Origin of the sequence: Streptomyces sp. NPDC008086 (genome assembly GCF_042957325.1) — a bacterium.
In the GTDB taxonomy this organism is placed as follows: Bacteria; Actinomycetota; Actinomycetes; order Streptomycetales; family Streptomycetaceae; genus Streptomyces.
Genome location: NZ_JBIBIA010000019.1, coordinates 57,672 through 110,399 on the forward strand (window position 1 = coordinate 57,672; position 52,728 = coordinate 110,399).

A 52,728-nucleotide genomic window follows, 5' to 3' on the forward strand; every position below is an offset into this window, starting at 1 on the left:
GCGCTGGCCCGGGCCGGCGAGACCGTCGTGGTCACTACGGATCGGGAGCAAGTGGCGCTCAAGGTGGCCGACGGCACCTTGGCCTGGGATGTGAAGAAGGTCGTACCGAGCGGCTGTCAGAGCGGCACGTACACCGGCGGCAAGAATCTGATCCGTACCACTTGGTGCCTCGAGGGCGGCGACGAGTTCACCGGAAAGCGGTCGACCGAGGCGGCGCTGGTCGACCCGGCCACTGGCAAGTCTGAGTGGTCGAAGCGATTCGGGGAGAACGAAGCGGAGATCGCCCTTTCCACTTCCCCGCTCGTCCTCAGTGGCGAGAAGGGTGTGTTCGCGCTCGATGAGAAGTCCGGTGAGCGGCGCAGCAAGATTCCTGGAATGACGGAGAAGTACTTTGTCCACACGCCGGAGGACGGAAGCCCGCTGCGCCAAGCCGCTGGTTTCGGGAACGTCTTCCTCATGGGGGTGGGCGAGCGGGACAACGTGGACGGCGAGTCGAACACCCTCGTCGCCTACGACCTGGACACAGGCAAGGAACTGTGGAAGGCGCCGTCCGGTAACACCATTCACTACATTCCGCTGAGGGACACCGGCAGCGACCGACTTCTGGCCTACGTCAACGAGGGCGCGGAGAAGCCGAAGCTGGTGGAATTCGATCCCAAGGCCGGAGCGATGACGACAGTTGCTGAATATCCGGTAGAGGTGAACAAGAACATGAGCGGCGGCGAGTGGCCCTTCTGGCATGACGGCGTGCTCTACGTCACCTCGGTCGGCGCCGGCGTCAGCGGCGATTCCTACGCACTCGTGGCGCTGCCCACGACCGCGTCCTAGAAGCCGACTCGGCGGCGAGGCAGGCCCGCGTTGGCCTGCCTCGCCGCCGAGTGTCGTGGGGATGACCCACTCGTACGAGTGGTCGGCCGCGGTGCGTCGGGAGTCCCGTCACACGAAGAACACCACCAGCAAACTCACGACAAGCCCAACCACCCCCACCCCCACCAACACCAGGCAAGTACGGAACAACCCCTGCGCGGACGCCCCGCCGGAGATGAACCCCGTGGCGGCGCCGAAGGTGCCGATGGCGAGGGAGATCAGCGCGCCGAAGAACCATGCGCAGCCCACCGCGATGGCGCCGACCCAGCCGTGGTCCAGCTTGTACGAGGTGTCCCCGGTCTTGATGGCCTCGATGACGTAGCCCCGCTGGTGCAGGGCGTCGCTCTTGAGCTCGGCGTTGAGGTCCTTGACGGAGCCGTCGGTGGACGTGAAGGTGCCGTAGCACCAACGGGTCTTCGTCTTCTTCCGGGAGCTGCTCGACGTGCTGGAGCGGTACTTGTAGTCGACCGTGCAGGTGTCGACGGTGAGCTTGCCCGGGGTGGCCGTGGCGTAGGTGTAGGGGCCGAGGTAGGCGCCGAGGGCCAGGAGGACGAGGCCTACGAGGATCAGGCCGGCGCCGATGAGGCGGCCGAGGTTGGTCCGGTCGCCCGGGCCGGCGGCGTTGGGCGCGGCGTTCCCGTGTACTTGTGTCATTTGGGGTTCCTCAGGAAGAGCGGGACAGGGCGGTCAGAGGGCCAGCGCGCAGATCAGTGCTGCCAGGGCGCCCAGGGTGAAGAGGCCGCCCAGGACGGGGCCGGTGACGGACCGGGCCGGGAGGCGCTGCCAGGAGGCCGTGAGGCCTGGGCCGCCCCGGCCGCCGAAGCCGGTCAGGAGACAGAACACGCCGACGGCCAGCACGGAGAGGCAGAACGCGAGAATCGCGGCGTCGTCGCCGGGGTCGCGGTCCTGCGGCAGCTCGAAGGTGTCGTCCACCTGGATCACGGGGATTTTCGATCCGGATTCGAAACGCGACGATGTTTCCACCACCACGTCCTCGTAGGTGCCTTTACCCTCCTGTGCGCTCCAGTTTCCGGTGCAGCTGAACCTGAGTTCCGTAGAACGCCTGTGCGTGCCGTAGTGGGTCTTCGTGTGTGTTTCGCATGAAGAAACCGTGAGGGTTCCTTCCGTGCCGTCACCCGCGAGTTCACTGCGCAGTTCCGGAATGGTCACCGCGGCGACGAGTGCGGCCACGAGGAGCAGTCCCAATCCGAGGAGCCGTCCCATCCACGGACTCCCCGTGCTGCCGTAACGCGGCTGTGTAGTCACCACTTTTGGTGTCCCCTTGAATAACTTGACGATCTCTTGACTGGCGGGTTTGGCAGGGCTGTGCGCGAGGAGTCTAAGGTATCGGTCTGTCGTCCAATATGAACTACGGCAAGGGGAGTTCGGGGGAGAGCCATGGAGTTCGACACCTTTAACGTGGACACGGATGTGCTCCGTCGGCAGGGCGGTAAGTTCACCGATCTCGGCGGCGATTTCTCGACCGCGTCCAAGCGGCTCCAGGACGCCCTCGAAGCGCTGGGAGAGCCCTGGGCGGACGCGGACTTCGGGGAGATCTTCGGGCAGGTCTACACGCCGATTCGTGACGGGATCTTCACATCGATGGACAGCCTCGCGAAGCGGCTTCAGAAAATCGGGGACAACCTTGAGGGCATGGCGCGCAATTACGACGCATCGGATACGTCGAACAGCGGGCTGATGGACAAGATCTCCGGCCAATTCTGATCGACCCGCCAACTCCAATTAAATTCGGGGGCTATTCGCATGTCGCTCACACTTCCCGGTGAGCTTGTCTGGGTGCTGGACCTCCTCGGCTATACCTGGCCGGAGGTCGACGAGGAGGCGCTGCACAAGGTCGCCGAGACCTGGCGGGCTTTCGGTGACGAACTCGAAGAGATCCAGCGGGAGGGCGAGGGCCTCGCCCGCACCGTCGTCGCCCACAACTTCGGTACCGCGATCGACGGATTCAGCAAGGACTGGGGCGCCTATACCGGCGCGAACGGCGAGGACCGTTATCTGCCGGACGCGAAAACCGCCTGCGAAGTGATCGCCTTCGCCTTCGACGCGGCCGCGGTGGCGGTACTCACGGCGAAACTGGCCGTGATCGCCCAACTCGTCGCCCTCGCCATCGAGATCATCGCGGCCCAGGCCGCGGCGCCGTTCACCTTCGGACTCTCCGAGGTCGGGGCGCTCGGCGCGACACAGGCCACCCGGCTGATCGTCCGGGAGTTGTTGGACCGGCTCAAGCGGGAGGTCGTGGAGGCGGTCACCAAGGCCATGGAGCACGCCACCATGGACGCCGTGAAGAAGCTGGCCAAGGAGCAGCTCGAGAAGATCACCAAGGAGAAGGTCAAGCAGTTCGCCAAGGACCAACTCAAGGAACAGGGAAAGCAGTTCGTCCAGGAGAAGGTGGTCGACGCGGCCAAGGAGAAGGCCACGGAAGCCGCCGTCGGAATGGCGCAGAACATCGGCCAGCAGAGCATCGAGACCTACTTCGACGCGCGTTCCGGCATCGACCTCGGCGAGACGGCGGGCGTGGCCAGGACGGCGGCCGGCGAGTACGTGGACGGCCTCAAGAACGAGGTCACCGGCGGCGAGGGATCGAGCCTCGCGGACTACGTGGATCCGGCGACGCACGTGAACAACGCCGTGGACGCCGCGACGGAGCGGGTCACCACGGCGGCCGGGGACCGCGTACAGCATGGCGTCGACGCGCTGTCCGGACAGGGTGCCCAGAGCACGTCGGCGGCCGACGGGGCCACGGTCACCGCTTCCGGGGCGGGCTCCGGCTCCTCGGGCACCGCCCAGTCGCCCAGCAGGCCGACGGCCGCCGCCTCCGCCGCCAGCCCGGGCTCCTCCGGTTCCTCGCGTTCCTCCGGGGGCGCGGACGACTGGGCCCGAAACGAGTTCGGATGACCCCGACGGTGCTTCGGCTGACACCGACCCCCAGCAGGAAGGATGTCCCGCACCCATGACCGCGGACCGGGAGATCCAGGACGAGGAACTCATGGGCATCGCCCAGAACCCCGAACAGGCCCGGCGGCTGCACCGCTCCCTGCGCACCATCGCCGACGCCACCTCGCTCGCCCCCGATCTGCGCGGCATGGCCCGTGCCGTGCTGAGCGGGAACGTCGACATCAAGGGCGCCCTCCAGGACCCCCGCTACACCGAGGCCGTGTTCCGGCGGATCCACGAGATCCGCCGGGCGGCCGACGACCGGACCTGCGCCGAACGCCGCCAGTCCAAGGCCGAGTTCGCGGAGTGGTGCGCGCGGCAGCAGGCGGAACCGGACCGCGAGCGCGCCGAGCGGGATGCCCCGGTGCACGGCGCCGGTCCCAGTACGCTCAACGGGCCCTCGGCGTAGGCGCGTTGGCGACCTGGCACGCCCCGCCGCCCGGCCCGGCACTTGCCCAACGAGCAAAGCCCCACGTCGACAGCAACACCCCGTGCGCTACATTCACGGCGATGATCAAGTGCAGCGTGAGGGGCCTCTTCCGGTGAGCAGGACCGGTCGCGATCAGGAGACGCCCGCGGACAGGGCGAGGGCGATGGTGCCGCCGGGGGACGTGCTGGTTGGTCAGCACGCGGTCTCCTTGGCCGGCAGGGCGCCGAGGCCCGGCTACTTCCGCCGCCCTCGCGTTCTGCGGTCCGAGCGCCGCACGCTCGGCAGCTGGCTGATGATCCCCGTGAACGGGATCGCGGGACTGTGCTCCATGAACTGGAATCCGTTCGAGGCCTTCTTCGAAGCGGTCATGTGGCGTGAGCCGAGGAAGCCGAGCAGACCGGGTGAGCCCTTCCACGGCGGCTGGGAGAGCATGGCCGGCCACTTGGCCCGCGCGGTCGTCCCCCGGACCAGGAACAGCGCGGCCGTGATGCTTCAGCTCACCGACCGCCGCCTCCAGCTGGTGTACGTCTCCCGCGCCCGCTCCTTCACCGGCGTGCGTGGCCCGGTCGAGGTGGGATGGGCCACGGAACTTCGCAATGTGACATACATCCGAGACCGGAGCGATGTGGCGGGCGGTGACCACGAGATCGGTTTTGCCGACGGTTCGTGGTGTTCGGTCCACTTCTGGGGTCAGGGCTGGAGCCGCACGGCGTCGGCGTTTCCGGTCAGATTGAGCCACCTTGATCCGATTCCTCGTTGAACGGGCAAGAATTCAGCCAACTCCCGAATTGCGTGCATAGGCGACTCGGTTCGCGCCCCGGCCGAGTGTTGAAGCGTTCGCAAGTGCGTTGGTAGGTTCACGCCGGTCGAGACACGCCGCCCCTCCCGATGAGGTACCCCTTGGACAGCGCCCGTGACAGTTCCGACAAGCGCGTAGACGACTCCGAATTCCTGGAGATGACCCAGCAGGATCCCGCACAGGCAAAGATCCTGCGGCAGTCCCTGGAGCATCTGGCGTCAGGGCTGGGAGGAAATGCGCTCAAGGAGATGGCCCAGGAGGTCCTCTCCGGGCGTATGGGGCTGCGCGAGGCGGCCAATGTGTCGGCGTACGCCGAGGAGGCGGTGCAGCAGTCGGCTCCGCTGGCCGAGAAGTGGGCCGCCATGTCCGACCGTGAGCGTGACGAGCTCGCCGCGGACGGCGAGCACCGGCTCGAGGAGCAGCGGCGACAGCTCGAGGAAGAGCGGCGGCGCGCGGAGTCCGAGAACCGGTCGGACACGAAGTCGCGTCACGACGGGCGTGGCTGGTCCTTGTACTGAGCGAACGCCGCTCACGCGTGGTCGTGGCAGGTGATGGGGGAACTGTGGACTTTGATGTGAATCCCGACGCGCTCGACGGCTTCTCGAAGCTGGTGGGGCGTGCGGCGGAGAGCGGTGAGAAGGCCGTCCAGTACATCGGCCAGCACGCGCAGATCGAGAAGGGCGGCGGCGACCTCTACGACCTCGTCGCGGGAGACCACGACCAGTATGTGAGCGAGGCCAAGAAGGCCCTGGGCAAGGTCCGGGGCGTGCTGGACTCCTCCGCGAAGGAACTGGCGGGCTCGGCCAAGTACTACCGGGCGACGGACCGGGACGAGGCGGCCCAACTCGACGCCACCTATCCGGGTTCCAAAGCGCCGGCCGGTGCCTCCGGGGGAGATCCGCAGGACTTCAAGGACGCCACCGACGCGGGCGAGACGCTGAAGCCGCCGGACGGGGACAGCAACAACCCCTTCGTCAAGTACGCATCGGGCCACGCGGACGAGTTCCAGATGAGTCCGGTGCAGAAGACGCTCGGCACCGCGCTCGACATAGGCAGCCCCTCGGCCATGGCCGTGGAGGCGTCCAAGCTGCTCTTCGACTTCGACCCCTTCGCCGTCTGCACGAACTGGGTCTTCGGGGACTGGAACAAGTACAACGACTGTGCCGACGTATGGGCCAATCTCGCGTCCTTCTGCGACGCGGTGGCCGACAACGTACGCAAGGGAAACCAGACCGTAGGTCTCAGCTGGAACGGCAACGCTGCCGACGCCGCCACCGTTTACTTCGACGAGTTCAGCAGGAAGCTGGACGAGATCAAGGAGACCTTCGAATCCCTGCGGCAGTGTTACGCGCAGGCCGCGCAGTTGGCGTTTCAACTCGCTGAATTCCTCAAGTCGTTCCTGGTGTCGTTCTGCGATCTGCTCATCACCTGGATGGTCAACATGGCCGCCGCGTGGGCTGTCAACGCGATCCCGGTCGGTGGGCAGGTCGCCTCGGCGGGCATGTTCGCACTGGCCGCGGCACAGGCTCTACGGCTCATGCAGATGTGGTCGGAGGCGGCCATGACGTTCGACAAGTTCGCGATGGCCCTGAGCGCGATCGCTCTGGCCGCGTCGGCGGCCATCAACGGGTTCTCGGCGGCGGACGGATTCCCCGAGGTGGGCACGGGTGGTTACGACCACCGGGCCGTTTAGCGGACAAGAGGTAAGGATCGATGAGTTTCTTTGGCGGGACCGATGACCTGGAGCGCTTCCTCACCCGGTCGTGCTATTTGAGCGTCGCGTCCGCGCCGGCCTCCTGGGGCCTCATGATCTTCCTCATCGGGGACGGTGGCTGGCGTTTCAGCTTCCTGCTGAGTGCCGTCCTCCCGCTGATCGCCGCTTACCTCGGGGTCCGCGGCAAGCGGGAGATCCGTACGGCCATGTCGGCCACCGCGTTCGGACTCGCCCTGGTCTCCCTGCCGTTGATGCTGGGCCTGGCGCATCTCGAGGGTTCGTAGGCGATCGGCTCGCCGCCCGACGGTGGTCGCGGACCGATAGGCTCCGCTGACATGACGACGCATGGCGGTAACGCGGCGAACAGGTCGGGCGGGGCGAGTGGGTCGAGCGGTCTGGGCAGCCCGGCCGGCTCGGGTGGGCACCCTCTCTCCTCCCGTACGGGCACGGACGAGTTGCGCACGGAGTTCCAGGCGCAGGGCCGGTCGGGCCTCGTGGAGGAGGGGCGGCGGGAGGCGCGGCAGGCGCGTGGGATGTACGCGGGGTTCGCCGGGCTGGTTGCCGTCACCTGCCTCGTCCTGATCGTCGTTCGCCTCGGGCAGGGCGATGCGCTCGGTGTCTGGGTGGCGACGTATGCCGTGGGTGTGGCGCTCGGCGGTTGGGGATTTGTGCTGGGCCGGATCGGTCACACGCGGTGGGCGATGATGGTCACTTGCATCGGGGTGGCGTTGGCGGGGGTCGGCGACAGTCCCGTTTTCCGCTGAGGTGGGTCGGCCGGCCAGCCCTGGACCCCCGGGACCCGGCTCAGTTACCGACCGGGGACCCGGCGGTGGTCGCCCGGACCGGCACCTGAACAGACGTCAAAGGGACGTAGGCGTAGACGTCATGCCTGGCGGCGCCTGCTGCCGATGAGATAGGCGAGGCCCCAGGCGGCGGCCGCGGCGAGTACGAGGCCGAGGGGTGAGAACCAGTCGACCGCGTTGGCGCTCTCATCGTTCCACCAGGCCTTGGCCGGCCAGAAGGGCTCGTACCTCAACAGGTCCCAGAGGGCTCCGCCTCCCTGGTTCTTCGCGAAGACGAGCACGATGGCGTTGGCGTAGCCGAAGAACGCGCCGAGCGCGGCTACGACGGCTCCCCACACGTGGGCTGCGGTGTTCCGGTGCCCCACCAGGCCGATCAGCCAGCCGACCATCGCTCCGTTGAGCAGCGCGTGGCCCAGGTAGAGGGTGTTGGCCGTGGTGACCGACTGGTCCTTGTACGTGGCCAGGACGAGACCGCTGTAGAGCAGCGAGACGATGACCGAGGCGAAGAACCCGAGGAAGACCGCGCCGACCGGATGACCGCTTGCGTTCGGCCGCTGCCCGAAGGGGGGCGCCTGGAACTGCGGTGCGGCGTGCATCGGATACATCGGTTGCATCGGGGGCTGCCCCGGTACCGGCGGCGGCGCTCCGTGGTGCATCGGGGGCTGGCCGAGGGCTGCCTGCATCGGGGGTTGCCCCGGCGCCTGAGGAGGGCCGAATCCCGGCGCCTGCTGTGGCGGAGGGGGCTGGTTGTACGGGTTGTCGGGGGCCTGCGGTGGCTGTGAAGGCGGCGGTGGCGGTTGGAACGGCGGCTGCGTCATCGGATTCCCACGGAGTGAACTGACTGGAGCAGCAAGCTATCAGTGAGATCAGGAGGGGGCCGTCGGAGCCGGAGCGGGCTGCGTGAAGGGCGGTTTTGGCGGTGGGGAACGTGGCGGACGTGTAGAGGTGTCGGAGGTGCGCCGTGAACGTCGACGCCCTTGCCCGCGAGGGGCTCAAGGACCATGTCCACCGGCTTGACCTGCATGAACCGGCCTAGCCAAGATCTCCTGAGTTGAGCGGGGCGGTGCGCGCACCACGTAGGAGAACGGGACGGCGTTGAAGACGGATGCGAGCGGTGGGCGGAACCTGCGGAAGGCCGGAACGGGAGGGCCCCGCCTCACTGGCTTCGCCGCCGCGAGACAACGGGGCGCGGGCAGCCGTATCGGCTCCGGAGTACTGGGAGTTCTGGCCCTTCTCTTCGGCCTGATCCTCGTCGGGGTGGGTTACGAGGAAGGCCCGCGGAAGGTGTCCGGCGGCACGCAAGGGACGATCACCGTCGAGCGTTGCGGCAAGGACGTCATCGGGGACGACGTGGAGTGCTCGGGCACCTTCCGCTCCGACGACGGCAAGGTTCGCTCCGACGTGGAGGACTTCGAGCCCGGTGAGGACGCCGTGCGGGGTGAGGAGTTCCAGGTGGTGGGCGACGACACGGGGTACTTCAGGCGCGGCAGCATCACCTCGTTCTACGTCGATGCCGTCAAGGTCTGGTTCGTCGCCGTCACCATGTTCGGAGTGGCCCTCTTCCCGCTGAGCGCAACCTTCCGCCGCTCGGGCCGCCCCATGCGGCGCGGGACGTTCATCACCGGCCTCGGCCTGCTGTTCGGCGGGTTGCTGGGCTGTGGGGTCTGTGCGCTGGTGAATGCCGTGCTCGGTTAATGGAACTGATAACGCACGGACGAGGGAGTCGAAGGGGGGACGGCATGGAGATACCTCGATCGGGTTCATGCGGGGTGGCCGAACAACTATCGCCGTCAGTGCGAAGTCGAGTGCGGTGATGTTGGGAGGGCCGAGTTGGTCGGACCGAGTTGGTCGGACCGAGGCCGGGCCGCTGTACTTGGCCCCGTTTTTCGCTTCCGCCTCGGAACGACGCCCAGTTCGAAGCCGGGACGCAGAAGAGGTCTGGGGCGTCACCGATACAGCAGAGCGAGCGGATGGAATGCCCTGACCTGCACGAAGGCGACCGCGGAAACTGGACGCCCCGCACGGAGTAGGGAGCCTCCCCATGAGCCGCGACGCGGCGTACGGCGAGTGGTGGGGACGGCTCAGCCCTGTATGGAGAAGAAAAGCGTGTCCATCGTGTGTCCGTACTGGAGCGCGCTCTGCCATTCGTCGTGTTCGACCCGCATCTTGTCGATGAGCCTTTGGGCCTCGTATGTGAAGGCGTGGTCCATACGGTCCAGGACCGCGGCGTAGGCGTCGGCGAGCGGCTTGGCCTTGGCCAGCGGCAGACGGCCGATGGCCGGGTAACCGTCGACAGGTGACGGAATGTGGAAAGGGATCTCGTCCGGGGGCCCGGCGAACAGGAAGTCGAGCGGCAGCAGGTCGGCGGGGACGCCGAGGTGCCGCAGTTCGTCGCCCAAGTGCCCGAAGAAGGTGGAGGGCTTGGAGTACACGCCGAAATCGATGGGGTCGGACCCGCTCCAGTCGATGATGTGCTGGAGCGCGTAGTAGTACGCGTGGCCCACGTATTCGCCGTCCGCCTTCGCGTGGCCCGCGAGGAGGTGGTCGAGCGGCTCGGGGATGGTGAGGCCCAGATCGATGCCTTGGCGTTCCAGGCTGAGCTGGTCGGCGTGGGCGTCCTTGCGTATGTGATCACGAAGCATGCGCTGCTGAGTCGCGTCGAGTTCGCCTTGCAGGTAGGACACGACGCGGCTCTGGTTGGCGACGGTCATCGTGATGATGTGGCTCATGCGGATCATGATGTCAGCCGGTGTGGAGCAGTCCGCGTGGATCGCGTTCAGGGCGACGAGCACAGGGTCATCGCTCACGACCTGTGGGTCAGCGTCCGCTGACGGAGGCCGTGTACGAGGGTCTGAGCCTGGAGCGCGAGATCACGGCCACGCAGGCGCAGGGGCTCGGTGACACCGTCCTCCTCGAGGGCGCCGACTCCGGCCTCGACGGGCTGGCTGTCTGGCTGTCTGCCACTGCGGAGCGGGGTCGGAGGCCGGGGAGGACGTGTGCTGCGTCAGATTCGGCGCCGTGCGCCCTGGCCCGGGCGCCGCGGACCGGTTCGAACAACTGCTGAACGCGTGCGAGCAGCTGGCCATCGAGAAGGGACTGGAGCAGCTGGACGCCGGAATGAACCTGGCCCGCCAGGACGCCTACCGGCGCATGGTCGACCGCGGTTTCCGTACCTGGCTGCAAGGCGTGACCATGCACAAGCCGAACGAACCCGGCTACAGCCACCCGGACGCCTACGTGATCGACGACTGGCGCTGAGTCCACCGCCATACCCGGCTTCGGTGAGGACACGATGCCGTCAGGAGACGACTGACACCAGGACCTCACGCTGTGGCCACCTGTGAGGGGATCTGTTCCGAGAAATCTGCGGGCCGAGGTGAGTATTCACAGGGGGTGACTGCCCTTCACCTTTACAGCCCGTAGGAGGCCAAGTCCCAGGTGCTGTCCTCGAAGTCGTATCCCTCCAGAACGACCGTCCAGGCCTCGGCACGGGCGGCGGCACCGTCGATCTGCTCGCACCACCTGGCGAGGTTGTGCAGTGCGTCCTTGTGATCGGCGGCGTAGGGGAAGTGCGTCCTGCGGAACTCGTCGTACAGCCGGACCATGGTGAAGAACTGGGTGAGGCTGCTGCCGGCGACGGGGTCGGGCGAGCCACCCGTGGTGTCCCTGTACAGCCGACCGGTGGTGCCGTCGAGAAGGAGCCTGGAGTACATCCAGGTACCGAGTTCGTAGAACGGGCCGCTGCTCGGTGCCTCGCTTTTGGCACGGCGGTGCCGGGGTACGTCCCGGCCTCGACCGGGCCAGGCCACTTCGGGCAGGGTGCGGTTGCCGCGCGGGGTGATGGCGAGATGCAGGAAGTCGCTGACCTCCGGCAGACCTGTCTCGGTGAGGAAGCGGCGCGCGGCAGGGTCGTCCAGCCCTTGGGGCAGCTGATCCTCGGCCAGCCGACGGCAGGTCCCTGCGCCAAAGGTCTCCTCGAACCAGTCCCGCATTCCGTCACCGCGCAGAGCAGCGGACGCGGCCGCCGGCAGCGGCCATGGAGCGGGCCGGGTGTGTGCGGCGACCAGGGGCCGCTTGCGGTACGTGTCCTGTGCGGTGCTTCCAGCCGCATGGACGGATACGGCGAAGAGGCCCCCGGAGCCGGCGAGCACCCAGCGCCCGTCGACGTAAAGGCCCTGTGTCACCGCGGACGGACAGTTGGGTGGATGAGGGAGTGTGGACGTCCCCAGTTGCCAGCCGCTGTCCGTGTGTTCGGCGAAGGTAACGGTGGGCGCCTCGGGACTTGGAGAACGGTGTGCGTTGCTCCAGGGGAGATCGCCTTCCGACAGGGAGGCGTGCACTTCGACCGGAGCTGACACAGGCTCCCCGGTCATCGGGCTCCACTCCTGACGGACGTACCTGTGCTTCGGACAGGCGATCTTGCCGGTGGTCACGTCCCGGGCCGTGACGACGGTCAGGCCCGACTCCCCGGACACCACGCCGAGTTCATCGACGCGACCGGCCTCGCCCTCGACGCGGCCGAAGATGCCCGTGGGGCGCCAGTGCGTCCACATGGTCCGCCACGGCAGAGGAACTCCCGAATGCAGTAGCTCCTCGGCCAGCTCCGTGCGACCCGAGCTGAGTGCCGTGTGATGGAGCCAGGCCACCCATTCACCCTGCGACGAGGGGGAGACGCCCTGGACCTCCAGATAGTGCAGCATGGCTGCCACGCTCCCGTACGGCACTCCGTCGGGGTAGGCAACGGCGAGGGCTTCACGCAGTGCTGTGGCCGAGCACTGGGCCAGCAGCCGCCCGTCGTCCAGCAGGCGGGGCAGGTCGCCGGCCAGCGCCGCATGCATGGGAAGAGCATGAGCGGCGTACTGCCCTACCGGCCCCTGCTCGGTCCACAGCCCCGGTTCGCCGTCCGCTGCTGCGGCCACCAATGCCTCGACGACGCGGGCTTGTGCCAAGGAATCCGAAGGCTGCCGGAGCCGCCATGCATGGAGGAGAGCTTCGGACCGGAAGGCTACTGATGATCGGCCCTCGTCGACGATCAGGACATCCGGTCGCTGCTCGGCGAAGGTGAGGAGGGTTTGTGTCTCTGAAGGCATACCGCTCGCCATAGACAGCAACTGCCACACGGGCAGGGGCACTTGACGTACTTCGGCGGCGGCCAGTGCCGCCAGCCGACCGGCCACGGTCGGCTCCTCCTCGGTGGCCCGATCCGCCGAAGTCAGCGCGGGCAGGGTGACTTCGTACTCGGCCATCCGAGGGGATGCCATGAGGGCTGGGTCGTACTCCGCCATGACCCAGACCTGACGACCTTCGAACCGCCTGAATCCCGGTGCCAGGATCTCCGCCACACGGGCCGGTTCGGTCGACGTCAGGACCTCACCCGCGTACTGCACGTTGGCGAGGAGGAGGACACAGGGACGACCGGCAGGGGCGGCCCGGCATTCTTCACGCATGCGAGTGGCCACCGTGTCGGCACTCATGCCCCGGCAGTCGAGCAGTGTGGCGCTGGGCCAGCGGTCCCGAACTGCCCGCAGGTACGCGGTCTTGCCGCTGAGCGTCGGACCGAGAACAGAGAACACCCGCCGCTGTCGTGCGGGCAGCTCCCGCCAGGTCTCGATGCGAGCCCAGTCCTCGGCGTTGATCTCGGGCACTGGGGCGGTCCCTTCCATGAGCGGTGGTGCATTCAGCGACGTTACTAACCCGAAAGCTCATGCAGTGCCCCCTCGTCGAAAACCTGGGCGTGGGCGGCTCCCGCTCCGTGTAAAGGTGCGTGGGTACGAGCGGATCCTGCCCTGTGGGGGCGTGGCCCTCGTTGAGGCGGGGGCGGTAAGTACGGGACCATCGGTCGGTCAGGGGGATCGGTCGGTCAAGGGATTGATCGGTTGGTCAAGGGGGATCGAGTCAGTCGGTTCGCAGTGCAGCGGTCCAGAAAGTGGAGTCTGCGCCTGCGTCGTCGAGGTCGGGCAGCGTGTCTTCCAGATCGTCCCTGATCGCGACGCGCTCGGTACGGCTCCCCGCCGCGGCCAGCATGCACCGGCCCACGAGGTAGTACTGGAGCAGGTCGATGAACGCGGCCAGGCTGCCGGCGATCAGTACAACGCTGGTTTCGTGCTCGCCGTCGTCGTCCGGCTCGTCGTCGAAGTACGTATCGAAGTCCTCTTCCGCGCTGCTCCAGTCGGCCGCACCGAACAGGACGACCTGCCCCGTCCCGCCGTACAGGACCAGGTCACCGGCACCCCACGTACCGATCTTGTAGTACGCACCTGGGACGGCGTCTGCCGGTAGGTCGCCAGGGTCGAGCCGGGGCAGACCCGCTTCGTCCAGAGCCTCAAGCCGGATGGCGGCGCCTTCGAAGGCGGGCAGTCCGACGTCCGTGAGAACGCGGCGTGCCTCGGCATCCGTCACCCCGTCGGGCAGCAGGCCGGTGGGCAGGCGACGTACGACGCCCGGTTCGAAGAGGTCGTGGTCGTACGAGCCTCGGCGCCGTGCTGTCCCGAGGTGCAGTGCGGGGAGGAAACCGGAGTCGTCGAAGAGCGGCTCTCCGTGCACCTTGCTGATGCGCGGACTTAGGGCGGGGTCGTGGAGCTCGACCGCGAAAATGCCGCCGAGCCCCGTCACGACCAGGAGGTCGTCGCCGACCCTCACCTGATCCGACACGAAGGGGGGTTCCAGGGTGTCGAACACGGTCAGATCGTCCCAGTCGGGTGTGACGTTGCGATCCATGTCGGCGAGCCAGAGCGGCTCGCGTCGCCCCGGTGCCGGTATCGCCTCCGGCCAGGGGCCGGCCAGCTCCTCGCCGGTTTCGGCGTCCCAGACCCGGTATCGCTCGTCCCATTCCCCGGGAGCGGAAACGGCGTGCCGGCCAGGTAGGTAGTCCTCAGGGGCGATGACCGGGTCCCCCAGTGGACCAGGCCGAACATACGCGGCGTTCAAGGCCCCCGGCGGCCGCCAATGGGCCCAGCGCACCTGCCACGGCAGCGGCTGACCGGACGAGGCGATCTGGGCGGCGATCTCCGTGTCGCCACGCACCGTACTCATCAGGTGCAGCCACGATGCCCACTCACTCTGGGGCAGCGAATCGACCCCGCACATCCACAAGTTGACCGCGTCCCCGGCCGGAGACGCACCGTTCACCACGTACGAGTCGTCGGCGTGGGCCGCGTCGATCAGGGCGACTTGATCGATACGGGCGACGAGCCGGCCGGAGCGCTGAACGGCGTCGAACTCGCCGGCCTGCACGGCGTGCATCGCCAGTCCTTCTGCCAGGTACTGGCCGGTCGTGCCTGCTGCCGCGGGCTGATCGCGCAGCCATGCGACCAGCTCCACATTCACGGCTCGTACGATCTCGGCATCGGTGGTCAGCCGCAGCCTTTCGGCGTGCCGCTCGTCACGGAAGCGGACCCAGCCGTCGTCCTCCACCTCCAGTAGCTCCCCGGCAGCCTCCAGCGTTGCGGCGACATCCAGGGACCGGCGCACCTGGGACCCCAGCGCCCGGGCGAGGACGGTCCACACAGGCAAGGGCGCACGACGGACCTCGGCCAGCGCCAGCGCACGCAGCGCTTCGGTGTCCGTGCCGGCGGGCAGGCGCCCCACCGCCTCTTCGGAACTGCCCGGTTGCAGTGCCATGACTAGGTGATCGTGCGCCGCCCGGACATCCGGCAGGTCCCGTTCGATCACGACCTTGAGACCGCCGCCCACGGCCAGCTCACCGGTGAAGCGGTGCACCATGCGAGCGGGCTCCGCGGAGCGCCGAGTACGGCCCGCACGGTGGGCGTTCAGGATGATGACCAGCCCGCCACCGAGCGGGGAGTCTTTGAGCTCGAATCCCCAGTCCGCCCGCTTCTCCGGCAGAGCGGGGAACCCAGCGGAAGTCATGACCCGTTCGATGAGGTCCTCACAGGTCAGCCCGGTGGCATCCACGAGCACCGCCTCGCCGCGGGCCTCACTCAGCCGTAGCAGTGTCTCTGTCCGTCCGGACCCAGGAGGGCCGGTCAACTCGGCCACTCGCTGGGTCCCGCTCGCCGACCACTCCAGGAGCTGGGCCAGGGCTTCTTCGGGTGACATGGGCGAAGGGGTGGGTGTCCGGCGGTTCATCGCTGCATCTGCTGACTCTCGGAGTGTTCACACAGGGACGGGGCAAAGGGTGTTGCTCAAGGCTCTGAGCAGGACATCTCCCTCGTACAGCTGGGATATTAAGGTCTGAGCGAGTGTGGGCGGAGATGGTCACCGGGCTGCAGGTGAGTGACGCAGTTTGTGCGTCCGCTCAAGGTGGCGCGGGAGCGGGGCGGCAACGGCACGTTGCGGGGACGACCGTAGTCGGTGTCGCTGGCCGAGCCGTGCTGGTGGTCGCGGTGGACTACCGCACGGATCTCACGATGCGGCGACTCGGCCGCCGTGCGGTGACTCCTCCTCCGTGGTGTGCCAGGTATCCAGCGGCTTGGGTCGCTGCTCGCGATCGAGCCCGCCGTCCGCCCAGCCGATGCCTGCCGCCATGGAGCGCGGCTGCCCGCCCCGCACAGGCGCCGGGGGCGGCGCTCTCCCAGGCTGTCGTACCGCGTGCCTTCAACGGCTTGCCCCGTCGTCCCCGTCCCGAACGTCCTCCACGTCCTCCCCGTCCTCCACGTCCCCCGCCTTCGCGGATCGTGCGTCAGTCGTTGTGCAATGCGTACGTCCACGCTTCGGACTGGGCGCCGGCCGCGTCGATTTCGTAGACGGCATCTTCGATGTGCTGCCGGAACAGATGGTCTTCGTCCTGGTTCTCCAGTGTCCCGAGAATGCGGCGTCCGGCGATCCACCACGTGACCATGGCCAGGAAGCGGTCGAGGGAGGTTGCGACGAGGAAGCCGTCGAGTCCGCTCTCGTCGGCGGTACGCGGCATGCGCAGGACGTGCCCGGAGGGGCCGTCGATCACGATCTCGGCGCCCATCCACAAACCGATCTGGAAGAACGGGCCGTTCTCTGCGGGCTGTTCGAGGTCCTTGGTCCAGGACAACTCCCACAGGAAACGCTCGTACGCGGGCTCCAGCCTGATTCCCTTTTCCTCCATGACGGGAAGACCGATGGTGGTGAGTACCCGACGGGCGGTTTCATCGGTCAGTTCGGGCGGCAGGCTTTCCGGCGCGGTGCGCAGGACGGGCGTGTTGGGGAAGAGCTTTGCCAAATCTGCCGCGGTCGTCGTGGAAGCATCCATGAGCAGGGTGGGGCCTGCGGCGGTCTTTGCGCCGAGGAGCGGCGCCCCGCGGAGTGGAGCGAGCACGTGCTCTGCTTCCGTATCGGTGCCTTCCACGGCGAAGACGCCTCCGGGGCCGGCGAACACCGTCAGGCTGCCAAGACGCAGTGAAACAGGAAGGAACTCGTCATCGGGTCCCCCCGCGCTGTCGTCGTGGGCCAGGAGTTCGCTGCGACGGGTCGGCCCGGCCCGGCCCGTCTCCGGCGGCCAGGTCAGTACATTCGCGGCTTCGTCGGGGAAGTCCTCGTCGAACCAGGGGCCCGCCACGAGCTCCGAGGTCTCCGTGTCCCATACCCGCACCCCCTTGTCCCCGGCCTTCGCGGCCACCGCCGGCCGATCGCGCCAGCGCACCTCGAACAGGGCGTAGACCGGACCGGGTTCGAGGTATCCCGGGTCGTATCCGCCCGGTGGGCGCCAGTGGGTCCAACGGGCCTTCCAGGGAAGACGTACGCCGGATTGTTCGATGTCGGCGCACAGTTCGGTGTCGTTACGCGCCATGGCCATCAGATGCAGCCACGCCGCCCACTCGCCCTGATCCGTCGGCGCCACCCCGTACATCGACAAGTACACCGCGTCGGCAGCCGCGTTCGAGCCGGGCACCGAGCCGTCATGCGCGCAGTGGGCAGCGTCCAGGAGGGCGTTCTGCGGAAGATTGGCCAGTACGCCGCCGTCTCGCAGCAGTCCGTCGAACTCGCCCGCCTGTACCGCGTGCATGGCCAGGCCCTGGGCGGCGTAACGACCCAGCGGACCGGAGGCGGCCCAGCCCTCCGGATGCCGCAATCGGGGAGCGAGCCCTCGCAGCCACCGGACCATGTGGCTGTTCACCCGCTCGCTCACCTCCGCCGGAGTCTCCCGACGCATTGCTTCGGCCACGGCATCGTCGGTGAACGAGACCTCCTCGTCGGTCACGGTGACGAGTTCGGGGAAACGGTCGGCAAGCTCGTGCAGGGCCGCCTCGTCGAAATCCGGGGCTTCGGCGGCCCGGGCCAACTCGCTCCACGCTGCCCAGGGCACACGTCGCGGCTCGGACAGGGCCAGTGCGCGCAGCTGCGGGGACTGCGAGGCGGTCGCGACGGCGGCCGCGAGTGCGTTCTGCGGGCCATCGGGGGAGGTGTCGTCCAGCCAGACCGCGAGCCTGCGGTACGGCGACGCGCCAAGAACCGATGGCAGCGTATTGACCACAACGCTCGGTCCGAGGAGGGAGAGTCGCTCCGCCGCATGGTCGCGAACGAGAGCCGGCTGGGCGGACCTGCGGGTGAGCCCGGCCTGTCCGGCGCGCGTGATCAGAACCAGCTTGCCGCCCCCGTGCAGGCGGGCGGCCCTGTCCCAGACGTAGGGCCGCACCTGCTCATCGGGCACCCCGATGAGTCTGAGGGCGTCTCGGAACACGTCTTCCGCATCCGCTTCCGTGGCATCGAGCAGCACGCTTTGGGCGATGTGCCGGTGCGCTTCCTCGAGGACACCCGTGGTGCCGGTGAGGCTGACGACGTCCAAGCGCTTCTTCTTGGGGGCGCCGTCACGCCACCAGTCACGTACCTGTGCCACTGCCTGGTCCGGAGCGAAGCGTTCGGGGTCTGGGGTCGACTCGGACATGTGGCTCCCTACTGCGGCGGATCGAGGTGCAGCATAGCCTTCGCCCAAACCGAGCCGATGGCTGCGAGATGGCGATCCATCTCAGCCTGCATTTCCTTTTCGTTCTCGGTGCGGATCTTCTTCACCCTGTTGGCTATCTGCTGGTCGGTGAGCCCGCTCTGCTCCTGCTTGCCCTTCAACTTGGCACGTTCCGCGTCCCGTTTGGCCACGCCGTCGGGATCGGTCCGGTATGTGGTGCTGTAGTAGACGGGCACCTTTCCGTCCTTCAACTCCGGGTGCGTACGCAGCCGTGTCGAGCAATCGGCGTGTCCCTGCCCGGAACCGCACGGCTCACGTTCCGTGTAGAGGCCGGCCATCCGGTACTTCTTGCCCTCCGGACCGGAGTTCGTCCTGTCGAACCAGTCGAGGAGATGTTTCTCCGAGTGCCGGGGACTGACACCACTGCTGTCCGCCGGGACCGAGGAGTCGACGACGAACGTGGAGTTCCCCTTGTTGTCCACCACTTCGATGACGGCGTAGTTCTTGCCGGAGAAGTCTGGTTTGTGGGGGCCCAAGGCGTCGATGAGGGCATTGACGTCGGCGTTGCTCGGATTGGGTTTCTTCTCTCCGGTGACTCGATGATGGAGTTCGGAGATGTTCTTGTTGGTCTCCGGATCCGCACGGTACATCTTGGGGAATTTCGCGTTGGCCTCGTCCCGGGCCTCCGCGCTGCGAGCCCGGTCGTTGTCGGCGGCCACATCGGCCGTACCGTCGGAGCGCTTGGAGTCCGCATAGGGTCGGCCGTCCCGGTCGTGCTCGGGATTGTGCCCGACTCCCTGACTCTCGTGGTACCCGAGGCTGAGCCGGGCGAGCGAGGCGACGACGGCGTACCGCTGCCCGTCGTTCATCTGACGGAAGTCGTCGCCCAGGGCGTCTTCCAGTTCCTGTCGCGTGAACGCGGTGGGCGGCAGGTCCGTGTCGCCGTTCTCACGGGCCTGGTTGTACGCCTCCATCCGGTCCGCGGCGCTCTGCAGGAGCGGCGTCAGACGGCCTTCGTCCGCCCAGTTCCTGAGACTGTCGTGCACCGGGTCCAGCTCGATGCGGTGGACCTTCAGGCCGCGCGGAGCGTCCGGATCGTAGGCCTTGTGCTCGTGCTGGTCGTCGCTCGGGTAGTTGCGCACCTCCTGCTGGGGCGAGTCCGGAGAGAGGTTCTGGTGCTCCTCCGTCCTGGCCTCCGGCTTGGGCAACGACTTGTTCCGCTCTTCCCGGGTCGGGTCGTCGGGCGGATTCTTGCCATCCTGCTTCGGATCTGCGCCCGCTGGATCCTCCGCCGGCCGTCGGTCGGTCCCGGCAGCGGTGGTGGGGGTCTGTCGGCCGGCCCGATCGGTGCTGTCGGGTCGTGCGCGGTCGACCGTGGGCCCACCGTCGGGCGAGACCGGCCTCCTGTTCCCGTCCAGCGGAATCGCGAAGACCCCGTGGTCCCCACTGTGCAGCGGCTTCGAGCTCTGCTGCCCCGTCTGGGCGTCGATGTACGTGACCTTGCCGTTGTGGTTGACGGCGTTCCAGGCGTGCGCCCGGCCGTTGGCGTCCTGCGTGATGATGACGGCCTGTGAGCCGTGGCCGCTGTTGCGGAGGGTGTTCTCCAGGCGGTTGAAGGCGTCGCGGCCGTTGCCCATGTCGTTGAAGCGGGCGCCGAGGGTGTTCTCGATGCGGTCGCGGCCGCCCTTCTCGCCGCGGTCCGAGGGGTTGCCGTCCGCGTCCAGGTCCGGGGTACGCGCCCCCGCGGCCGTGGGGTTGCCGGCGTAGGTGTCGACCGTGGACAGGGCCGTGTCGACGCAGTTGTTGTTGCGGCCGGGGGCGTCCCTGCCCTCGCCGTTGATGCGTTCCACCCAGGGGCCGTCCGCCGGGTCCGGCGGCCGGGTCGGGTCGCCGTTCTCGTCTCGGGGGACCGAGTCCTCGAGGGCGCCCTGTTCTGCGCGGGTGGGGTCGGTGACACCGCCCGGGGGGTTGGTGTTTCGGGTTTCCGAGGCGGGGGTCGGGGTTTCCTTCGGCCTCGGGTTGTCCGAAGGGTTCTGCTGAGGGCTGTTGTTGTTGGAGTCCGGGGTGTGTGGGGTGGACTGTGGGGGCTGGTTGTTCGGTGTCGTGACCACGTGGTGGACCGGCACCGGGACGACCTGCGGTTGATGTTGCTGTTGGTTCGGCGTGTGCGCCGGGGGCTGGGTGTTGGGCTGCGCGCCCGGCTGGTTCGGGGTGTTCGGCGTGCTGCCCGGGGGCTGGTGGGGCGGCCTGGTGGGGGTGGAGCCGGCGTTCGGCTGGTTCGGGGTGCCAGGCGTGCCCGCAGAGGCGGGGCTGTGGGCGGTGGGACCGGGCTGGGACGAGGAGTTCGGGGTGCTGTTGCTCGGTGTCGACGAACTGGGCGTACCACTGTTGCTCGGTGTCGAGGCGCGGTCAGGTCCGCCGCCGGTCGACGGGGAGGGCGACGTCGTGGGAGTGCTGGTTGAGGGCGACGCGGTCCTGGGGGGAGTGGACTGCACCGAGTTCTGACTCGGGGTGGCCGTACTCGGGTTCTGGCCCGGGGTGTTGGTACGGCTGCCGCTGGTCGAGTCTGTCCTGTTGGGCGGCGAAGTGCGGTCGCCAGTGGTCGTACCGGGGTTGTTCCGGGAGGAGGCGCCGTCGTTCGGGGTCGTGTTCCCGGGGGTGTTGCGTGGCGTGCTGCCGTCCCCCGGAGTGGCCGCGGTACCGGTGTTGCTGCGGGGCGGAGTGCGGTCGCCGGGCGTCGTGCCGGGGGTGTTCCGCGGCGTACTGCCGTCCCCCGGGGTCGTGCCCCCGGGGCGCTGGGTCGGGATCCGGCCGTCCGGCGTGTTCTGCGCGAGCGTACCCGGCGTACGGCCGTCCGCCGCCGTCCCCGGAACGCGTCCGTCCGGCGTGGAGGCAGGAGTACTCCGTGGCGTCGTAGGAGAGGTAGGGCTCGGTGTGGAGGCAGGCCCCGTGCCTGTGGCGGAGGGCGTGCCCGGCGTACTGGCGGAAGGATTCCTCGCCGCACCGGAGTTGGGATTCGGACTCGTGGCGGAGGAGGCACCGCCACCTGAGCCCCCCGGGCTGTGGTGGCCACCCACCGGAGCCGCACCCCCGGTCGAAGGTGCCGAAGGCGACGTAGGCATGCCCGAGCCGCCGCCGTCCGAACGGCCCCCGGAACTGGAGGCAGACGAGTCGGCGGCCGTCGGCGTAGGTGCCGCGTTGGACTGCGTGGGCGCGCTGGCGGCCAGGCCGTCGATCTGGGTCCCGATCGAGCCGCCACCCGGCGAGGACGACGTACCGCCCGACGACGTGGCCCCGGACGTGGGCGCGGACTGCGGGCTCGGGGACGACAGACCGGATACGGAGGAGCCGCCGCCGGAATGCGAAGGCCCGGACGTACTGGGTGTGCTGGACGATCCGTTGGAGTCGGAGCCGTTGGACGACGGCCCGCTGGGCGACGGGTCGTCGAAGTCCGACAGGGACGAGCCCGGGGTTTGCGTAGGCCTCGCGTACGGGGAGTCCGAGGAGGACGGGTTCCCGGAGTCGGATCCCGGCCCGGAGCCGGAGTCGGGGCCCGCGCCGATGTTGGGGGCGGGGATGTCGTTGCCGCCTGTGTCGGCGGAGATGCCGCTGCCTATGTTCGCGCCAGGGATGCCGTTGCCCGAACGCGTAGATGTGGAGGAGTCCGACCCCGACGAGCTGGAGTCGGAGGACGAAGAGGTGGAGGAACCGGAATCGGAGGAACTGGAATCCGAGGAAGAGGAATCCGACGAGGAGGAGTTGGAACTCCCCGACCCGGAGTCACTCCCGACGTCGCTGCCGATGTCACCCCCGGAGGGGCCGTCGTACCCGTCGATCCGGCTGTCGACCGCATGCCGCGCCCGGCTGCCCGCCTTCTGCCCCAGGCTGTCGCGCACGCCTTCCGCGAAGGTCTGCGGGCTCTGGCGGAGGGCGTCGAGGCCGGCCTCGCCGCCGGCCTTGAGGGTGGCGCCGACGTCGTAGCCCTCCTGGGCGCCGAAGCCGACGTTGACGGTCTGGCGGATGAGGTCGGTGATGATCGCCTCGATCGCCGAGATCGCGGGTTCCTTCATCGTCTCGATGATCGCCTCGATCAGGGCTTGCTTGAGCTCGTCGAGGAGGCGTCGGACGATGAGGCGGGCGGCCTGGGTGGCGCCCATCCCTGCTACCGAGGACAGACCGAAGGTGAAGGGCGCGGCGGCAGCGGCGGCGGCGATCTGGATGGCCAGGGCGATGAGCTGGGCGATGACCGCCCACTTGGCGAACTCGACGAGGTAGGCGCAGGCCTCCAGCACGTTCGCGATGAGGAACGCGGCGTCGGCGGCATTGCGGAGGTAGCCGTCGTTGCCGCCGCCACCGTCGAACTTCTCGTAGGTCTTGGTGAACTTGTCGATCGACTCACCGGCGTTGTGCGCGGTGACCTGGCGGGCGGCGCCGTTCGCCGTGGTGTGGAGCTCGTTGACCTTCTGGCCGAACTCCCGCCACACGGCCGCGCAGTCTCTGAGCTTGTCCTCGTTCGCCGTGGGCCACTTGTAGCCCAGCATCTCGAGGACCCACTCGAGCTCGTCGGGCAACATCATCGCCACAGCAGAAAGCACCCCCGTAAGACAGCACGGCCGTACACATCCCTCACCAGCCAAGGGAAATCACACAGGAGTACAGCCGTCCGCAAAGTTTACGGACTCTCCTGCCGATGACTTCAGGGGTTTGCTGTCACAAGTCCGTTGCAGGCCGCCGTGGTTGTCCGGAGGGTCGGGGACAGGGGCGGACGTTCACGGTGTACGGCCCTGAGTGCGCTCTCGGTGTCCCTTCACGTCGGGTTGGCCGACGTGGCCCTTGGCGCGCTCGGACTCGCCCAGCCAGAGGTGGGGAACGTACTGCTGGACCGCCGAGACCATCTCCTGTCGGCAGGGTGCGGGGAAGGGGAGACGGTGGCGCAGGCGGGGCAGGTCCGGGTGCAGCGGCTCCTCGTCGCGGACGAGGGTCCACAGGACGGGGTCGTCCCGGTCGATGGGGCCGGTGGGGAACAGTTCGAGGGAGTAGACGGTCTGGCGGCCGTACTTGCTCCAGTACAGGCCGACTCCGGCGAGGCCCTGCCAGGGGATGACGGCGCGGTGCTTTCCGTTCTCGATCCACAGGCCGGTGGCGTCGACGAGGACCTGGGTGCGGCGGTTGGCCCAGTTGACGACGAAGAGGCACACGCCGAGCGCCCCGAGCAGCAGCATGAACACGAGGCCCGCGTATCCAGCCGGGCTGGACGCTCCCTTCTGGTTCCCGGTCGCAATCACGACAGCGCCGAAGACGCCGACCGCGCCCAGCGCGATGAGCAGGACGGAGCAGGGGAGCCCGGTCATGGCACCGCGGCGGCCGGTCCGTATGACCGTGGCGTCGGGCGCGGGGGAGGGCGTGTGCGAAGGCAACATGGTGCGTGAGCTTAGCGAATTGACCTACGCTCCCTCCTCATGACGACGCACGGCCGGGAACGCGGCGGGGAACAGGTACGGACGCAGCCGCGAGGCGACGAGGGTGATACGGCCCCGCCCGGCGTGGACGAATTGAGGGCGAGTTTCTCCAGGCAGTCGGATCCGGGCTTCGCGAGACAGCGGTCCCAGCAGGCGCGTAGCGCTCGCGTGGGGCTCATGGCCGCCGGGGCGTTGGTGGCGCTGGTCTGCCTCGTGGTGATCGTGGGGCAGCTCAACAGCGGTTCGCAGATGGGCGTCGGGACCGTGGTGTACGGCCTGTGTCTCGCCTCGGCCGGTCTCAGCGTGGAGTTGGCGCGTCGCGGACGGACCCGGCTGGCCATGATGGCGATCATTCTGGCGGCGGCGGGCGCGTCGCTGGCGGACGCGCTGCCCTGACCGGCTCGGGCCACACGGATCAGATCTCGGTGAGTATCTCGGTGAGTACCTCGTGACGGCGACCCTCCACACTTCGACCACTGGGGCCCAACGGGGAACCCATGAGTGACGCGAGATACTTCAGGTGTCGAGAGTCGAGGAGAAGCGAATGACCAGGAAGCCCGAGAACTCACCCCACCCGCAGGGCTCTTCGCAGGAACGCGGTGTGATCGACGAGGCACTCGAACCGGAGCAGATCCGTTCCCTGAACTCCGCCCTGCGCAAGCTGTCCGAGACCGACGGTGCGAGCAAGGAACTGCAGGAGGCGGCCAAGAAGCTGCTCTCCGGCCGCGTCGCCCTGCGCGACGCCCTGGACGACCCCACGGTGTCCCGCGCCCTTGGCGGAGGCCTGGCATCCCTGCGCGGTCAGTGGGAGTCGCTGTCGGACGATGAACGCGACCAGGTCAGGCACGGTGAGCCGCTGGCCGGCGGTGGACCCTCCTCCGGCCCGTCCGAGCCGAGGCGGTCGGAGGACGAGAACTCGCAGTCCGGGAAGAGGAACCAGGGGCGGCACAGCGGCGGGTTCTCGCTGTACTGATCACACACGCCGTGGGTGTGACGATGAACCCCGCCCGCCCGGGCCGGTCACGACGTGCGCTGTCCGGCGAGCACGATCTCGCTGCTGCCGGGCGGCTGCTCAGAAGCCCCTGCGCCGCATGAGGTCGGCGTCACGGAGGCCGTCCGGGCGGTCAGGTTGGGCCGAGGGCGAATGGCGGCGAACGGCGTTGGCGCAGTCGGGGAGGCCGTCCTCGACGAACGCGGTCTCCATCAGGGCGGCGCGCCGCATGACGGGTGCCTGGGTGCTGGTCAGCACGGGCGCCGTACGCAAGTACGGACGAGCCGGTGAGGCGAGTTCCGCGATCGGTGCGGCCTCCACGGCGGCGCGCGGCGGAACCGGATCAGCGTGCACGAACAACCCCGGGTCCGTGAGGAGTTGGGGCAGCAGGCCCGCTTCCAGGGTGTGGCGCCCGATGTGGTCGTGTACGTAGGGGTCGGCCTTGCGCCAGTCATGCTCCGGGAGGGCCTCCAGAAGCGCCATCGCTATCCGGGTCTGGACGGAACGGACGTCGGGAAGGCCGGCGCGGATCTCATCGCCGATGGCCGGATGGAGCGGCCGAAGCAGACTGCGCCCGCCGTTTGCTGCGTCCTGGTCGGGCTGAACCGACTCGACGAACGGTTCTGACAGCGCACGCCCGCTCTCGATGACGTCAGCCATGTCCTTGCCCGCGAGGGCGTTGACCAGCCGCTGAGCGGGCCATGGGGCGGCAGGGACGTACGGACCATGTGGTTACGGGAAGCGGCCATCGGGTGAGACAAGATCCCAGGTATTGTCCTCGAAGTCGTAAGGTCCGAGCGCGACTTGCCACACTTCGCCCGCCAAGGCGACTGGGTCGATCTCGCGGCACCACTCCCGCAGAATCCCGTGCCAGTCCTGTCGATCCGCCCGGCTGGGATAAAGGGCCTTACGGTGTTCGTCGAAGAGGCGCACCATGGTGAAGAACTGGGCGAGGCTGCTACCGGCCAGCGTGGTGTCCGGCCCACCAGTGGTGTCGCGCAGCACTTGGCCCGTGCTTCCGTCCAGCAACAGCCGCGAACGCATCCAGACGCCGATTTCGAAGAAGGGGCCGTCGGAATCGGAGATGCCGACTTTCGCGTCCGGCGGCCACGGAATTGCCCGCAAGCCGTCGTCATGGGGCGAGCGCGTACGCAGGTGGAGGAACCCCTCAATTGCTGGTAGCCCGACGTCGATCAGGAAGCGCCGCGCACGCTCGTTGCCCAGCCCGTGTGGAATATCCGAGACGGACAACTGCTTGCAGGTTCCCGAGCCGAAGCTCTGCTCGTACCAGGGTTTGCTGGAGGCGTCACCCCTTGCCGCCGCCTGCGCGGCGTCAGGCATCCGGGGCACCGTGAGTCCCACGTGCTCGTCTACCAAAGGCTCCGGTAGCCAGTTCACGGGTTGCGCGTCAGGATCGGGCGGGAGGACCTTGAGCGGGGGCACGGAAACAGCGAACAGGCCTCCGTCGCCGGCGAGTACCCACATGCCCTCGACCAGTACGGCATGCCTCACTGTGGCTGGAACGCGAGGCGGAGGAGGCACCGTCGCGTCATCGACACGCCAGCCCGTCGGCGAGTGAATCGCGAAGACGGCAGACACGTCGTCGGGAGCGCGCTCGTCGAAGAACCAGTCGGCTTCGTCCAGAGACTCCTCGACGGCTGTCTCCTCGCCCATTGGGTTTCCCGTGGCGATTGCCCATTCCTGAAGCACATACGAGAACTCCGGCAGAGCGGCTTTACCTGTCGTGGTGTCCCGTGCTGTCAGGACGCGCAATCCGGCATCAGGATCTCCTCTTAGGCCGATTTCATCGACACGCCCTGCTTCGCCCTTACGTCCGCCGAAAAGGCCGCAAGGACGCCATTGCGACCATACCGTCCGCCACGGCATCGTCACGCCGCTCTGGAGCAGTTGCCGGGCGACTTCTGTGCGTCCGCTGGCCACGGCGGCATGGTGGAGCCACGACACCCACTCACCCTGGTCAGCAGGCTGAACTCCTTGGCCTTCGAGAGCGCGGACATCGGCAGCGATACTGAGCATGGGCACGCCGTCGGGAAAGGCGATGCCCAATGCCTCCCATAGCGAGGAAGCCTGACTGTTCGCCAGCGCCTTCCCCTGTGTAAGCAGGCTGTCCAAGTCTCCTGCCAGTGCCGCGTGCACAGGCAGGGTTTTCGCCGCGTAACGGCCTACCTCTCCCAGCTCGTGCCACGCTCGGCCGGGCTCCGAGGCGCCCAACTGCTCCGTGAGCAAGTCTACGATGCGACCTTGCTCTTCTTGGCTGGCTGGATGGCTCCGGCGGTAGCTCAGAGTGAAGGACGGATGGCGGAAACCAACCCCTGATTCTCCTGACCCGTCGTGAAAAAGGAGAGTCTTTGGCATGTCCCTGATAATCCCGCGCAAGTCGGCCTCGGTCGGAAGGTCGCCGGCCGGTTCGACTGCCCGGACGAGAAGTTGCCACACGGGCAGCGGAGTGATCGGCAACTCAGAACGGCTCAAGGCCTGAAGAGCCCGGTCCATCGGCGAGTGATCCTCAGGTGATCCCGCCGTAGCGCCAGAATCAGCTGTCTCGCGGAGCGCGATCGTCGTGCTGTAGGAAGGCGGAGCTCCGAGAAGATCCGAGTCCCATTCGATGGCTATACGAAGGGAGGCACGCGGGGCCCACAGGAGCCTTCGCAGCAGAATCCGTCCGATTCTCGATGGCTCGGTCGAGGTGATGAGTGAGCCGGCCCACTGCGCATTGGTCAACAGCAGGATGTGATCACCTCTGACTTCTGTGTGCAGCACATGGCGCGGCCAGCGCCGACCCGATGGCCTCGGGTCGCCACCTGTTTCCGTCACAATGCGCTGAGCCACCTCATCAGCGGTCAAGCCCGCGCAGTCCAGCAGGACCGCTCCATCAATCCTTTCAGCGGCGGCTCTGATGAGCTCGGACTTCCCGCAGCGAGCAGGGCCCAGCACGATGAGTGGCCGCTTGCGGTTCGGTGACGAGGTCGCCCACTCTTCGATTCTTTGCAGGTCGTCGGTGCTCATGGTCACGATGGCACGTCCTCAATCCGGTCGAACGGTTCCAGTGGCCGCGTTCAGGATGTGCCTGTTCAGGGGTTTCAGCGTCATCGGGCATCGACAACCGCGTACCACGCTCAGCACGGTCGCGTTCGCTGAGCCGCCGGCTTCGGCGGCGCAGATGCCGCGAGGCTGGTTGCCAAGGAAGGCTCAAGGAGTCGTACTCGGTCGGATCGATCCAAGCGGGGGTGACATCGCATGCAGTGTCCGGAGGCCATACCGGTTCCCACATGCCGGGCGTCCGGCCAGGGACCGGCGAGTGCCTCGCCGGTCTCGGCATCCGGTACGCGATGCCTCTGTTCCCAGCCCACCTGTGTGATCACGACCGATCGCCCGGGCGCAGTAGCCATTGGGGGCCCGGTGAGCTGATACGGAGGGGCGGGATGTACAAACGCCGCTCATCGCTGCCGGTGGCCGCCAGCGCGCACACCCTGGGCCCCGCGGCGCCCGCCTGCTCCGAGATACCAGCTGGCCCTCGTAATGCATGATCACATTGCGACCCAACGATTCAGATCTGTGGAGAGGGCGTGCTCCCATATGAGGGCGTCCTCCGTGACTGGGTCGACCTTGATGGCCCATTCCTGCAGGCTTTCCAGGGCGTCGTCGCGCTCGTAGTTCGTGGCGAAGTCACTCACCAGGAACTCATGGCACAGCCGGAGTAGAATGAAGAACTTTCGAAGACTGCTCGCCAGGAGCACATCGTCATAACCTGTGCTGCCGTCCTGGACAACCGCTCCGGTCCCTCCGTCAAGAAGGACGTTGCCTCCGGTCCAGGTGCCCAAATGATAGAAGGGACCCGTGACTTCGGGGGGTGTCGCATCCTCCGGCCAGGGCGCGGGAACAAGCCCTGTCCCGGCAGCATCGATGGTGCCCATGAACGGCAGGTGGTCGGACAGAACAGGCAGCCCGGTCTCCATGAGGAATTGTCGGCTTTCTGTGTGCACGAGACCGGCCGGCAGTTCATCTTCCCGTAGGCGGCGGCACGTTCCGTGACCGAAGGTCGCCTCCAGCCATGAGCGGCTCGGTGCGCCCTCGGTCAATGCCGGTGCTGGGCACTGCCACACACCGGCCTGAGTAATGGATTCCTCCATGAAGGGGTACGGCATGTGGGGCAGCTGTGTCTGCAGTTCGGGATCGGTTTGCACGTCTACGATGAAAGTCCCGGATGCGCCGACGACAAGCCAGTGTCCGGATTCCAGCCGCTTCGACCGGAGGAGGCTGATGTCGTCACGGCTCCTGTCGAAAATATGGCGGACAGGGGGCCCGGTCTCAGGGAACGGCCAGCTGCGGCTCTCTGCTGCCTGCGCTGCAATGTCGTCTGCTGTGAGCTCTCCGCTCGACGGGTATCCCGATGCCCCGTTGTCCGATTTCCCGAAGCGACCGAACATGCCGTAGGGGCGACAGTTGGACCAGTTCGTCCGCCAAGGCAGCCGTACTCCGGCTTCTCTTGCGATCGCCTCTGCGAGCCGCTCCTCCCCACGGCTCAGTGCGCAGTGGTGCAGCCAGGCCACCCACTCCTCTTGTGGCGCCGAGCCCAGACCCAGCCGCTCCAGATAGTGGATGTCCATTCCGAGACCACCTTGGGGGATGCCATCGGGCCATCTGGCCGCGAGGGCCCGCAGGAGCCCCATCGGATCGAGGTTCGCCAGGACGGGTCCGTTGCTCAGCACGTCATCGAGCAGGCCGGCATGGACGGCGTGGAGTCCCAGAGTCCGCGCCGTGTAGGCCCCGACAGATCCCGCCATGCTCCAGGCGCCGATGGCTCGTTGATCGAGGAAGCGCACCAATGCGGTGACAATTAGCCCGTGATCGACTGGGTGCAGCTTCCGGATCCGATGACGTAGCGACTCCGCGCGAAAGCCGACCGTGACCTGCCCCGTCCCGTCGGAGGACACGGTGAGCAAGTCTGTAAGGTGCTCGGCCAGCCCGCCCAACCCTTGGTCTGAAGACTGGATTTCGAAAATGCGGCAGAGTTCTGTCCATACGGCGAGGGGTGTCTCGCGGAGTTCCGAAGCAGCTAGCGCCCACAGGGCCGGATGGGCCGTGAGTAGCTCTGTCAATTCCCCCTCTTCGGCCTGCGTATCGGAGGCCGGCCGGAGAACGAGCTCATTCTTGGACGGCAGACGGACCCATGGCTTGTCTGCCTCGCGCTCAATGATGAACCGGACCGTCGGGCGTGCGGATCGGCGGAAATGGTTCACCATGTCCTGCGTGATCCGACTTGGTTCGTTCGAGGTCACGAGGCTGTCGGCCCAGTGCACATTTGCGAGCAGAGCGACCCCGTCCCGCGTCATGGCCCGCGCGGCAGCAGCCAGTGAGCGCCCTTCGGGTGCGACACCCCATTCCTGGAGGAGATGCCGGGCGATCTCACCCGCTTCCAGGCCCTGACAGTCCAAGTAGACGGCGTCCGGCATTCGTTCGGAGAGTTCCCGGAGCAACTCGGTCTTGCTCGCACCAGCCGCACCGCGGATCGCGAGTGTCGGATGCAACCGATGAGGTGTCGCCAGCCAACTCTCGGCCTGCTCCAGGGCCATCTCAGGGGGCAACTCCACCCGATCCTCGATTCAGCGTACTGCTCGGTTCGTCAGTTCCACATTAGGCCATGGTCATGGAAGCTTCATGGGGTGCCGCCTACGGCGGTCTGCCATGCCCTCAGCCACTCTCCGCGGTACTTGACCATCTGTTCGTCGGTAATGGCCTTTACTCTCTTACGTTCCGCGTTATCGGCCTTCCTTCCTTCTTCGATGGCCGCATTACGAGGGGTCGTCGAAGTCCGGAGGGACGAGCTCGACGCGGACTGTGTCGGCCTGGAGTACGGGCTGTCCGAGGAGGGCGGGTTCCCGGGGCCGGATCCCGGGCCGGAGCCGGAGTCGGGGCCCGCGTCGATGTTGGGGGCGGGGATGTCGTTGCCGCCTGTGTCGGCGGAGATGCCGCTGCCTGTGTTGGCGCCTGGGATGCCGTTGCCCGAACGCGTAGATGTGGAGGAGTCCGACCCCGACGAGCTGGAGTCGGAGGACGAGAGTTGGAGGACGAAGAGTTGGAGGAACCGGAATCGGAGGAACTGGAATCCGAGGAAGAGGAAAGGGGTTTGCTGTCACAAGTCCGTTGCAGGCCGCCGAGGTTGTTCGGAGGGTCGGGGACAGGGCCGGACGTTCATGGTGTACGGCCCCGAGTGCGCTCTCGGTGTCGGTGGCGCAGGCGGGGCAGGCCGGGGTGGAGCGGCTTCTCGTCGCGGACGAGGGTCCACACGGGGTCGTCCCGGTCGCCGAGGGTGGTTCCTCCTCCGGCCCCGTCCGAGCCGACGCGGTCGGAGGGCGAAGGCTCGCAGCCCGGGAAGAGGAACCAGGAGCGGCACAGCGGCGGGTTCTCGCTGTACTGATCACACGCATCAGCGGGTTACGACTGGCGCTGCTTCCGGTACAGCGCGATGGCCGCCTCAGTCGGGTAGTTGGGGACCGTGACGGTCTCGCCGGTGTCCTTGGCGACGACGATCTTGCTGCCGCCTGGCGGAGCGGGCTGAGGCCGCCCGGCGGCGTCCGTGACCGGCGGGAACACCGCGTACACCAGGTATCCGATGTCGAACTCCTCCGCACGCAGCTCGGCCGGAGTGCCGTCCGGCAGCTTGGGCTGCGCGTAGCGGGCGCGCACGATGGCGAGGGCCTGCTCGGTGGTGGTGGGGGGCGCTGAGGCCGGGTGCTCCGAAGTCAAGGTCGCTCTCCTGGTCGTCAGTTGTCTTGGTTGGCTCGAATAGAAATGGGCGATGAGGGCCGGGCCGGGGACGCGCGCCCGGTCAGAACAACCCGTGCCACATCTGTTCGACGACCAGCGACCACCACGTCTCCGCGTTGCCCAGCGCAGAAGCGTCCACGGCAACCAACTGCTCCTGCAGCGCCGCCACTTCCGCGCCCGCCGCGACTGGGTCCAGCCCCTGCAGCCGCCGCCGGGCGGTGGCGAGCAGGGCCAGGGAGCGGGCGAAGGCGGAGACCGAGACATTGACGTACCGAGCCGCGGCGGTGACCGGGTCCACGGCCCACAGCGCACCGAGACCGTCCGGCTGCCCCGTCCCCGGTTGGCACTGCACCGCGATGACCGCGACGCCGTCGAAGCCGATCCGGACCAGGTACGACAGGGCCCCGATCTTCTCCTCGCCGGCCGGGCTGCGCCGCTCGCGCAGATTCGTGGCGACGTCCGTGAACAGGCCGCCGGCCGGAGGCGCGTCGGGCCGGTCCGCGGTGAAGAACAGCGGCAGGTCGGCGGGGAGCCCCGCCCAGGTGAGCGTCGCCCCGGCAGCCTCGGGCAACGGGCTGTCGGCGATGTCGTCGGCGTCGTAGCGGCGAACTCCCTCCTCGCCGAACACCTCGGCGAGGTGCCGTCCGAGCGCCACGTCACGCATCGGCTCCGCGGGAGTCACCTGCGCGGGAACCGGTACGCGGTGCGGGCGGGGAGGCGGCTGCTGGCCGGCGATCCGGTGCATCGTCTCGACCTGCTCGACCAACGCCGTGATGCCCTCCGCACGAGCCTCGGGACGGGCGCCGTAGGACTGTGAGCAGGAGAGCTGGGCGTTGCGGAAGGTGTTGAGGAGCTCGGCCGTGTAACCGCCGGGGAGCAGGCTGGGGCGCAGGTCGGTGTGGATGGCCACGACATTGTCGGTGGGTACGTTCATCCGCCGCAGCTCGGCCCATGCCTGGTACTCGGCCGGGGGCAGACCCGGGGCGGAAGTGCGGAAGAGGGTGGTCTCCTCGCCGTTCGCCGGGTCCACATAGGTGAAGACCGCGGTGTTGCCGGGACCGGTGACCGGACGGGCGGCGCCCTCGGACGCGCCCGCACCGCCGTGCTTCTGCCGGTACATCTGAACGACCTCGTCGACCGGCACCGACGGCCAGACCGTCAGTTCCCCGCTACGGCGGTCCACGACCCCGCACGCGTTGCCGATGTCGGCAGGCGGCCGCCGTGCCCCGGTCTCCGGGTCACGCTCGGGCTCCGCCGGCGCCGCCCACACGACCCAGCCCAGGTCGAACTCCTGCATCCGGACCTCGCGGCGAGGCTCCGTCGAGCCTTCCGGGTTGAGCCAACGGTCGGCGATGGCGAGCGCCTGCTCCTGGCTGGTCACGGGGGGCTCCTTCGAAGTCATGGGTTGTGGCTGCCTACGAGGCTATCTCCGCGCTCGCCGCGCGAATACGGAGGGCCTTCGCCCCGCGCTCGGTGGCGACGAGCAGGATGCCGTCGGGGGACAGATCGGACCCGGTGAAAGGCGTGTCCGAGATCAGCGCCGCCACGACCTCCTGATCCGCCCGGTTCCAGACACGCAGGTAGTCGGCGCCGCGGCTCAGGCCCAGCGGGGCGGCGGCTCGTTCCTCCTCCGACGGACGAAGAATCTGCGCGGGATCGACGTCACCGAGGTGATCAGGCTGTACGAGGCCATGGACCAGCACCGCGGAACCGGACTCCTCGCCGGGCGCGCCGACCGGCACGGCGCCAGGGGTGCCCGCGGGGAGGACCAGCACGGCGACCGGGGTGGCAGACCCGTCGGGGCGAGGCAGGCTGCCCACGGTCACGGCACTGACGCCGGGGAGAGACAGGCTCCACAGCGTCTCCCACGGCAGCTCCAGCCCGAGCCGCTGTTGTACGGCCCCGGCGTACTCGGGCAGTCCGTCCTCGACGAACGCGGTCTCCAGCAGGGCGGCCCGCATGGTGGTGGGCGCCTGGGTACGTGTCAGCAGGGGCGCCGTACGCCGGTACGTACGGGCCGGTGCGCCCAACTGCTCAGCCGGTACGGCCTCGATGGCGGTGCGCAGCGCAACCGGGTCGGCGTGGACGAACAGGCCGGGATCCGTGAGGAGTTGGGGCAGCAGCCCGGCTTCCAGGGTGTGGGCGGCGATGTGGTCGCGCACGTAGGGGTCGGCCTTGCTCCAGTCCTGCTCCGGCACGGCCTCCAGCAGAGCCATCGCGATCTGACTCTGAGCGGCGGCGACGTTCGGCAGACCAGCACGGATCTCGTCTCCGATGGCCGGGTGCATCAGCCGAAGCAAGGTGCGTCCGCCGGCCGCCTGCTCACCCTCGGCTGCTTCCGCTTCCTGTTCCTCGGGCTGCACGAAGGGCCCGGCGAGCAGCATTCCGTCCGCGATGGCCCGGCTCATGTCCCGCCCGGCCACCGCGCTCGCCAGCCGCGCCCACAGGTGGATCGGTACGCCGTCGCCCTCGGCCAGGGCGAGCGGTGCCAGCAGGGACCGCAGCGTCTTCGGATCGGCGCCGAGCCGCCTGGCGTGCAGGTCCAGGGCCTCGCCGACAGACGTCGGCAGGAACTCCTCGTCGGCCGGGTCGAATCCCTCCGGAGCCATCAGCAGGCAGTTGACGGCGAGTTGGACGACCAGCGGACTGGTCCCCGCCCGGCGGCCGATGGCCGCTCCCAGGGCGAGGCGGGCGGCGGGGTCCACGGTGAACGGCAGCTCGGGTGCTCCGAACTCCGGGCTCAGCGCCGCGTGCGCGTGCCGGACCAGACCCTCGGGGTCGGCCCACTCCGGCTCGTCGAGATCGATGATCTGCACCGTGTCCGACGGCAGGCCCCCGGCCAGCTCGGCGACCAGCGGACGCGGCACCTCGGCCAGCAACCGGACAGTCTCGGTGGCGGCCAGGGGGGCGAGCACCTCCCGTACCAGCCGTGCGGGTTCGTCCGCCGCGCGTACCGGGCCGGCACGGTCGACGTCCGGTACGACGACGGTCACCGGCTCGCCGAGTGCGGCCAGTTCGGCGTACACGCCCTCCGTGCTGGTGGCGTCCAGCTCGTAGTGCTCGGCGAGCAGCCACAGGACCTGGGCCGCGGTCAGCCCCTCGGGGGCGGGCACGGCGGGGGCCGGCAGCTCCGGCGGCACCGTCGAGGGATCCATCTCGTCCAGCGGCAGTTGCTTGCGGTACTCCGGCTCGCAGAGCATCAGGAATCCGGTGAGCAGCCGCGAACGCCCACTGCCGGAACCGCCGGTGACCACGACCACGCGCGGAGCGCCGGGCGAGGACGCCCGCCATGCGGTGAGCGCGCGCAGTGCTGCGGTCCGACCGCCTATGTGGGGGTGCGGTGCGTAGTCCTCGGTCGAGCCGGTCATGGGTCCCCGTCCTCCGCCATTGCGGACGCCTTCTCGTACGACGCCGATCTTAGGCGCCACGCCGGCCCCGGGGGGCGGGCAGAGGGACGACCGCCAACGCCGGGGCTGCGTGGGACATACTCCCGACGGGGCCTACTCCGCCCCCACCCCACCATTGTGCGGAGCCGGCTCCAGATCGAACTCCCCGTCCCGCGCCCCCAGCACGAACGCCCGCCACTCCGCCTCCGTGTACCGCAGCACGGTGTCGGGGTCCAGGGACGACCGCATCGCCACGGCGCCCTCCGGCAGGTACGCGATCTCGACGCGCTCCTCGTGCTCCTCGGTGCCCGGCGCGCAGTGCCACTCGACCCCGGAGATGTCGAGGGCGTACAGCTCGTCCCGCTCCCGCTCCTTGCGCGCCTTGGTGTCCTCGGCCTGAGTCCCGACCTCGTTGTTCTGTGGCTCGGTAGCCTCGGTCATGCTGCTGGGCCTCTTCCTGACGTGCGAACGAAGTGTGCGCCCCACCCTACTGGCGTGGGTGGGGCGCCACACGGGCGTCGCGGATCAGGTGGTCGACCGGGTGTGGATCTCGCCGCGTGCGACCCCGGGCGGAACCTCCACCTGACCGTCGTACTCGGCCATCGTCTTCTTCCAGATGTCGTTCTGCGCGGCCTCGTTCTGCTCGTGTGCCACGCCCATCCGGGCGAGGGCGGCTCCCATGCCGGCGATCCGCTCCGCCAGGCTGCCCATCGAGTCGTACATGCCGTCGCGCAGCCCCTCGTAGACGACGCCGAACTTCTCGCCGATGTCGTCGTCACCCCACGGAGGGGTGTCGCCCTTCTCGAGGGCGGTCAGGCCGGTCGTCAGCTTGTGCACGGCCTTGGAGAACTCCACACCGGCGTTGAACATGTGGAATCCCTCGGTCTTCAGTACCTCAGGATCGGAGTCCATGTAGTCCGACGGCACAACTGCCCCCCGTGGCTCGTCATTTCTGTCGTGGCTCCACCTTAACGGCGCGCCCACCGGCAACGAAGAGGGGCGGCACCCTCGCGGGTACCGCCCCTGGTGCTCAGCCGTTCGGTTCGACCGGCCGTTCCTCAGAACCGGTTCGGCAGCCACCCCGTCTGGATCAACTGCCCACCGCGGCGGCGCGTGTGGAAGTACCCACGGCCGGGCGGCAGTTGCGTCGCCGTGATGTTGCCGAGCAGCGCGCCCTCCGCCCGGTCGCCGGAGAGCACGAGGCCCTGGGCGCCGAGCTCGCGCATCCGCTGCATCACCGGCTCGTACAGCGACCGGCTCGCCCCGCCCGAGGCACGCGCGATGATGACGCGCAGACCGATGTCACGGGCGAACGGCAGGTACTCCAGCAGCGGGGCCAGCGGGTTCACGCCGGTCGCCACCAGGTCGTAGTCGTCGACGATGACGAACGCGTCCGGGCTGTTGTACCAACTGCGGTTGCGCAGCTGCTCGGGCGTGACGTCCGGGCCGGGCATCCGGCGGTGCATCGAGCCGGCGAGGCCCTCCAGCGTCTCCGTCATGGCCGGCGCCGAGGCGCAGTACCGCGACAGGTGCGAGTCGGGCACCCCCTCCAGGTGGGCACGCCGGTAGTCACCCATGACGATCTTCGCCTGGTCCGGTGTGTAGCGCTCGGTGATCTGCTTGACGAGCAGCCGCAGCATCGCGGACTTACCGGACTCGCTCTCACCGAACACGATGAACAGCGGGTCCGTCTCGAAGTCGACGAAGACCGGCGACAGCGACGACTCGTCGATGCCGATGGCCAGACCGCGCTCCGGGTGCTCGAAGCCCTTGGGCAGCCGGTCCGCCGGCATCATCGTGGGCAGCAGGCGAACGGCCGGGGCGTGCTGGCCCTGCCAGTTGTCGTTGATGCCGCGGATGAGGATCGACGTCGCCTCGGACAGGTCGTCGGTCTCCGAGGAGCCGTCGACGCGCGGCAGCGCCGCCATGAAGTGCAGCTTGTCCTGCGTCAGACCGCGGCCCGGCACGGTGGCGGGGACGTTCTGGGCGACCTTGCGGTCGACCTCCGACTCCGTCGGGTCACCGAGGCGCAGCTCGATACGGTTCTGCAGCATGTCCTTGAGCGCGGGCCGGACCTCGGTGTAGCGGCTCGCCGTCAGGATCACGTGCACACCGAAGCCGAGGCCGCGGGTGGCGATCTCGGTGACGGTGGCCTCGAGCATCTCGTAGTCCGTCTTGAACGTGGCCCAGCCGTCGATGACGAGGAACACGTCGCCCCAGGGCTGGTCCGGCAGCTGGCCGGAGTTGCGGCGCTGACGGTACGTCTGGATCGAGTCGACGTTGTTCGCGCGGAAGTACTCCTCGCGCGCGTTCAGGATCCCCTCGACCTCGCTGACCGTACGACGCACCTTCTCGGCGTCGAGACGGTTCGCGACCCCGCCGACGTGCGCCAGCTCCTCCATCGAGATCAGACCGCCACCACCGAAGTCCAGGCAGTAGAACTGCACCTCGGACGGCGTGTGGGTGAGCGCGAACGACGAGATGAGCGAGCGCAGCAGCGTCGACTTGCCGGACTGCGGACCACCGACGAACAGACCGTGACCGGCACCGCCGGAGAAGTCCCGGTACAGCACGTCACGCCGCTGCTCGAACGGCTTGTCCACCAGACCGACCGGCACGTTGAGCCGGCCGAGCGCCGTGTAGTCGGGCGCGGTGAGGCCGCGCTCCGGGCTGACGGCGAGCTGCGGGAGGAGCTGCTCCAGCGAGGGCGCCTCGTCCAGCGGGGGCAGCCACACCTGGTGGGCGGGCGGACCCTGGTTGATCATCCGGCCGACGAGGACGTCCAGCACGGTGTCGGCGAGCGCGTCGTCCACCCGGTTGTCGGGCTCCGGCTCCTCGATCACCGGCTGCGGCGGCAGCGCCACGTGCTCCGCCGAGAACAGTGCCGGACGCAGCTGCGTCGAGCGGTGCACGCGGGAGGGGCCCTCGCCGTGGTACGGACCCGACACGTACGCCGCCTTGAAGCGGACCATGGTGTCGGTGTCGTAGCGCAGGTAACCGGAACCGGGGATCGACGGCAGGTGGTAGGCGTCCGGGACGCCGATCGCCGTACGGGACTCGGCGGCGGAGAACGTACGCAGACCGATCCGGTACGACAGGTAGGTGTCCAGGCCGCGCAGCTTGCCCTCTTCCAGGCGCTGCGAGGCCAGCAGCAGGTGGATGCCCAGCGAACGGCCGATGCGACCGATCTGGATGAACATGTCGATGAAGTCCGGCTTGGCCGTGAGGAGTTCGGAGAACTCGTCGAGCACGATCACCAGCGAGGCCATCGGCTCCAGCGCGGCACCCGCGGCCCGGGCCTTCTCGTAGTCGTGCAGGTTGGCGTAGTTGCCGGCCGAGCGCAGCAGCTCCTGCCGGCGCTGCGTCTCACCCATGATCGAGTCGCGCATACGGTCGACGAGGGTGAGGTCGTCCGCGAGGTTGGTGATGACGGCCGCGGTGTGCGGCATGTCCGCCATGCCCGCGAAGGTCGCGCCACCCTTGAAGTCCGCGAGGATGAAGTTCAGCGTCTCCGAGGAGTGCGTCACCGCGAGGCCGAGCACCAGCGTACGCAGCACCTCGGACTTGCCGGAACCGGTGGCGCCGACGCACAGACCGTGCGGGCCCATGCCCTCCTGCGAGGCCTCCTTGAGGTCCAGCATGACCGGCTCGCCGTTCTCGCCGACACCGATCGGCACCCGCAGCCGCTCGTGCAGCGTGCGCGGCCGCCAGGTGCGGGAGACGTCGACTGTGCCCGCGTCGCCGATGCCCATCAGGTCCGTGAAGTCCAGGTTGGACAGAAGGGGTTCGCCCTCCTCCGCGGAGCCGACCCGGAAGGGGGCGAGCTGCCGCGCCAGGGACTCGGCCTGCGCCGGGTTCAGCACGTCCGGCTTGCCCGTGTACGCGGACTCGTGACCGACGAACAGGCGCATCCGGTCCGGCTTCACATAGGCCGTCAGACCGGCACGCAGCTCCTCCTCCAGTTCACCGGGGGCGATCTCCAGGAAGGTGACGCCCTGAAGTCCCTCCGCGCCGGCGAGCTCGGAGTCCGGCGGCACGGTGCCGCCGTCGAGGACGACGATCAGGTGCGGCTGGTCGTAGACGGGGTTCGCCTCACGGTTCCAGCGGGGCCGGTCGTCCAACTGGTCCGCGAGCGCCTCCTCCAGCTCACCGAGGTCGTCGAAGAGGAGCCGGGAGGAACCCGCTCCGTCCTTCGCCTTCGGGTGCTGGCTGTGCGGCAGCCACTTGATCCAGTCCCACTCCGACGCCGAGGAGGGGTGTGTCACCACGGCGACCATCAGGTCCTCGGGCGAGTGCAGCGTCGCCAGCTGGGACAGCGTCGCGCGGGCGTTGCCGTAGACCGTGTCGGTCTCACCGCAGATCGTCACGTGGTAGAAGGCACGCAGCGAGATGGAGACCGGCAGGTCGTGCAGACTGCCGTGCGCGTCGAGGAAGGCCTTCATGGCCGCCGCGGTCAGCGGCTCCAGCTCGTCCTTGGGCGCCGTCTCCGGGGCGACCAGCGGGGTGTTCAACTGCTGTGTACCGCGGCCGATCCGCACGGACGCGAAGTCCGCGTCGTTCGGGCGCCGTTCCCACAGCCGCTTGCCGTCCGCCGCCACCGCCCACAACTGCTCGGGGTCGGGGTGCTGGAACAGCTGGCTGCGCCGCTGCAGCTCCGCCGTCTTGTGCACGTCCTTGCGGACCTGCTCCAGATAGCGGAAGTAGTCACGCCGGTCCTGGGCCATGCCGGCCCCGGGGCCCTGCCGGGCCTTGGCGAACTGGGCGACCATCATGGCCACCGTCGAGGCCAGCATGAGACCGCCGACGACCTTCATGTAGGACTGGCCGGCTGTGAAGAAGAAGGCGACGGAACCCAGCATGCCCATCATGGGCAGCATGTTCATCAGCATGCTGTCGTCGCCCTCGCGCGGAATCTCGGGCGGCGTCTCGAGTTTGACCTCGCCGTCCGGGACGGCCGGTGGCACTGTCCGCGGTGGTCGTTTGATGATGACGACGCTCACCGATGCACTCATCCTTCGCGATTGATACGTGATACGTCCTTGGCACCGACGCCCCCGTGTACCGCGACGTGTTCTCGTTCGCGTAGGCGTCGTTCGCGTAGGCGTCGATCCTACTGATGCGTGACGTGCCCGAGTGAGGCAGGCGGATGGAGATGCGGAGCAGGTCCTGGGAGGAATGGGGGAGGTAGGTCCTAGGGCCGGTACCGCAACGGATATGGTGGCGCTCCGCGTCGTACGAGCGGCGCGAGGAAGCCTTGTCTAGCAGGGGGAACACCAGGTGAGCACGGGGACTTCGACAGGTTTCTGCCGAATCACCATCGCAGCGCCGGACAGCCGAGTCGATGTGGCGCTGCCCGAGGACCTGCCGATCCAGGACCTCTTTCCTGAGATCATCAGGCTGTCGGGCCTGGTCCAGCCGGATACGAGTCCTTCCGGTTACCACCTTGTGACCCGCGAGGGTCAAGTGCTCGACGCGAGCCGCTCGTTGCTCGAGCACCGGGTCAGGGACGGCGAGGTGCTGCTGCTGCGCACCTTCGCCGACTCGCTGCCGCCGGCCGTGCACGACGACGTCGTGGACGCCATCGCCGCCGCGGTCAAGCAGGACACCCGCAGCTGGAACGACAACCTGATGCGGGTCGCCGGCCTCGTCGCCGGATCGCTGCTGCTGGTCATGCTCGGCTTCGTCTTCTGGTTCGCGGACCCGATCCGGCACGACATGCACGGCCTCCAGGGCATCCTCGCCGGCGTGACCGCGCTCGCGCTGACGGCCCTCGCCGGCGTACGGGCCCGGGTGTACGACGACCGGGGCTCCGCCGTCGCACTCGGCATCTCCGCCCTGCCGCACGCGCTCATCGCCGGCTCCGGCGCCCTTCCGCAGGACGCGGGCGAAGGCCCCGGACGGATCCAGTTCCTCGTCGGCTGTGTCGCCGTACTGCTGTGCTCCGTCGTACTGATCATGCTGCTGCCGCAGGGCGACGCCCCGTTCGTGGCCGCCGCGCTCGCCTCCGCGATCGGCACGCTCGCCGTGTTCTGCGGTGTCCTCACCGAGGCCGAGCCGCGCGAGATCGCCGCCGGCACCTCGGTCGTCGCGCTCGCCGTCGTCGGCTTCCTGCCCGGCTGGTCGTCCCGCTTCGCCAAGCTGCCGATCGGCTTCCGCAACCCCGAGGACCTCGCCCGGGCCCGTCGTGAAGGCCGCGAGGGCGACCTCGAGGCCGTCGACGTCCAGCGCATCGTCGCCCAGACCAGCCGCGGCCACGAACTGCTCCTCGGCCTGGTCGGCGGATGCGCCGCCGTCATCATCGGCGCCGGCGGCGCCGTGCTCGGCTTCAGCGACAACGGCTGGGCCCAGCTGCTCGCCCTGTGCACCGGCCTCGCCGCGATGCTGCGGGCCCGCCTGTTCCGCTACACCGCGCAGGTCACCTGCCTGTTCGTGGCCGGTGTCGTCACCCTCGCCCTGCTGGTCCTCGGCCTCGCGATCTCGCCCCCGGCCGACATCATCATGGAACTGCTCCAGAACAACTCCGGCCCGGTCAACGTACGGACCCTGTGGCTCGGTGCCTCGGTCGGCGTCGGCGTGCTGCTGCTCATCGCCATCGCCCTGATCGTTCCGCAGAAGGGCCTCTCCCCCTTCTGGGGCCGCATGCTGGACCTCGCGGACTCGCTGGTCCTGCTCTCCCTGGTCCCGATCTGCCTGGCCGTCCTGGACGTCTACGCCAAGGTCCGCGGCGGTCTCTGACCAGCGCCGCCGGGGACCGTCCGTCAAGGGCGCGCCCATGTGCTGGTACGCTGTGTGACGGCCGTTTGTGTACGCGCCCCCGGGTTCGCCTGGGGGACGCGCCCAGCGGATCCCCGCCTCCCGAGTAACGGAAGCTCCCCCGAGACACAGACCGGGGGCACTCGGTGGCCATTCAAAGACTACGAGGAGTACGCGTGCCGCTCGACGCCGCTACGAAGAAGCAGATCATCTCCGAGTTCGGCCAGAAGGAGGGCGACACCGGCTCCCCCGAGGTCCAGGTCGCCATGCTCTCGCGCCGGATCTCGGACCTGACCGAGCACCTCAAGACCCACAAGCACGACCACCACTCCCGTCGTGGTCTGCTGATCCTGGTCGGTCAGCGTCGCCGCCTTCTCCAGTACCTGGCGAAGAAGGACATCCAGCGCTTCCGTACGCTGGTCGACCGCCTCGGCATCCGCCGCGGTGCGGCGGGCGCGAAGTAGGACGCCGTGAGGGGAGCGGTTCCCGGAAGGATCGGGAGCCGCTCCCTTTGCTGTACGTACGGCACGTCAACCGTGCGTGCGGAAACATGCGGAGTGTCACACCCGCTTTGTAGTGTGGTAGCACAACGCAATACGGACGACACAGCACGACAAGAAGAGGAGAAGCGCGCCTAGCCGCCGCCGGTCCTCGGTAGTGGCCCCCGGGGGAAAGCGAGCCCCGGGTGCTTCGATCGAAGACCGGCCTGCACCGCACGGAGCGCTTCTCCACCACCGTCCCCCTGCCACACGGGCAGCGACGGGACAAAAGACGACAAGTAACGGAGAAAACGCTAGTGGAGAACGAGACCCACTACGCCGAGGCCGTCATCGACAACGGCTCCTTCGGCACCCGCACCATCCGCTTCGAGACGGGCCGCCTGGCCAAGCAGGCCGCCGGCTCCGCCGTGGCGTACCTGGACGACGACACCATGGTGCTGTCGGCCACCACCGCCTCCAAGAACCCCAAGGACCAGCTCGACTTCTTCCCCCTGACGGTGGACGTCGAGGAGCGGATGTACGCCGCCGGCAAGATCCCCGGCAGCTTCTTCCGCCGTGAGGGCCGTCCCTCCGAGGACGCCATCCTCACCTGCCGCCTCATCGACCGCCCGCTGCGCCCGTCCTTCAAGAAGGGCCTGCGCAACGAGATCCAGGTCGTCGCCACGATCATGGCGCTCAACCCCGACCACCTGTACGACGTCGTGGCGATCAACGCCGCGTCCGCGTCCACGCAGCTGGCCGGTCTGCCCTTCTCCGGCCCAATCGGCGGCGTCCGCGTCGCGCTGATCAACGGCCAGTGGGTGGCGTTCCCGACGCACACCGAGCTCGAGGACGCCGTCTTCGACATGGTCGTCGCGGGCCGCGTCCTGGAGGACGGCGACGTCGCGATCATGATGGTCGAGGCCGAGGCCACCGAGAAGACCATCAAGCTGGTCGAGGGTGGCGCCGAGGCGCCGACCGAGGAGGTCGTCGCCGCCGGTCTGGAGGCCGCGAAGCCCTTCATCAAGGTCCTCTGCAAGGCCCAGTCGGACCTCGCCGCCAAGGCCGCCAAGCCGACCGGCGAGTTCCCGATCTTCCTCGACTACCAGGACGACGTCCTGGAGGCGCTCACCGCCGCCGTCAAGCCGGAGCTGGCCTCCGCGCTGACCATCGCCGGCAAGCAGGAGCGCGAGTCCGAGCTGGACCGCGTCAAGGCGCTCGCCGCCGAGAAGCTCCTGCCGGAGTTCGAGGGCCGCGAGAAGGAGATCTCCGCCGCGTACCGCTCGCTGACCAAGACCCTGGTCCGTGAGCGCGTCATCAAGGAGAAGAAGCGCATCGACGGCCGCGGTGTCACCGACATCCGCACCCTGGCCGCCGAGGTCGAGGCCATCCCGCGCGTGCACGGCTCCGCCGTGTTCGAGCGTGGCGAGACCCAGATCCTGGGCGTCACCACGCTGAACATGCTCCGCATGGAGCAGCAGCTGGACACCCTCTCCCCGGTGACCCGCAAGCGCTACATGCACAACTACAACTTCCCGCCGTACTCCACCGGCGAGACCGGCCGCGTCGGCTCCCCGAAGCGCCGCGAGATCGGCCACGGCGCCCTCGCCGAGCGCGCCCTCGTGCCGGTCCTGCCGACGCGCGAGGAGTTCCCCTACGCGATCCGCCAGGTCTCCGAGGCGCTGAGCTCCAACGGCTCGACGTCCATGGGCTCGGTCTGCGCCTCCACCATGTCGCTGCTGAACGCCGGTGTGCCGCTGAAGGCCCCCGTCGCCGGTATCGCCATGGGCCTGATCTCCCAGGAGATCGAGGGCGAGACGCACTACGTCACCCTCACCGACATCCTCGGTGCGGAGGACGCCTTCGGCGACATGGACTTCAAGGTCGCCGGCACCAAGGAGTTCGTGACCGCCCTCCAGCTCGACACCAAGCTGGACGGCATCCCGGCCTCCGTCCTGGCCGCCGCCCTCAAGCAGGCCCGTGACGCCCGCCTCCACATCCTCGACGTGATGATGGAAGCGATCGACACGCCGGACGAGATGTCCCCGAACGCCCCGCGGATCATCACCGTCAAGATCCCCGTGGACAAGATCGGTGAGGTCATCGGCCCCAAGGGCAAGATGATCAACCAGATCCAGGAGGACACCGGCGCCGAGATCACGATCGAGGACGACGGCACCATCTACATCGGTGCCGCCGACGGCCCGTCCGCCGAGGCCGCCCGCACCACGATCAACGGCATCGCCAACCCGACGATGCCCGAGGTCGGCGAGCGCTACCTGGGCACGGTCGTGAAGACGACCACCTTCGGCGCCTTCGTCTCGCTGCTGCCCGGCAAGGACGGTCTGCTGCACATCTCGCAGATCCGCAAGCTGGCCGGCGGCAAGCGCGTGGAGAACGTCGAGGACGTGCTCGGTGTGGGCCAGAAGGTCCAGGTCGAGATCGCCGAGATCGACTCCCGCGGCAAGCTGTCGCTCGTCCCGGTCATCGAGGGCGAAGAGGGCTCCGAGGACGACAAGAAGGACGACACCGACAAGTGACGTCGAGTAGCTCCACGGCGACGGCCCGCACCTCTTCGGAGGCGCGGGCCGTCGCCCGTACCCAAACCCTGATCAAGGGCAGCAACGGCATCGGTACGGTCCGCAAGACCACCCTCCCGGGCGGCCTGCGCATCGTCACCGAGACCCTGCCGTCCGTCCGCTCGGCCACCTTCGGCATCTGGGCGCACGTCGGCTCCCGCGACGAGACGCCGGCCCTGAACGGTGCCACGCACTACCTGGAGCACCTGCTCTTCAAGGGCACCACCCGCCGCTCCGCCCTGGACATCTCCTCCGCCATCGACGCCGTCGGCGGCGAGATGAACGCGTTCACGGCGAAGGAGTACACGTGCTACTACGCGCGCGTGCTCGACACCGACCTGCCGCTCGCCATAGACGTCGTCTGCGACATGCTGACGGGCTCCCTCATCCTCGAAGAGGACGTCAACGTCGAGCGGGGCGCGATCCTCGAAGAGATCGCCATGACCGAGGACGACCCGGGCGACTGCGTGCACGACCTGTTCGCGCACACCATGTTCGGCGACAACCCCCTCGGCCGCCCGGTCCTCGGCACGGTCGACACGGTCAACGCCCTCACCGCCGACCGCATCCGCCGCTTCTACCGGAAGCACTACGACCCGACCCACCTCGTGGTCGCCGCGGCCGGCAACATCGACCACAACAAGGTCGTACGACAGGTCCGCGCCGCCTTCGAGAAGGCCGGCGCCCTCAAGACCCCGGACGCCACCCCCGTCGCCCCGCGCAACGGGCGGCGCACCGTCCGCGCCGCGGGCCGCGTCGAGCTGATCGGCCGCAAGACCGAGCAGGCCCATGTCGTCCTCGGTATGCCCGGCCTGTCCCGCACGGACGACCGCCGCTGGGCCCTCGGCGTCCTCAACACGGCGCTGGGCGGCGGCATGTCGTCCCGTCTCTTCCAGGAGGTCCGCGAGAAGCGCGGCCTGGCCTACAGCGTGTACTCGTACACCTCGGGCTTCGCCGACTGCGGCCTGTTCGGCGTGTACGCCGGCTGCCGGCCGTCGCAGGTCCACGACGTCCTGAAGATCTGCCGCGACGAACTGGACCACGTCGCCCAGCACGGCCTGTCCGACGACGAGATCGGCCGCGCCATCGGCCAGCTCCGCGGCTCCACCGTCCTCGGCCTGGAGGACACCGGCGCCCTGATGAACCGCATCGGCAAGAGCGAGCTCTGCTGGGGCGAGCAGATGTCCGTCGACGACATGCTGGCCCGGATCGCCGAGGTGACCCCGGACGACGTCCGCTCGGTCGCCCGCGAGGTCCTCGGACAGCGGCCCTCGCTGTCGGTCATCGGCCCGCTGAAGGACAAGCAGGCGTCCCGGCTGCACGACGCCGTCGCCTGACCATTCCCTGGTGAAGGAAGCACAAGAGATGAGCAAGCTGCGCGTGGCGGTCCTCGGCGCCAAGGGCCGGATCGGCTCCGAGGCGGTACGGGCGGTCGAGGCCGCCGAGGACATGGAGCTGGTCGCCGCCCTGAGCCGGGGCGACAAGCTGGAGACGCTGGCGGAGACCGGCGCCCAGGTGGCCGTCGAACTGACCACGCCGGACTCGGTGATGGCCAACCTCGACTACTGCGTGAACCGCGGCATCCACGCGGTCGTCGGTACGACGGGCTGGACCGACGAGCGCCTCGCGCAGCTGAACGGCTGGCTGTCCGCCTCCCCGGAGACGGGCGTGCTGATCGCGCCGAACTTCTCCATCGGCGCCGTCCTGACGATGAAGTTCGCGCAGATCGCCGCGCCCTACTTCGAGTCGGTCGAGGTGGTCGAACTCCACCACCCGAATAAGGTCGATGCCCCCTCCGGCACCGCCACCCGCACGGCCCAGCTCATCGCCGAGGCCCGTCGCGCCGCGGGCACGGCCCCGGCGCCGGACGCCACGGAGACGGCCCTGGACGGCGCGCGCGGCGCGAACGTCGACGGCGTCCCCGTCCACGCGGTCCGCCTGCGCGGCCTGCTGGCCCACCAGGAGGTCCTGCTCGGCGGCGAGGGCGAGACCCTGACCATCCGCCACGACTCCCTCCACCACAGCAGCTTCATGCCGGGCATCCTGCTCGGCGCGCGCCGCGTGGTGACCACTCCGGGCCTGACCTTCGGCCTGGAGCACTTCCTGGACCTGAGCTGACACGAGACCCACTGATGCGCGCGAAGATCTCCTACGCCATAACGGCCGCCGTCCTGGTCGTCTACTTCGTCCTGGTCGGCAGCCGTGGCGTGATGCTCATCCAGTCCGGCACGGTAATCACCGTCACCTTCGGCGTGGCAGTGCTGATCCTGCCGGTCATCGGCGTGTGGTTCCTGTGGAAGAACACCCAGTTCGTCCGCAAGGCCAACGCCCTCGCCGCCGAACTCGACGCCGAGGGCGGCCTCCCCGTCGACGAGCTGAAGCGCACCCCCGGCGGCCGCATCGACCGCGACTCGGCCGACGAGGTCTTCGCCCGCCGCAAGGCCGAAACAGAGGCGTCCCCCGACGACTGGCGCACCTGGTTCCGCCTCGCCATCGCCTACCACGACGCCCGGGACACCCCCAGAGCCCGCAAGGCAATGCAACAAGCCATCGCCCTGCACGAGGGCAGGACGGTCGAGGCCTGAGCACCCGGGCGCGGGGTCGAGAGCCGACCGCACGCCGGTGAGTCGGGTGCCCGTCGGCGACTTGGCCTTCGGCCGTGCGGGCTGGCTGCCGCTGCCGGCCTGGCCTTGGTCCAGGAACCGGCCACAAGACGAAGAGCTTGCCGCACGCCGCCGACCCAGCCGCGCCCCAACGCGTCAGCCCCACGCCGACGAGCAAGCCGTAAGCCAAAGGGGCCGGTCCGCTGCCGCGGGCCGACCCCTGCAACCACCCGGCGCGCTCAGCCGCGCGTGTTCTCCGAGGCCCACACCTCGACCGCGTCGGCGGCACGGTCGAACGCCGTGACCCGGGCCAGGAAGTCCGTGTTGTGCGTGGTCATCAGTGTCGGCATGTCACCCGCCGCACGACCGCGCTGCACGAGCATCAGCGCCTGCCCCTGCACCGTGCGCGGCAGCCCCAGCCAGCGCACGGGCTGCTGAACCGTCCGCACGGCGACGACCTGCTCCCAGGGCACCGTGCGCGTGACGAGGAACCTCACCTGACGCAGCCCTCGCGCGCTCACCCACACGCCCATGCGCAGCAACCGCAGGGCACCGGCGATGATGGCCAGCGCGATGCCGAAGACGGCGGCAGCCCCGGTCACCGTGCCGGTCAGGGCGATGACGACCGCCGCGAACAGCACATAAGAGGCGAGCAGCAGCCACAGCGCGGCCACGCCCACACGCCACGGCCCGGGCCGGTAGGGACGCCGCCAGCGGTCGAGGTCGTCGAAGGGCAGCGCGACGTCATCGGCTGTCTCGAAGGCGCGGTCGGCCGTCAGGAAGGGCAGGGGCACGGCTGGTCCTCACTCATGCAGGGGCTGTGCCCGGTGAGGCTAATCGACCCGCGCCCCCACTCACCACTCCTGGGGGGCCGGTTGAGTCAGTGCCCCTGAGAGGCCTGTGACTGCTGCGTCTGCTTCGCGGTGTCCGTGGACAGCGCAGGCATGCCCACCACCAGCGAGCCCACCAGCCCGGCGACAATGGTGAGTCCCAGCAGCCAGCGCCCGGCCATCTGACCGACGGACGCCCGCTCGCGGGGCGGGGGAGCGACATTGCTGCGGAACCTGTCGGCCTCGGCGAGGAAGGCGAACGGGACGGGCTCGCGCCGACCGAACATCAGGAACTTCTCCTCTCGGAATCATGTGGGTGACCGTCACCAACACAGACGAACCAGTGCCCCAAAAGGTGCCCGGTTTCGCCGAATTCACAGAAATGCGCCGAAGTTCGCCGTCGTATGTCGCGACCCGGCACCGAACGCCCCGTTGTCAGTGCCGGGCCGTAGAGTGGGCGCCGCCCAGCGAAGTGATGGAAGGACCCCCCGAGCCGTGACCGACACCCCCGCCGACGACCTCAAGCCAAGCTTCCGCAGCGACGTCACCGTCGAGCTGGTCAAGCACAGCGCGGCCGACTCCGACGTGCTGTGGGCCGCCCGCGTCTCCACCGCCGGGGAGCAGTCCCTGGACGAGCTGAAGAAGGACCCGGAGCGCTCCAAGGGCCTGATCAACTACCTGATGCGGGACCGGCACGGCAGCCCGTTCGAGCACAACTCGATGACGTTCTTCATCAGCGCCCCCATCTTCGTCTTCCGCGAGTTCATGCGGCACCGCGTGGGCTGGTCGTACAACGAGGAGAGCGGCCGCTACCGCGAGCTCGAGCCCGTCTTCTACGTCCCCGGCGAGTCCCGCAAGCTGGTCCAGGAGGGCCGCCCTGGCAAGTACGTCTTCGTGGAGGGCACCCAGGCCCAGCAGGAGCTGGTCGGCCGCGTCATGGAGGACTCGTACCGGGAGTCGTACGAGGCCTACCAGGAGATGCTCGCCGCAGGCGTCGCCCGCGAGGTGGCCCGCGCCGTCCTCCCGGTCGGCCTGTTCTCCTCGATGTACGCCACATGCAACGCACGCTCCCTGATGCACTTCCTCGGCCTGCGCACCCAGCACGAACTGGCCAAGGTCCCGTCCTTCCCGCAGCGGGAGATCGAGATGGTCGGCGAGCTGATGGAGGCGGAGTGGGCCAAGCTCATGCCGCTGACGTACGCCGCCTTCAATGCGAACGGCAGAGTGGCGCCGTAACGCCCGCGTCCCACGATCGGGCACGGCCGCACGGCCCAGCCGCCTGAAGTGTCCGTATTGCGGCATTCGGAGAAGTTCATCTAGCCTGATCAAACGGACCCGGCACTGCTTGAACCCCCGAGCAGGCAGTGCCGGGCTCCTTATTTGTCCTGACTTTTCCGCACCCCCCGAGGGCAGACCAGGCCGAGCGCAACGAGTAGCGTGTAACCCATGGCTCCGACCTCCACTCCGCAGACCCCCTTCGGGCGGGTCCTCACCGCCATGATCACGCCCTTCACGGCGGACGGCGCACTCGATCTCGACGGCGCGCAGCGGCTCGCCACGCACCTGGTGGACGCAGGCAACGACGGCCTGATCATCAACGGCACCACCGGCGAGTCGCCCACCACCAGCGATGCGGAGAAATCGGACCTGGTACGGGCGGTACTGGAGGCCGTCGGCGACCGAGCCCACGTGGTGGCCGGTGTCGGCACCAACGACACCCACCACAGCCTGGAGCTCGCCCGCGCGGCGGAGCAGGTCGGCGCACACGGCCTCCTGGTCGTCACGCCGTACTACAACAAGCCCCCGCAGGAAGGCCTCTACCGCCACTTCAAGGCCATCGCCGACAGCACCGAGCTGCCGGTGATGCTCTACGACATCCCCGGCCGCAGCGGCGTCCCGATCAACACGGAGACGATCGTCCGCCTCGCCGAGCACCCGCGCATCGTCGCCAACAAGGACGCGAAGGGTGACCTCGGCCGAGCCAGCTGGGCCATCGCCCGCTCCGGCCTCGCCTGGTACTCCGGCGACGACATGCTGAACCTGCCGCTGCTCTCCGTGGGCGCCGTCGGCTTCGTCTCGGTCGTCGGCCACCTGGTCACCCCCGACCTGCGCGCGCTCGTCGACGCGTACGTCTCCGGTGACGTCCAGAAGGCCACCGAGATCCACCAGAAGCTGCTCCCGGTCTACACCGGCATGTTCCGCACCCAGGGCGTCATGACCACCAAGGCCGCGCTCGCCCTCCAGGGCCTGCCGGCCGGGCCACTGCGCGCCCCCATGGCCGAGTGCTCGCCCGAGGAGATCGACCAGCTCAAGATCGATCTTGCCGCAGGCGGGGTACAGCTCTAACACCAGACTTCGCGCGCTGGGCGCGCACCAGACTCCACAACTGAATAAGCGGGCCACCGGCGCCTGCACCCCACAACGACAACTGCTTCTGCACGAACGTCATGCGCGCCACGTGCCCTACCGGTACGTGGCGCGTGTGGTGAGGAGAGTCTTTTGAGTCATCCGCATCCTGAACTCAGCCCGCCCCCGCCGCTCCCCGACGGGGGCCTGCGGGTCACCCCGCTCGGCGGCCTAGGCGAGATCGGCCGAAACATGACGGTCTTCGAGTACGGCGGCCGCCTGCTGATCGTCGACTGCGGAGTGCTCTTCCCCGAGGAGGAGCAGCCCGGAATCGACCTGATCCTTCCGGACTTCTCGTCCATCCGGGAACGCCTCGACGACATCGAGGGCATCGTCCTCACGCACGGCCACGAGGACCACATCGGCGGCGTCCCCTTCCTGCTCCGCGAGAAGCCGGACATCCCGCTGATCGGCTCCAAGCTGACCCTCGCCCTGATCGAGGCCAAGCTCCAGGAGCACCGCATCCGCCCGTACACCCTCGAGGTGGCGGAGGGCAACCGCGAGCGCATCGGCCCCTTCGACTGCGAGTTCGTCGCGGTCAACCACTCCATCCCGGACGCCCTGGCGGTAGCCATCCGCACCCCCGCCGGCATGGTGGTCCACACCGGCGACTTCAAGATGGACCAGCTCCCGCTGGACAACCGCCTCACCGACCTGCACGCGTTCGCGCGGCTGAGCGAGGAAGGCATCGACCTCCTCCTCTCCGACTCCACGAACGCCGAGGTCCCGGGCTTCACCCCGCACGAGCGCGACATCTCCAATGTCCTGCGCCAGGTCTTCGCAGGCGCCCGCAAGCGCGTCATCGTGGCGAGCTTCGCCAGCCACGTCCACCGCATCCAGCAGATCCTGGACGCGGCCCACGAGTACGGCCGCCGGGTCGCCTTCGTCGGCCGCTCGATGGTCCGCAACATGGGCATCGCCCGCGACCTCGGCTACCTGAAGGTCCCGCCGGGCCTGGTGGTCGACGTCAAGACCCTCGACGACCTGCCGGACAGCGAAGTGGTCCTGGTCTGCACCGGCTCCCAGGGCGAGCCGATGGCGGCCCTGTCCCGCATGGCCAACCGCGACCACCAGATCCGTATCGTCCCGGGCGACACGGTGATCCTCGCGTCGTCCCTCATCCCCGGCAACGAGAACGCGGTCTACCGCGTCATCAACGGCCTGACCCGCTGGGGTGCGAACGTCGTCCACAAGGGCAACGCCAAGGTCCACGTCTCGGGCCACGCGTCCGCGGGCGAGCTGCTGTACTTCTACAACATCTGCCGCCCGAAGAACCTGATGCCGGTCCACGGCGAATGGCGCCACCTGCGCGCCAACGCGGAACTGGGCGCCCTGACCGGCGTCCCGCACGACCGCATCGTCATCGCCGAGGACGGCGTCGCCGTCGACCTCATCGAGGGCAAGGCGAAGATCTCCGGCAAGGTCCAGGCCGGATACGTCTACGTCGACGGCCTCTCGGTCGGCGACGTCGGCGAGCCGGCGCTGAAGGACCGCAAGATCCTCGGCGACGAGGGCATCATCTCGGTCTTCGTGGTGGTGGACTCCTCCACCGGCAAGATCACGGGCGGCCCGCACATCCAGGCCCGCGGCTCCGGCATCGAGGACTCCGCCTTCGGGGACGTCGTCCCGAGGATCACGGAGGTGCTGGAACGCTCGGCCCAGGACGGAGTGGTCGAACCCCACCAGCTCCAGCAGCTGGTGCGCCGGACCCTGGGCAAGTGGGTCTCGGACACGTACCGACGTCGGCCGATGATCCTGCCTGTGGTCGTGGAGGTCTGACGGTCCGTCGGACACTCTGCCGTGTGAACCAGGAGCGGGGCGCCTCGATTTGCATCGAGGCGCCCCGCTCCAGTACTTTTACGGCTCCGCCTGAACGGGAACCCGGCCACTTCGTGTGCCGGAACCAGTCCCCGAGGGGGCGGGAAATCCGACTCAGAATCTCTGATAAAGTCGGAGTCGCCGGAAAGGGAAACGCGGAAGCGGGAACCTGGAAAGCACCGAGGAAATCGGATCGGAAAAGGATCTGATAGAGTCGGAAACGCAAGACCGAA

The 52,728-nt window shown here is 68.5% G+C and carries 42 protein-coding genes (1 of these 42 cut by a window edge); 22 read left to right on the plus strand and 20 right to left on the minus strand.

Annotated features, from left to right (window positions below; genetic code table 11):
- Nucleotides 1–828, plus strand: the 3' portion of a protein-coding gene (locus tag ACFZBP_RS40805) for a PQQ-binding-like beta-propeller repeat protein (RefSeq protein ID WP_391420961.1). The gene continues 744 nt to the left of window position 1, outside the view; the window shows 828 of its 1,572 coding nt (coding positions 745–1,572); the start codon falls outside the window, past its left edge; its stop codon occupies nucleotides 826–828.
- A gap of 108 nt (nucleotides 829–936) precedes the next feature.
- Here the strand turns inward: ACFZBP_RS40805 and ACFZBP_RS40810 are convergent, their stop codons facing one another.
- Both ACFZBP_RS40810 and ACFZBP_RS40815 read right to left on the minus strand, forming a co-directional pair.
- Nucleotides 937–1,521 (minus strand): hypothetical protein, encoded by a 585-nt coding sequence (locus ACFZBP_RS40810; protein WP_383459831.1) that lies wholly within the window; start codon nucleotides 1,519–1,521, stop codon nucleotides 937–939.
- Nucleotides 1,522–1,554: 33 nt separating this feature from the next.
- The gene (locus tag ACFZBP_RS40815; protein WP_391420962.1) at nucleotides 1,555–2,091 is read right to left on the minus strand and encodes a hypothetical protein; all 537 of its coding nucleotides are present in this window, start codon (nucleotides 2,089–2,091) and stop codon (nucleotides 1,555–1,557) included.
- A 174-nt stretch (nucleotides 2,092–2,265) separates the two neighbouring features.
- Here ACFZBP_RS40815 and ACFZBP_RS40820 point away from each other — a divergent pair, with 174 nt between their 5' ends.
- The 8 genes from ACFZBP_RS40820 (at nucleotide 2,266) to ACFZBP_RS40855 (ending at nucleotide 7,529) form a co-directional block, all read left to right on the plus strand.
- Entirely contained in the window at nucleotides 2,266–2,592 is a 327-nt protein-coding gene (locus ACFZBP_RS40820) for a hypothetical protein (protein ID WP_383459826.1), read from the plus strand.
- Nucleotides 2,593–2,631: 39 nt separating this feature from the next.
- Nucleotides 2,632–3,783, plus strand: a complete 1,152-nt coding sequence (locus ACFZBP_RS40825) for a PE-PGRS family protein (RefSeq protein WP_391420963.1) — start codon at nucleotides 2,632–2,634, stop codon at nucleotides 3,781–3,783.
- Nucleotides 3,784–3,838: 55 nt separating this feature from the next.
- Nucleotides 3,839–4,231 (plus strand): hypothetical protein, encoded by a 393-nt coding sequence (locus ACFZBP_RS40830; RefSeq protein ID WP_391420964.1) that lies wholly within the window; start codon nucleotides 3,839–3,841, stop codon nucleotides 4,229–4,231.
- Nucleotides 4,232–4,364: 133 nt separating this feature from the next.
- On the plus strand, nucleotides 4,365–5,012 hold the full coding sequence (locus tag ACFZBP_RS40835; RefSeq protein WP_391420965.1) for a hypothetical protein: 648 nt from the start codon (nucleotides 4,365–4,367) through the stop codon (nucleotides 5,010–5,012).
- A gap of 140 nt (nucleotides 5,013–5,152) precedes the next feature.
- Nucleotides 5,153–5,569, plus strand: a complete 417-nt coding sequence (locus ACFZBP_RS40840) for a hypothetical protein (RefSeq protein WP_062723035.1) — start codon at nucleotides 5,153–5,155, stop codon at nucleotides 5,567–5,569.
- 44 nt (nucleotides 5,570–5,613) lie between these two features.
- The gene (locus tag ACFZBP_RS40845; protein WP_383459815.1) at nucleotides 5,614–6,744 is read left to right on the plus strand and encodes a hypothetical protein; all 1,131 of its coding nucleotides are present in this window, start codon (nucleotides 5,614–5,616) and stop codon (nucleotides 6,742–6,744) included.
- Nucleotides 6,745–6,764: 20 nt separating this feature from the next.
- Nucleotides 6,765–7,049 carry a hypothetical protein gene (locus ACFZBP_RS40850; protein WP_383459812.1) on the plus strand — a complete coding sequence of 95 codons (285 nt, stop codon included), beginning with the start codon at nucleotides 6,765–6,767 and terminating at the stop codon, nucleotides 7,047–7,049.
- Between the two features lie 51 nt (nucleotides 7,050–7,100).
- Nucleotides 7,101–7,529 carry a hypothetical protein gene (locus ACFZBP_RS40855; protein ID WP_391420966.1) on the plus strand — a complete coding sequence of 143 codons (429 nt, stop codon included), beginning with the start codon at nucleotides 7,101–7,103 and terminating at the stop codon, nucleotides 7,527–7,529.
- A gap of 119 nt (nucleotides 7,530–7,648) precedes the next feature.
- Here the strand turns inward: ACFZBP_RS40855 and ACFZBP_RS40860 are convergent, their stop codons facing one another.
- The gene (locus ACFZBP_RS40860) at nucleotides 7,649–8,164 is read right to left on the minus strand and encodes a hypothetical protein (RefSeq protein ID WP_391420967.1); all 516 of its coding nucleotides are present in this window, start codon (nucleotides 8,162–8,164) and stop codon (nucleotides 7,649–7,651) included.
- Between the two features lie 499 nt (nucleotides 8,165–8,663).
- Here ACFZBP_RS40860 and ACFZBP_RS40865 point away from each other — a divergent pair, with 499 nt between their 5' ends.
- Nucleotides 8,664–9,263 (plus strand): hypothetical protein, encoded by a 600-nt coding sequence (locus tag ACFZBP_RS40865; RefSeq protein ID WP_391420968.1) that lies wholly within the window; start codon nucleotides 8,664–8,666, stop codon nucleotides 9,261–9,263.
- 386 nt (nucleotides 9,264–9,649) lie between these two features.
- On the opposite strand, the gene ACFZBP_RS40870 is transcribed toward ACFZBP_RS40865, so the two are convergent.
- Entirely contained in the window at nucleotides 9,650–10,375 is a 726-nt protein-coding gene (locus tag ACFZBP_RS40870) for a hypothetical protein (protein WP_391420969.1), read from the minus strand.
- A 211-nt stretch (nucleotides 10,376–10,586) separates the two neighbouring features.
- Between ACFZBP_RS40870 and ACFZBP_RS40875 the strand changes: the two genes are divergently transcribed.
- Nucleotides 10,587–10,826 (plus strand): hypothetical protein, encoded by a 240-nt coding sequence (locus ACFZBP_RS40875; RefSeq protein WP_391420970.1) that lies wholly within the window; start codon nucleotides 10,587–10,589, stop codon nucleotides 10,824–10,826.
- Between the two features lie 152 nt (nucleotides 10,827–10,978).
- Here the strand turns inward: ACFZBP_RS40875 and ACFZBP_RS40880 are convergent, their stop codons facing one another.
- From ACFZBP_RS40880 to ACFZBP_RS40900, 5 genes are all read right to left on the minus strand, one after another.
- Nucleotides 10,979–13,213 carry an SUKH-4 family immunity protein gene (locus ACFZBP_RS40880; protein ID WP_391420971.1) on the minus strand — a complete coding sequence of 745 codons (2,235 nt, stop codon included), beginning with the start codon at nucleotides 13,211–13,213 and terminating at the stop codon, nucleotides 10,979–10,981.
- 250 nt (nucleotides 13,214–13,463) lie between these two features.
- A complete protein-coding gene (locus ACFZBP_RS40885) occupies nucleotides 13,464–15,626 on the minus strand; it encodes an SUKH-4 family immunity protein (protein ID WP_391420972.1) in 2,163 nt (720 codons plus the stop codon).
- A gap of 583 nt (nucleotides 15,627–16,209) precedes the next feature.
- Nucleotides 16,210–18,384, minus strand: coding sequence for an SUKH-4 family immunity protein (locus ACFZBP_RS40890; RefSeq protein WP_391420973.1), 2,175 nt, complete (start codon nucleotides 18,382–18,384; stop codon nucleotides 16,210–16,212).
- Between the two features lie 8 nt (nucleotides 18,385–18,392).
- Entirely contained in the window at nucleotides 18,393–22,979 is a 4,587-nt protein-coding gene (locus ACFZBP_RS40895; RefSeq protein WP_391420974.1) for a toxin glutamine deamidase domain-containing protein, read from the minus strand.
- A 192-nt stretch (nucleotides 22,980–23,171) separates the two neighbouring features.
- Nucleotides 23,172–23,822 (minus strand): hypothetical protein, encoded by a 651-nt coding sequence (locus ACFZBP_RS40900; RefSeq protein ID WP_391420975.1) that lies wholly within the window; start codon nucleotides 23,820–23,822, stop codon nucleotides 23,172–23,174.
- A gap of 39 nt (nucleotides 23,823–23,861) precedes the next feature.
- Between ACFZBP_RS40900 and ACFZBP_RS40905 the strand changes: the two genes are divergently transcribed.
- Together ACFZBP_RS40905 and ACFZBP_RS40910 are read left to right on the plus strand one after the other, a co-directional pair.
- The gene (locus ACFZBP_RS40905; RefSeq protein ID WP_391420976.1) at nucleotides 23,862–24,257 is read left to right on the plus strand and encodes a hypothetical protein; all 396 of its coding nucleotides are present in this window, start codon (nucleotides 23,862–23,864) and stop codon (nucleotides 24,255–24,257) included.
- A gap of 148 nt (nucleotides 24,258–24,405) precedes the next feature.
- Nucleotides 24,406–24,834: a hypothetical protein gene (locus tag ACFZBP_RS40910; protein WP_391420977.1), complete on the plus strand. Its 429-nt coding sequence runs from the start codon at nucleotides 24,406–24,408 to the stop codon at nucleotides 24,832–24,834.
- 99 nt (nucleotides 24,835–24,933) lie between these two features.
- Here ACFZBP_RS40910 and ACFZBP_RS40915 read toward each other — a convergent pair whose 3' ends face one another.
- From ACFZBP_RS40915 to eccCa, 9 genes are all read right to left on the minus strand, one after another.
- A complete protein-coding gene (locus ACFZBP_RS40915; protein WP_391420978.1) occupies nucleotides 24,934–25,512 on the minus strand; it encodes a hypothetical protein in 579 nt (192 codons plus the stop codon).
- Nucleotides 25,513–25,584: 72 nt separating this feature from the next.
- Nucleotides 25,585–27,879, minus strand: a complete 2,295-nt coding sequence (locus ACFZBP_RS40920; protein ID WP_391420979.1) for an SUKH-4 family immunity protein — start codon at nucleotides 27,877–27,879, stop codon at nucleotides 25,585–25,587.
- A 521-nt stretch (nucleotides 27,880–28,400) separates the two neighbouring features.
- Nucleotides 28,401–30,446: an SUKH-4 family immunity protein gene (locus ACFZBP_RS40925; protein ID WP_391420980.1), complete on the minus strand. Its 2,046-nt coding sequence runs from the start codon at nucleotides 30,444–30,446 to the stop codon at nucleotides 28,401–28,403.
- Nucleotides 30,447–31,308: 862 nt separating this feature from the next.
- On the minus strand, nucleotides 31,309–31,620 hold the full coding sequence (locus ACFZBP_RS40930) for a hypothetical protein (RefSeq protein ID WP_391420981.1): 312 nt from the start codon (nucleotides 31,618–31,620) through the stop codon (nucleotides 31,309–31,311).
- 82 nt (nucleotides 31,621–31,702) lie between these two features.
- Nucleotides 31,703–33,022, minus strand: a complete 1,320-nt coding sequence (locus tag ACFZBP_RS40935) for an SUKH-4 family immunity protein (protein WP_391420982.1) — start codon at nucleotides 33,020–33,022, stop codon at nucleotides 31,703–31,705.
- 34 nt (nucleotides 33,023–33,056) lie between these two features.
- The gene (locus tag ACFZBP_RS40940) at nucleotides 33,057–35,009 is read right to left on the minus strand and encodes an ATP-binding protein (RefSeq protein WP_391420983.1); all 1,953 of its coding nucleotides are present in this window, start codon (nucleotides 35,007–35,009) and stop codon (nucleotides 33,057–33,059) included.
- A 132-nt stretch (nucleotides 35,010–35,141) separates the two neighbouring features.
- The gene (locus ACFZBP_RS40945; RefSeq protein WP_391420984.1) at nucleotides 35,142–35,468 is read right to left on the minus strand and encodes a DUF397 domain-containing protein; all 327 of its coding nucleotides are present in this window, start codon (nucleotides 35,466–35,468) and stop codon (nucleotides 35,142–35,144) included.
- A gap of 84 nt (nucleotides 35,469–35,552) precedes the next feature.
- Nucleotides 35,553–35,939, minus strand: coding sequence for a hypothetical protein (locus ACFZBP_RS40950; RefSeq protein ID WP_383459752.1), 387 nt, complete (start codon nucleotides 35,937–35,939; stop codon nucleotides 35,553–35,555).
- A gap of 146 nt (nucleotides 35,940–36,085) precedes the next feature.
- Nucleotides 36,086–40,027, minus strand: coding sequence for a type VII secretion protein EccCa (eccCa, locus tag ACFZBP_RS40955; protein WP_391420985.1), 3,942 nt, complete (start codon nucleotides 40,025–40,027; stop codon nucleotides 36,086–36,088).
- Nucleotides 40,028–40,304: 277 nt separating this feature from the next.
- Between eccCa and eccD the strand changes: the two genes are divergently transcribed.
- The 6 genes from eccD (at nucleotide 40,305) to ACFZBP_RS40985 (ending at nucleotide 47,423) form a co-directional block, all read left to right on the plus strand.
- Nucleotides 40,305–41,762 (plus strand): type VII secretion integral membrane protein EccD, encoded by a 1,458-nt coding sequence (gene eccD, locus ACFZBP_RS40960; RefSeq protein ID WP_383459747.1) that lies wholly within the window; start codon nucleotides 40,305–40,307, stop codon nucleotides 41,760–41,762.
- A 194-nt stretch (nucleotides 41,763–41,956) separates the two neighbouring features.
- Entirely contained in the window at nucleotides 41,957–42,244 is a 288-nt protein-coding gene (gene rpsO / locus ACFZBP_RS40965; protein WP_030046008.1) for a 30S ribosomal protein S15, read from the plus strand.
- Between the two features lie 332 nt (nucleotides 42,245–42,576).
- Entirely contained in the window at nucleotides 42,577–44,799 is a 2,223-nt protein-coding gene (locus ACFZBP_RS40970; RefSeq protein WP_391420986.1) for a polyribonucleotide nucleotidyltransferase, read from the plus strand.
- Complete coding sequence (locus ACFZBP_RS40975) at nucleotides 44,796–46,175, plus strand: insulinase family protein (protein WP_391420987.1); 1,380 nt, start codon at nucleotides 44,796–44,798, stop codon at nucleotides 46,173–46,175. The genes ACFZBP_RS40970 and ACFZBP_RS40975 overlap by 4 nt, the downstream gene beginning before the upstream one ends.
- A 28-nt stretch (nucleotides 46,176–46,203) precedes the next feature.
- A complete protein-coding gene (dapB, locus tag ACFZBP_RS40980; RefSeq protein ID WP_391420988.1) occupies nucleotides 46,204–46,956 on the plus strand; it encodes a 4-hydroxy-tetrahydrodipicolinate reductase in 753 nt (250 codons plus the stop codon).
- A gap of 14 nt (nucleotides 46,957–46,970) precedes the next feature.
- Nucleotides 46,971–47,423 carry a hypothetical protein gene (locus ACFZBP_RS40985; RefSeq protein ID WP_383459736.1) on the plus strand — a complete coding sequence of 151 codons (453 nt, stop codon included), beginning with the start codon at nucleotides 46,971–46,973 and terminating at the stop codon, nucleotides 47,421–47,423.
- Nucleotides 47,424–47,680: 257 nt separating this feature from the next.
- Here the strand turns inward: ACFZBP_RS40985 and ACFZBP_RS40990 are convergent, their stop codons facing one another.
- Together ACFZBP_RS40990 and ACFZBP_RS40995 are read right to left on the minus strand one after the other, a co-directional pair.
- Complete coding sequence (locus ACFZBP_RS40990; RefSeq protein WP_391420989.1) at nucleotides 47,681–48,235, minus strand: hypothetical protein; 555 nt, start codon at nucleotides 48,233–48,235, stop codon at nucleotides 47,681–47,683.
- A gap of 86 nt (nucleotides 48,236–48,321) precedes the next feature.
- On the minus strand, nucleotides 48,322–48,558 hold the full coding sequence (locus tag ACFZBP_RS40995) for a hypothetical protein (protein ID WP_391420990.1): 237 nt from the start codon (nucleotides 48,556–48,558) through the stop codon (nucleotides 48,322–48,324).
- A gap of 208 nt (nucleotides 48,559–48,766) precedes the next feature.
- Here ACFZBP_RS40995 and thyX point away from each other — a divergent pair, with 208 nt between their 5' ends.
- The 3 genes from thyX (at nucleotide 48,767) to ACFZBP_RS41010 (ending at nucleotide 52,456) form a co-directional block, all read left to right on the plus strand.
- Nucleotides 48,767–49,507, plus strand: a complete 741-nt coding sequence (thyX, locus tag ACFZBP_RS41000; RefSeq protein WP_062725744.1) for an FAD-dependent thymidylate synthase — start codon at nucleotides 48,767–48,769, stop codon at nucleotides 49,505–49,507.
- Between the two features lie 210 nt (nucleotides 49,508–49,717).
- The gene (gene dapA, locus ACFZBP_RS41005) at nucleotides 49,718–50,617 is read left to right on the plus strand and encodes a 4-hydroxy-tetrahydrodipicolinate synthase (protein ID WP_383459727.1); all 900 of its coding nucleotides are present in this window, start codon (nucleotides 49,718–49,720) and stop codon (nucleotides 50,615–50,617) included.
- A gap of 153 nt (nucleotides 50,618–50,770) precedes the next feature.
- Complete coding sequence (locus ACFZBP_RS41010; protein WP_383459724.1) at nucleotides 50,771–52,456, plus strand: ribonuclease J; 1,686 nt, start codon at nucleotides 50,771–50,773, stop codon at nucleotides 52,454–52,456.
- The last annotated feature ends 272 nt before the right edge of the window (nucleotides 52,457–52,728 follow it).

What these genes read in the sequence shown, in the direction of transcription:
- ACFZBP_RS40810 (WP_383459831.1), bottom strand. Translation starts at nt 1,521, where the DNA reads ATGACACAAGTACACGGGAACGCCGCGCCCAACGCCGCCGGCCCGGGC.
- ACFZBP_RS40815 (WP_391420962.1), bottom strand. Translation starts at nt 2,091, where the DNA reads ATGGGACGGCTCCTCGGATTGGGACTGCTCCTCGTGGCCGCACTCGTC.
- ACFZBP_RS40820 (WP_383459826.1), top strand. Translation starts at nt 2,266, where the DNA reads ATGGAGTTCGACACCTTTAACGTGGACACGGATGTGCTCCGTCGGCAG.
- ACFZBP_RS40825 (WP_391420963.1), top strand. Translation starts at nt 2,632, where the DNA reads ATGTCGCTCACACTTCCCGGTGAGCTTGTCTGGGTGCTGGACCTCCTC.
- ACFZBP_RS40830 (WP_391420964.1), top strand. Translation starts at nt 3,839, where the DNA reads ATGACCGCGGACCGGGAGATCCAGGACGAGGAACTCATGGGCATCGCC.
- ACFZBP_RS40850 (WP_383459812.1), top strand. Translation starts at nt 6,765, where the DNA reads ATGAGTTTCTTTGGCGGGACCGATGACCTGGAGCGCTTCCTCACCCGG.
- ACFZBP_RS40855 (WP_391420966.1), top strand. Translation starts at nt 7,101, where the DNA reads ATGACGACGCATGGCGGTAACGCGGCGAACAGGTCGGGCGGGGCGAGT.
- ACFZBP_RS40860 (WP_391420967.1), bottom strand. Translation starts at nt 8,164, where the DNA reads ATGCACGCCGCACCGCAGTTCCAGGCGCCCCCCTTCGGGCAGCGGCCG.
- ACFZBP_RS40885 (WP_391420972.1), bottom strand. Translation starts at nt 15,626, where the DNA reads ATGTCACCCGAAGAAGCCCTGGCCCAGCTCCTGGAGTGGTCGGCGAGC.
- ACFZBP_RS40890 (WP_391420973.1), bottom strand. Translation starts at nt 18,384, where the DNA reads ATGTCCGAGTCGACCCCAGACCCCGAACGCTTCGCTCCGGACCAGGCA.
- ACFZBP_RS40895 (WP_391420974.1), bottom strand. Translation starts at nt 22,979, where the DNA reads ATGATGTTGCCCGACGAGCTCGAGTGGGTCCTCGAGATGCTGGGCTAC.
- ACFZBP_RS40900 (WP_391420975.1), bottom strand. Translation starts at nt 23,822, where the DNA reads ATGTTGCCTTCGCACACGCCCTCCCCCGCGCCCGACGCCACGGTCATA.
- ACFZBP_RS40905 (WP_391420976.1), top strand. Translation starts at nt 23,862, where the DNA reads ATGACGACGCACGGCCGGGAACGCGGCGGGGAACAGGTACGGACGCAG.
- ACFZBP_RS40910 (WP_391420977.1), top strand. Translation starts at nt 24,406, where the DNA reads ATGACCAGGAAGCCCGAGAACTCACCCCACCCGCAGGGCTCTTCGCAG.
- ACFZBP_RS40915 (WP_391420978.1), bottom strand. Translation starts at nt 25,512, where the DNA reads ATGGCTGACGTCATCGAGAGCGGGCGTGCGCTGTCAGAACCGTTCGTC.
- ACFZBP_RS40920 (WP_391420979.1), bottom strand. Translation starts at nt 27,879, where the DNA reads ATGAGCACCGACGACCTGCAAAGAATCGAAGAGTGGGCGACCTCGTCA.
- ACFZBP_RS40925 (WP_391420980.1), bottom strand. Translation starts at nt 30,446, where the DNA reads ATGGCCCTGGAGCAGGCCGAGAGTTGGCTGGCGACACCTCATCGGTTG.
- ACFZBP_RS40940 (WP_391420983.1), bottom strand. Translation starts at nt 35,009, where the DNA reads ATGACCGGCTCGACCGAGGACTACGCACCGCACCCCCACATAGGCGGT.
- ACFZBP_RS40945 (WP_391420984.1), bottom strand. Translation starts at nt 35,468, where the DNA reads ATGACCGAGGCTACCGAGCCACAGAACAACGAGGTCGGGACTCAGGCC.
- ACFZBP_RS40950 (WP_383459752.1), bottom strand. Translation starts at nt 35,939, where the DNA reads ATGGACTCCGATCCTGAGGTACTGAAGACCGAGGGATTCCACATGTTC.
- dapB (WP_391420988.1), top strand. Translation starts at nt 46,204, where the DNA reads ATGAGCAAGCTGCGCGTGGCGGTCCTCGGCGCCAAGGGCCGGATCGGC.
- ACFZBP_RS40985 (WP_383459736.1), top strand. Translation starts at nt 46,971, where the DNA reads ATGCGCGCGAAGATCTCCTACGCCATAACGGCCGCCGTCCTGGTCGTC.
- ACFZBP_RS40995 (WP_391420990.1), bottom strand. Translation starts at nt 48,558, where the DNA reads ATGTTCGGTCGGCGCGAGCCCGTCCCGTTCGCCTTCCTCGCCGAGGCC.
- dapA (WP_383459727.1), top strand. Translation starts at nt 49,718, where the DNA reads ATGGCTCCGACCTCCACTCCGCAGACCCCCTTCGGGCGGGTCCTCACC.